55 protein-coding genes (2 of these 55 running past the window's edge) are annotated in these 54776 nt (G+C 70.1%); 25 read left to right on the top strand and 30 right to left on the bottom strand.

Annotated elements, in window-relative coordinates; translation table 11 throughout:
- On the top strand, positions 1-440 hold the 3' portion of the coding sequence (locus tag AB0M80_RS24510) for a carboxymuconolactone decarboxylase family protein (protein ID WP_364569045.1). The gene continues 10 nt to the left of window position 1, outside the view; 440 of the gene's 450 nt are visible here — the last part of the coding sequence; its start codon lies off the left edge, out of view; it ends in the stop codon at positions 438-440.
- A gap of 58 nt (positions 441-498) precedes the next feature.
- Here AB0M80_RS24510 and AB0M80_RS24505 read toward each other — a convergent pair whose 3' ends face one another.
- From AB0M80_RS24505 to AB0M80_RS24475, 7 genes are all read right to left on the bottom strand, one after another.
- Positions 499-1761, bottom strand: a complete 1263-nt coding sequence (locus tag AB0M80_RS24505; protein WP_364569042.1) for a peptidase C39 family protein — start codon at positions 1759-1761, stop codon at positions 499-501.
- Positions 1762-1832: 71 nt separating this feature from the next.
- Positions 1833-2234: a PaaI family thioesterase gene (locus tag AB0M80_RS24500; RefSeq protein WP_364569039.1), complete on the bottom strand. Its 402-nt coding sequence runs from the start codon at positions 2232-2234 to the stop codon at positions 1833-1835.
- Positions 2235-2288: 54 nt separating this feature from the next.
- On the bottom strand, positions 2289-4013 hold the full coding sequence (locus tag AB0M80_RS24495) for a TIGR03767 family metallophosphoesterase (RefSeq protein WP_364569036.1): 1725 nt from the start codon (positions 4011-4013) through the stop codon (positions 2289-2291).
- 177 nt (positions 4014-4190) lie between these two features.
- On the bottom strand, positions 4191-5006 hold the full coding sequence (locus AB0M80_RS24490; protein ID WP_364569033.1) for a carbohydrate ABC transporter permease: 816 nt from the start codon (positions 5004-5006) through the stop codon (positions 4191-4193).
- A complete protein-coding gene (locus AB0M80_RS24485) occupies positions 5003-5899 on the bottom strand; it encodes a sugar ABC transporter permease (protein ID WP_364569030.1) in 897 nt (298 codons plus the stop codon). Before AB0M80_RS24485 ends, AB0M80_RS24490 begins: the two co-directional genes overlap by 4 nt.
- Before the next feature lie 8 nt (positions 5900-5907).
- Entirely contained in the window at positions 5908-7197 is a 1290-nt protein-coding gene (locus tag AB0M80_RS24480) for a sugar ABC transporter substrate-binding protein (protein ID WP_364569027.1), read from the bottom strand.
- Between the two features lie 102 nt (positions 7198-7299).
- Positions 7300-8928 (bottom strand): long-chain fatty acid--CoA ligase, encoded by a 1629-nt coding sequence (locus AB0M80_RS24475; RefSeq protein WP_364569024.1) that lies wholly within the window; start codon positions 8926-8928, stop codon positions 7300-7302.
- 447 nt (positions 8929-9375) lie between these two features.
- Between AB0M80_RS24475 and mihF the strand changes: the two genes are divergently transcribed.
- Together mihF and AB0M80_RS24465 are read left to right on the top strand one after the other, a co-directional pair.
- A complete protein-coding gene (gene mihF, locus AB0M80_RS24470; protein ID WP_026468624.1) occupies positions 9376-9687 on the top strand; it encodes an integration host factor, actinobacterial type in 312 nt (103 codons plus the stop codon).
- Between the two features lie 84 nt (positions 9688-9771).
- The gene (locus tag AB0M80_RS24465; RefSeq protein ID WP_364569021.1) at positions 9772-10926 is read left to right on the top strand and encodes an isochorismate synthase; all 1155 of its coding nucleotides are present in this window, start codon (positions 9772-9774) and stop codon (positions 10924-10926) included.
- Positions 10927-10936: 10 nt separating this feature from the next.
- Here AB0M80_RS24465 and AB0M80_RS24460 read toward each other — a convergent pair whose 3' ends face one another.
- Positions 10937-11623, bottom strand: coding sequence for a 4'-phosphopantetheinyl transferase superfamily protein (locus AB0M80_RS24460; protein WP_364569019.1), 687 nt, complete (start codon positions 11621-11623; stop codon positions 10937-10939).
- A gap of 130 nt (positions 11624-11753) precedes the next feature.
- Between AB0M80_RS24460 and AB0M80_RS24455 the strand changes: the two genes are divergently transcribed.
- Positions 11754-12923: an acyl-CoA dehydrogenase family protein gene (locus tag AB0M80_RS24455; protein WP_364569017.1), complete on the top strand. Its 1170-nt coding sequence runs from the start codon at positions 11754-11756 to the stop codon at positions 12921-12923.
- Between the two features lie 192 nt (positions 12924-13115).
- On the opposite strand, the gene AB0M80_RS24450 is transcribed toward AB0M80_RS24455, so the two are convergent.
- Genes AB0M80_RS24450 through AB0M80_RS24435 form a run of 4 tightly spaced genes read right to left on the bottom strand, consistent with a single transcriptional unit; the run spans position 13116 to position 16384 of the window.
- The gene (locus tag AB0M80_RS24450) at positions 13116-13436 is read right to left on the bottom strand and encodes a hypothetical protein (protein WP_364569014.1); all 321 of its coding nucleotides are present in this window, start codon (positions 13434-13436) and stop codon (positions 13116-13118) included.
- A gap of 58 nt (positions 13437-13494) precedes the next feature.
- Positions 13495-14136: a TetR/AcrR family transcriptional regulator gene (locus AB0M80_RS24445; RefSeq protein WP_364569011.1), complete on the bottom strand. Its 642-nt coding sequence runs from the start codon at positions 14134-14136 to the stop codon at positions 13495-13497.
- Positions 14127-15650: an ATP-dependent acyl-CoA ligase gene (locus AB0M80_RS24440; protein ID WP_364569008.1), complete on the bottom strand. Its 1524-nt coding sequence runs from the start codon at positions 15648-15650 to the stop codon at positions 14127-14129. Before AB0M80_RS24440 ends, AB0M80_RS24445 begins: the two co-directional genes overlap by 10 nt.
- On the bottom strand, positions 15647-16384 hold the full coding sequence (locus AB0M80_RS24435; protein WP_364569006.1) for an enoyl-CoA hydratase/isomerase family protein: 738 nt from the start codon (positions 16382-16384) through the stop codon (positions 15647-15649). Before AB0M80_RS24435 ends, AB0M80_RS24440 begins: the two co-directional genes overlap by 4 nt.
- Before the next feature lie 101 nt (positions 16385-16485).
- Between AB0M80_RS24435 and AB0M80_RS24430 the strand changes: the two genes are divergently transcribed.
- Positions 16486-18072, top strand: coding sequence for an amidohydrolase (locus tag AB0M80_RS24430; protein ID WP_364569003.1), 1587 nt, complete (start codon positions 16486-16488; stop codon positions 18070-18072).
- 4 nt (positions 18073-18076) lie between these two features.
- Here AB0M80_RS24430 and AB0M80_RS24425 read toward each other — a convergent pair whose 3' ends face one another.
- Positions 18077-18394: a hypothetical protein gene (locus AB0M80_RS24425; protein ID WP_364569001.1), complete on the bottom strand. Its 318-nt coding sequence runs from the start codon at positions 18392-18394 to the stop codon at positions 18077-18079.
- A 53-nt stretch (positions 18395-18447) separates the two neighbouring features.
- Between AB0M80_RS24425 and AB0M80_RS24420 the strand changes: the two genes are divergently transcribed.
- The 6 genes from AB0M80_RS24420 to AB0M80_RS24395 all read left to right on the top strand — a co-directional run bounded on the left by AB0M80_RS24420 (position 18448) and on the right by AB0M80_RS24395 (position 22356).
- Positions 18448-18888, top strand: coding sequence for a GNAT family N-acetyltransferase (locus tag AB0M80_RS24420; protein ID WP_364568998.1), 441 nt, complete (start codon positions 18448-18450; stop codon positions 18886-18888).
- A gap of 40 nt (positions 18889-18928) precedes the next feature.
- On the top strand, positions 18929-19612 hold the full coding sequence (locus AB0M80_RS24415) for a metal-dependent transcriptional regulator (protein WP_013230121.1): 684 nt from the start codon (positions 18929-18931) through the stop codon (positions 19610-19612).
- A gap of 146 nt (positions 19613-19758) precedes the next feature.
- Positions 19759-19974 carry a hypothetical protein gene (locus AB0M80_RS24410; protein ID WP_364568996.1) on the top strand — a complete coding sequence of 72 codons (216 nt, stop codon included), beginning with the start codon at positions 19759-19761 and terminating at the stop codon, positions 19972-19974.
- A gap of 72 nt (positions 19975-20046) precedes the next feature.
- Positions 20047-20379, top strand: coding sequence for a transcriptional regulator (locus AB0M80_RS24405; RefSeq protein WP_364568994.1), 333 nt, complete (start codon positions 20047-20049; stop codon positions 20377-20379).
- A gap of 44 nt (positions 20380-20423) precedes the next feature.
- On the top strand, positions 20424-21482 hold the full coding sequence (locus AB0M80_RS24400; RefSeq protein WP_364568991.1) for an alcohol dehydrogenase catalytic domain-containing protein: 1059 nt from the start codon (positions 20424-20426) through the stop codon (positions 21480-21482).
- 247 nt (positions 21483-21729) lie between these two features.
- Entirely contained in the window at positions 21730-22356 is a 627-nt protein-coding gene (locus AB0M80_RS24395; RefSeq protein ID WP_364568988.1) for an alpha-ketoglutarate-dependent dioxygenase AlkB, read from the top strand.
- Here the strand turns inward: AB0M80_RS24395 and AB0M80_RS24390 are convergent.
- Positions 22353-22931: a helix-turn-helix domain-containing protein gene (locus tag AB0M80_RS24390; protein WP_364568985.1), complete on the bottom strand. Its 579-nt coding sequence runs from the start codon at positions 22929-22931 to the stop codon at positions 22353-22355. The two genes, AB0M80_RS24395 and AB0M80_RS24390, sit on opposite strands and share 4 nt — an antisense overlap.
- Positions 22932-23029: 98 nt before the next feature.
- Here AB0M80_RS24390 and AB0M80_RS24385 point away from each other — a divergent pair, with 98 nt between their 5' ends.
- Positions 23030-23266 carry a hypothetical protein gene (locus tag AB0M80_RS24385; protein WP_364568982.1) on the top strand — a complete coding sequence of 79 codons (237 nt, stop codon included), beginning with the start codon at positions 23030-23032 and terminating at the stop codon, positions 23264-23266.
- Positions 23267-23277: 11 nt separating this feature from the next.
- Here AB0M80_RS24385 and AB0M80_RS24380 read toward each other — a convergent pair whose 3' ends face one another.
- From AB0M80_RS24380 to AB0M80_RS24360, 5 genes are read right to left on the bottom strand one after another with little or no spacing between them, the layout of a single operon-like run.
- Complete coding sequence (locus AB0M80_RS24380) at positions 23278-24114, bottom strand: biotin-dependent carboxyltransferase family protein (RefSeq protein ID WP_364568979.1); 837 nt, start codon at positions 24112-24114, stop codon at positions 23278-23280.
- Positions 24111-24722 carry an allophanate hydrolase subunit 1 gene (locus tag AB0M80_RS24375; protein ID WP_364568976.1) on the bottom strand — a complete coding sequence of 204 codons (612 nt, stop codon included), beginning with the start codon at positions 24720-24722 and terminating at the stop codon, positions 24111-24113. Before AB0M80_RS24375 ends, AB0M80_RS24380 begins: the two co-directional genes overlap by 4 nt.
- Positions 24719-25471 carry a 5-oxoprolinase subunit PxpA gene (locus tag AB0M80_RS24370; protein WP_364568973.1) on the bottom strand — a complete coding sequence of 251 codons (753 nt, stop codon included), beginning with the start codon at positions 25469-25471 and terminating at the stop codon, positions 24719-24721. The genes AB0M80_RS24375 and AB0M80_RS24370 overlap by 4 nt, the downstream gene beginning before the upstream one ends.
- A gap of 1 nt (position 25472) precedes the next feature.
- Positions 25473-26267 carry a putative hydro-lyase gene (locus AB0M80_RS24365; RefSeq protein WP_364568970.1) on the bottom strand — a complete coding sequence of 265 codons (795 nt, stop codon included), beginning with the start codon at positions 26265-26267 and terminating at the stop codon, positions 25473-25475.
- Between the two features lie 10 nt (positions 26268-26277).
- Positions 26278-27522, bottom strand: a complete 1245-nt coding sequence (locus AB0M80_RS24360; RefSeq protein WP_364568968.1) for an MFS transporter — start codon at positions 27520-27522, stop codon at positions 26278-26280.
- 117 nt (positions 27523-27639) lie between these two features.
- Between AB0M80_RS24360 and AB0M80_RS24355 the strand changes: the two genes are divergently transcribed.
- On the top strand, positions 27640-28362 hold the full coding sequence (locus AB0M80_RS24355) for a GntR family transcriptional regulator (RefSeq protein ID WP_364568965.1): 723 nt from the start codon (positions 27640-27642) through the stop codon (positions 28360-28362).
- 274 nt (positions 28363-28636) lie between these two features.
- Here the strand turns inward: AB0M80_RS24355 and AB0M80_RS24350 are convergent, their stop codons facing one another.
- From AB0M80_RS24350 to AB0M80_RS24330, 5 genes are all read right to left on the bottom strand, one after another.
- Positions 28637-29995, bottom strand: coding sequence for a ricin-type beta-trefoil lectin domain protein (locus tag AB0M80_RS24350; RefSeq protein WP_364568962.1), 1359 nt, complete (start codon positions 29993-29995; stop codon positions 28637-28639).
- Positions 29996-30003: 8 nt separating this feature from the next.
- Positions 30004-31857 carry a ricin-type beta-trefoil lectin domain protein gene (locus tag AB0M80_RS24345; RefSeq protein ID WP_364568960.1) on the bottom strand — a complete coding sequence of 618 codons (1854 nt, stop codon included), beginning with the start codon at positions 31855-31857 and terminating at the stop codon, positions 30004-30006.
- The gene (locus AB0M80_RS24340) at positions 31854-32918 is read right to left on the bottom strand and encodes a ricin-type beta-trefoil lectin domain protein (RefSeq protein ID WP_364568957.1); all 1065 of its coding nucleotides are present in this window, start codon (positions 32916-32918) and stop codon (positions 31854-31856) included. The genes AB0M80_RS24345 and AB0M80_RS24340 overlap by 4 nt, the downstream gene beginning before the upstream one ends.
- A gap of 54 nt (positions 32919-32972) precedes the next feature.
- On the bottom strand, positions 32973-34205 hold the full coding sequence (locus tag AB0M80_RS24335) for a family 16 glycosylhydrolase (RefSeq protein ID WP_364568954.1): 1233 nt from the start codon (positions 34203-34205) through the stop codon (positions 32973-32975).
- 588 nt (positions 34206-34793) lie between these two features.
- The gene (locus AB0M80_RS24330) at positions 34794-36032 is read right to left on the bottom strand and encodes an ROK family transcriptional regulator (protein ID WP_364568951.1); all 1239 of its coding nucleotides are present in this window, start codon (positions 36030-36032) and stop codon (positions 34794-34796) included.
- A gap of 132 nt (positions 36033-36164) precedes the next feature.
- Here AB0M80_RS24330 and AB0M80_RS24325 point away from each other — a divergent pair, with 132 nt between their 5' ends.
- From AB0M80_RS24325 to AB0M80_RS24295, 7 genes are all read left to right on the top strand, one after another.
- Complete coding sequence (locus AB0M80_RS24325; RefSeq protein WP_364568948.1) at positions 36165-37394, top strand: ROK family transcriptional regulator; 1230 nt, start codon at positions 36165-36167, stop codon at positions 37392-37394.
- 204 nt (positions 37395-37598) lie between these two features.
- Positions 37599-39266 (top strand): ABC transporter substrate-binding protein, encoded by a 1668-nt coding sequence (locus tag AB0M80_RS24320; RefSeq protein WP_364568945.1) that lies wholly within the window; start codon positions 37599-37601, stop codon positions 39264-39266.
- 17 nt (positions 39267-39283) lie between these two features.
- Positions 39284-40375 carry an ABC transporter ATP-binding protein gene (locus tag AB0M80_RS24315; protein ID WP_364568943.1) on the top strand — a complete coding sequence of 364 codons (1092 nt, stop codon included), beginning with the start codon at positions 39284-39286 and terminating at the stop codon, positions 40373-40375.
- Positions 40372-41352, top strand: a complete 981-nt coding sequence (locus AB0M80_RS24310; protein ID WP_364568941.1) for an ABC transporter permease — start codon at positions 40372-40374, stop codon at positions 41350-41352. Before AB0M80_RS24315 ends, AB0M80_RS24310 begins: the two co-directional genes overlap by 4 nt.
- Before the next feature lies 1 nt (position 41353).
- Entirely contained in the window at positions 41354-42340 is a 987-nt protein-coding gene (locus AB0M80_RS24305) for an ABC transporter permease (RefSeq protein WP_364568938.1), read from the top strand.
- Positions 42337-43338: an ABC transporter ATP-binding protein gene (locus AB0M80_RS24300; protein ID WP_364568935.1), complete on the top strand. Its 1002-nt coding sequence runs from the start codon at positions 42337-42339 to the stop codon at positions 43336-43338. Before AB0M80_RS24305 ends, AB0M80_RS24300 begins: the two co-directional genes overlap by 4 nt.
- A gap of 41 nt (positions 43339-43379) precedes the next feature.
- On the top strand, positions 43380-44783 hold the full coding sequence (locus tag AB0M80_RS24295; RefSeq protein ID WP_364568932.1) for a GH1 family beta-glucosidase: 1404 nt from the start codon (positions 43380-43382) through the stop codon (positions 44781-44783).
- A 54-nt stretch (positions 44784-44837) separates the two neighbouring features.
- Here AB0M80_RS24295 and AB0M80_RS24290 read toward each other — a convergent pair whose 3' ends face one another.
- Positions 44838-46004 carry an acyl-CoA dehydrogenase family protein gene (locus tag AB0M80_RS24290; RefSeq protein ID WP_364568929.1) on the bottom strand — a complete coding sequence of 389 codons (1167 nt, stop codon included), beginning with the start codon at positions 46002-46004 and terminating at the stop codon, positions 44838-44840.
- Positions 46001-48343, bottom strand: a complete 2343-nt coding sequence (locus tag AB0M80_RS24285) for a bifunctional salicylyl-CoA 5-hydroxylase/oxidoreductase (protein WP_364568926.1) — start codon at positions 48341-48343, stop codon at positions 46001-46003. Before AB0M80_RS24285 ends, AB0M80_RS24290 begins: the two co-directional genes overlap by 4 nt.
- A 67-nt stretch (positions 48344-48410) precedes the next feature.
- Here AB0M80_RS24285 and AB0M80_RS24280 point away from each other — a divergent pair, with 67 nt between their 5' ends.
- Entirely contained in the window at positions 48411-48806 is a 396-nt protein-coding gene (locus tag AB0M80_RS24280; RefSeq protein WP_364568923.1) for a RidA family protein, read from the top strand.
- On the opposite strand, the gene AB0M80_RS24275 is transcribed toward AB0M80_RS24280, so the two are convergent.
- On the bottom strand, positions 48793-49647 hold the full coding sequence (locus AB0M80_RS24275; protein WP_364568921.1) for a PaaX family transcriptional regulator C-terminal domain-containing protein: 855 nt from the start codon (positions 49645-49647) through the stop codon (positions 48793-48795). The two genes, AB0M80_RS24280 and AB0M80_RS24275, sit on opposite strands and share 14 nt — an antisense overlap.
- Before the next feature lie 52 nt (positions 49648-49699).
- Here AB0M80_RS24275 and AB0M80_RS24270 point away from each other — a divergent pair, with 52 nt between their 5' ends.
- The 3 genes from AB0M80_RS24270 to AB0M80_RS24260 are packed head-to-tail and all read left to right on the top strand — an operon-like array spanning position 49700 to position 51571.
- The gene (locus tag AB0M80_RS24270) at positions 49700-50377 is read left to right on the top strand and encodes a GNAT family protein (protein ID WP_364568918.1); all 678 of its coding nucleotides are present in this window, start codon (positions 49700-49702) and stop codon (positions 50375-50377) included.
- A gap of 43 nt (positions 50378-50420) precedes the next feature.
- Entirely contained in the window at positions 50421-51173 is a 753-nt protein-coding gene (locus AB0M80_RS24265) for a hypothetical protein (protein ID WP_364568916.1), read from the top strand.
- Positions 51174-51211: 38 nt separating this feature from the next.
- Positions 51212-51571, top strand: a complete 360-nt coding sequence (locus AB0M80_RS24260; RefSeq protein WP_364568913.1) for a PLDc N-terminal domain-containing protein — start codon at positions 51212-51214, stop codon at positions 51569-51571.
- 4 nt (positions 51572-51575) lie between these two features.
- Here the strand turns inward: AB0M80_RS24260 and AB0M80_RS24255 are convergent, their stop codons facing one another.
- Positions 51576-52040, bottom strand: coding sequence for a MarR family winged helix-turn-helix transcriptional regulator (locus tag AB0M80_RS24255; RefSeq protein WP_364568911.1), 465 nt, complete (start codon positions 52038-52040; stop codon positions 51576-51578).
- Positions 52041-52138: 98 nt separating this feature from the next.
- Here AB0M80_RS24255 and AB0M80_RS24250 point away from each other — a divergent pair, with 98 nt between their 5' ends.
- On the top strand, positions 52139-52561 hold the full coding sequence (locus AB0M80_RS24250; protein ID WP_364568908.1) for a nitroreductase family deazaflavin-dependent oxidoreductase: 423 nt from the start codon (positions 52139-52141) through the stop codon (positions 52559-52561).
- Between the two features lie 167 nt (positions 52562-52728).
- Here the strand turns inward: AB0M80_RS24250 and AB0M80_RS24245 are convergent, their stop codons facing one another.
- The gene (locus AB0M80_RS24245) at positions 52729-52944 is read right to left on the bottom strand and encodes a hypothetical protein (protein ID WP_364568905.1); all 216 of its coding nucleotides are present in this window, start codon (positions 52942-52944) and stop codon (positions 52729-52731) included.
- Positions 52945-53074: 130 nt separating this feature from the next.
- Positions 53075-54776, bottom strand: partial view of a polymorphic toxin-type HINT domain-containing protein gene (locus tag AB0M80_RS24240; RefSeq protein WP_364568902.1) — the 3' portion only. It continues 2438 nt past the right edge of the window; 1702 of the gene's 4140 nt are visible here — the last part of the coding sequence; its start codon lies off the right edge, out of view — the gene reads right to left on this strand; its stop codon occupies positions 53075-53077.

The following is a 54776-nucleotide window of genomic DNA, read 5'->3' as shown; positions in this document are numbered from 1 at the left end:
GCCTGAAGAGCAAGAGCAGTCCCGAGGTGACCGGCGCGGTCCAGCAGTTGTACAAGGCGGTGCACGCGGGTGGCGTCGACCCCCTGCTGCTCGAGCTGGTCCACCTGCGGGTCAGCCAGATCAACGGCTGCGCCCCGTGCGCCTACGCGGGTGTGCAGTCGGCGAAGAGGCAGGGGGAGACCGAAGAGCGGCTGCACAGCGTCGTCACCTGGCGTGAAACGCCGTTCTTCACCGAGCCGGAGCGCGCCGCGCTCGCGTTCGCCGAAGCCGCCACGCGGATCCAGGACGGTCAGCCGGGCGTGACCGACGAGATCTGGGCCGCCGCCGCGAAGCACTTCGGCGAGGACCAGCTGTCGGCGATCATCCTGCACATCGCCCTCACCAACCTCTTCAACCGGGTCAACCGCGCGACCCGGGAGCAGGCCGGCAAGACCTGGTGAAGATCCGTGAATGCCACCTTCACGGACGTCAAGTCCGTGAAGGTGGCATTCACGGCTTCTAGGCCGGGGTGATGATGTACGCGATGCCGCCGGGGCCGCCCGCCACGCTGCCGTCCGCGCGGTACCGCTGGGTCCGCTGCCAGATCTTCTCGAACTGGTCGCGCTGGTACACGTTGCGCACCCGGTCGTTGCTGCTCGACGCCGGGTCGTTCGCGATCACGTCGCCGTCCTTCGTGAAGCCGACGACGACCATGATGTGCCCCGACGTGCCGTAGCCGGCGCCGTCGAGCTCCGACGACAGGAACGACTGCGAGGTGATCACCGGGATGCCCCGCGCGATGTAGTTCTCCAGCTCGTTCAGGGAGTGCAGCCGCGTGATGTGGCCGCGCAGCCCGCGCGACGCCGCGTAAGCGGTGTTGAACGGCCAGTTGCCGGTGCCGTCGTAGGCGTGGTCGTAGGTGTAGCGCGCCGCGAAGGCCACCGACGGGTCGACGTAGCCCGCCGGGATCCACGCCATCTCCGCCGCCGACGGCTTCTTGCCCCAGTACTCGGCCACCATCTCGGTCGACGTCGGGCTGCACCAGGCTTCCCCGCCCCCGCCGTACTGCGGGAACTGTCCCTTGTGGAGGTTCTGCGCGTACGCGGGCACCTTCAGCTCGATCCCGGTGGCGCGCCCCGGCTTCGTCGTCTGCACGTCGAAGCGGTCCGGGACGGCCGACGTCATCGCGCCCAGCAGGCTCACCGACGGTGTCGCGCCCGAGCCGGCTTCGCGGTAGAGGCTGACCCGCAGCTTGTACGACTTCAACGTGACGCCGGTCTTCATGACCAGGGTGTCGACGTCCACCATGGCGTTCGCGTCGTCCTGGCCGTCGACGCTGGTGCGCAGGATGTCGGCGTCGCCACTGGCCCAGCGGCCCATCACGTACCACGCGGTTTCGGTGCCCGCCGACGTCCGGCCCTGCGCCTCCACCTGCAGCCAGGTCTTCGCGGGGGTCCTCGCGTTCCACGACGCGACCAGCTGCGTCGCGCCGAAGCCCTGCCGGTACGCCGGTGACGTCCACTGGCCGTACTCGTACGTTCTGGTCGTGCCGAGCTCCGGCTCGGTGTGCTCGACCGTGCCGATCGGGTGCGTGATGCGCAGGCCGTCGTGGGTGAGCGCGAGCCCGGCGAAGCCGCCTTCGTGGAAGCGGCCGCCGGTCCACTCGTGGTAGTCGATCGCCTCGTCGTCACCGGGCCGGGTGGGCCCCGCCTCGGCGACTTGCGTGGTCACCACGGATAACACAACCACTGACAATAAGGTGAACAACTCGCGTATGCGCATCCCGGCTCCCTGATAGACCCACCCAGTAGGCAGGGATTTTCGCCGCTTGAGCCGGGTCTGTAAACAGATACCTACAGGACGGCCTGCGTCTGTGTCACTTTCGCGACCAACTTGCCGTCGTCGTCGTGGACTTCGGTCTCCACCACGACGAACTTGCGGCCCGCGTGCAGTGGTCTGGACGACGCAACGGCGTAGCCCGAACGCACCGCACGCAGGAAGTTCGTCTTCGACTCGACGGTCGTCGTGCCCTGCGCGCCCTCGGGCAGGTTGAGGAACGCGCACACGGCGCCGGTCGAGTCGGCCAGCGCCATGAGCGCGCCCCCGTGCAGCGCGCCGCCGAGCGTGCAGAGGCTCTCGTCCCACTTCAGCCGGCTGCGGACGAGAGCAGGCCCGTGTTCCAGGACCTCGACGCCGAGGCGTTCGGAGAACGGCATGGAGCGGTGGAAGAGCTGGGTGCCCTCGGGATCGGTCATGCTCCGCAGCTTGCCTGAAGACCCGGGGGCCGGGCGATTACCTCCGGGGTAACCTCAGCCGAGCGGGTTGACGAGCAGCAGCTCCGTGTTGTGGTCCCCGGCCGCGCCGACCCGGCCCAGGTCGGTGTGGATGTCGTTGTAGGACAGCTCGCGGTACAGCGACGCAAGCGCTTGCGGCGTCCGGGCGTCGTAGTCCACGGCGTACGGCGCCTCCGCCTCGATCAGCGTCGTGAACAGCGACAACGTGCCGTCGGCGTTGTCGGCGACTTCGACGATCCGCGCATGCTGCGGGAAATCGACGTGCGACGCGGTGTTGATCTCCCAGAAGCCCTGCTGCGGCGTGTTTCCGGCGTGCGGCGTGATCTTGTTGAGGTGCGTGTGGCCGTTGACCCACGCCAGCACGTTCGGGAACCGCTTGAGCAGCGCGACGAACGCGTTGCCGTCCAGCCGCGGGTCGAGCAGGTGCCGCGAGTCCGGCAGCAGGTTGGTCATCGTGCCGCTGGTGTGGTGGCTGAAGAGGATGAACAGCTCGTCGGTGACGGCGTGGGTGACCTTGCGGCCGAAGAAGTCGTAGTAGGCCGAGCTGCCGCGCTTGAGCGTCGACTCGACCCAGGTGTACTGCGCGAGCCCGATCGAGCCGTCGGCGAACCCGGCGTCGGTGGTGGTGTCGAGGCTGATCCCGGTGATGCCCGGCGCGATCCGGAAGGTGTAGTAGACGTTCTTGCCGTCGGCGTTGGCGCTGGTGAAGCCGTGCCCGACGGGGCCGGGACCGGTGTTGGCGGCGTCGAGGTGCGCCTGCACGAACTGGCCGGTGCTGAACGGACGGCGCCGCGCGTCCGGCGTGACCTCGCGGATGGTGCCTTCGCCGCCGAACAGTTCCGCGACCGGGACACTGGAGCCGGGCTTCTTGATGGCGTCGGCGAGCTTCTTCGCGGTGGCCTCGTCCTTGCCGATGATCTTGTACTTCCCGGTGTACCAGGCGTCGATGCCGGGGATCTGCGCCGGCAGCGAGCCGACGATGCTGTCGTCGTGGTTGCCGAAGGTGCAGAACCACGGGACGTCGAGACCGGGTGCGGTGAAGGTCTTCATGCCCGCTTCGAGCAGGCCGGGGAGCTGGGGGAAGCCCTTGGCGGTGTAGGCGTCCTGGCCGGGGGTGGCCGGGTTCCAGAACTCGTGGTTGCCCGAGCTCTGGACGCCTTCGTAGGCGTTCGGGTCGCCGGAGTTCGGGGTGACGCTGCCGCCGTTGAGGACCTTGAGGAACCAGTCGAGCTCGATCAGCTCGTGGTTGTCGGTGTTGTCGCCGGTGGTGACCATGAGGTCGAACGGCCGCCCGGTGAACGGCCCCTGCCGCACGCTGTTGACGCGCTCGACGAGCGCGCTGGTGGCGACGGTGCCGAGCGCCTCCTGCGGCCGGTGCGCGGAGCCGATGAAGGGGTGCAGGTACTCGAACCGCGCGGGGCTTTCGGCGTCGGTGATGTGCAGATCGGTGAACTGGACGAAGGCGGACAGCGCCCGGCGCCGGTCGTCGCGCCCGCTCTTCGGGGTGGCGAGATCGCTCCGGACGACCAGCGGCCAGCCGGGTCCCGCGGAAAGGCGCGAGTAGGTTCCGGTGCCCGGCGCGGTCGCGACCTGCTCGAGGGTGGTGCCGGACGTGGTGACCGAGCGGGTGCTCGTGAGCCGCAGGGCGCGGTCGAGGGCGTTCGCGGTGGGCGTGCACAGCAGGAGCCCGAGACCGGCGGCGCCCGCGGTGGTGAAGGTGCGCCGGGTGAGTTCGGCCATGGTTGTTCGCTCCCCAGTCTGCTCGGTTGACCGGCACCGTGCCGGACGCCGGTGGCCACGCGGTGAACGTGAAAAATATTCATCGTGACAGTTGAGTTCACCTTGTCACAGAGCTGGGGGTGCGGTGTACCGCCGAAGGTTGTGGTCATTTCCGCCGTAGGGCGAGCCCGTCGCGGTTCAGCCCTTCAGGCCGGACTCCGCCACCCCGCGCACGAGGTAGCGCTGCAGGAACGCGAACAGCAGCACGATCGGCAAGATGGACACCGCCGCCGCCAGGAACAGCAGGTTCAGCTGCGGGTTCTGCGCCGTCAGGAGCCCGGACAGCGCCACCTGGACCGTCCACGAATCGGGGGACTGGGCGATGATCAGCGGCCACAGGAACGCGTTCCAGCTGCCGATCACCGTGATCACCGCGATCGCCGCGAAGAACCCCTTCGAGTTGGGGACCACGACCCGCCAGAAGACGCCCCAGCGCGTCAGCCCGTCCACCCGGCCCGCCTCCTCCAGCTCGCGCGGGAAGTCCAGGAAGTACTGCCGGAACAGGAACACGCTGAACGCGCTGAACAGCCCCGGGATCACCAGGCCGCGGAAGTCCGACAGCCACCCCAGCGACGAGACCACCACGAAACTCGGCACGAACGTCACCGAGGTCGGGATCATCAGCGTCGCGAGCACCGCGTAGAACACGAATCGCGAGTGCCGGTAGGGGATCCGGGCCAGTCCGTAGCCGGCCAGGGAGCAGATCACCAGCAGGCCGGCCGTCTGCGAGGTCGTGACCAGCAATGAGTTCAGCAGGCTCCGCGCGAAGGGGACGTCCTCGGAAGAGAACAGCTGCGAAAAGTTCTCCCAGTGCACAGTGGACGGAAAGAAAGTCCACTGTGGAGCCGTGATCTCCGTCCGTGACGCCAGGCCGTTGCGCAGCAGCAGGTAGAACGGCAGCAGGAAGAGCGCGGCTGCCACCACCAACGCCGTCCAGCGCAGGAACGCCTTCATGACGGACGTCCGAACCGCAGCACTCGCCCTTGCAGGAGCGTGCCGAAAGCGATGATCAGTGCCAGGATCACCGCGCCCGCACTGCCGCGTCCGAGGTCCTGGCCGCCCGAACCCAGCGACGTGTAATACAGGTAGACCAACGGCGGCCGGGCGAACGGCGGGTAGCCGCGGGCGTCGCCCATGATGTTGTAGAACTCGTCGAACGCCTGGTAGGCGTTGATCAGGTTGAGCAGCAGCACCGCCACCGCCGTCGCGCGCAGCTGAGGCAGCGTGATGTACCGGAACACCTGCCAGCCCGGTTTGGCGCCGTCGAGCCACGCTGCTTCGTACAACTGAGCCGGGATCCGCTGCAGCGCCGCGATGAACAGGATCATGTAGAACCCGAGCTGCAGCCACAGCCGCGCCGTCACCAGCACCACCCAGTACAGCGGCGGGTGCACCGTCCCGGTCCACGCCACCGGCTCCACGCCGAACACCGAAAGCACCGTGTTCGCCAATCCGTAGCGGACGCCCGAAAACAGCGACGTCTTCCAGATCAGCGACGCCACGACGTACGAACACGCGAACGGCAGGAAGAACACCGACCGGAAGAACGCCCGCGCGAACCGCAGCTGGTTCACCCCGAGCGCCAGGGCCAGCGACAACACGAACGTCAGCGGCACGATGAACACCGCGAACACGCTGAACGTCCCCAGGCTCGAGAGGAACGGCTCGTCGGTGAGCATGTGCCCGTAGTTGGCCAGCCCGACGAAGTCGGTCGGTGTCACCGTGTTGCGCGCGTCGAAGAACGACAGGTACGCGCTCCAGCCGATCGGCAGGTACGCGAAGATCGCCAAGCCCAGCAGGAACGGGCCGACGAACAGCCAGAACGCGCGCGCGTCGCGCCGCTTCATCCCCGGTGTCATCCAAACAGGCGCTTCAGCTCGGCCTTCGCGAGCTCGACCGCCGTCTTGGTCTGCGCGACCGGGTCCGCCCCCTCCTTCGCGATCCTCGCGACCGCGTCGGACAGCGCCGTGTTCGCCTGCTGCGTCCACACCGGGCCGCCGACGAGGTGGCTGTTCTCCTTGACGAACCGGGCGGCGTCGGCGGCCGGGCCGGACTTGAGGTTGTCCGCGCGGTCGATCAGGCTCTGCCGCGCCGGGACGTGGAAGCCGAACTTCGTCGCGAACTCCAGCTGGCTCTGCGTCTGGTCGACCCACAGCCACTTCACGAACGCCTTGGCCTCGGCGACGTGCGCGCTCTTGGCGTTCACCATCGCGCCGTACGCCCCGACCGGCACCGACGGCGCGCCGCTGCCGTCGAGGCGGGGGAACGGCAGCACCCCGAAGTCGTCGTCGAACGCCGAGCGGACCTTCGGCATGTTCCACAGCCCGGTCCACTGCATCGCGGTGAGCCCGTCGATGAACGCGCCGGGGTCCGACCAGTCCGCCGGCGCGCCGAGCAGCAGGGAACCGTTGGCGTTCAGCGTGTGCAGCTTCCCCAGTGCCGTCGCCGCGCGCGGGTCGTCGAAGCCGACCTCGCGGTTGTCGTTCTTCAGGTAGTCGAGCCCCGCCGACCACAGCAGCGGGCCGGTCAGCACGCCGACGCCGCCGTCGTTGCCCGCGAAGAAGCCCTTGACGCCGTCCTTCGTGAGCTTCGCGGCCGCGTCGATCAGCTCGTCGACCGTCTGCGGCGGCTGCACGCCCGCCGCCTGCAACAGGCTCTTGCGGTAGAAGAGCACCTGCGTGTCGGTGGCCTGCGGAACGCCGTAGACCTTGCCTTCGACGGTCTGCGCGGCCAGCACGGCCGGGCTGAAGTCGCCCTTCACCGGCGCGATGACGTCGTCGAGCGAGACGACCTGGTTCTGCCGCACCCAGTCGATCTTGACCTGGGCCTCGAAGATGTCCGGCACCTTGCTGTTCTGCAGCGCGGTGACGATCTTGGAGTCGTAGTCGCCCGGGTTCCACTGCACGTTCACGGTCGCGCCGGGGTAGCTCGCCGCGTACCGCTTGACGGCGTCCTGGACGCCTTCCTCGCCGTACGCGTGGTACCACTGCTGGAGCGTGACCTTCGGGGCGTCCGACGGCGGTGGGCCCGCCGAGTACGCCGTCGAGGGCGGCGGGTCACCCTGCCGCCCGGTGTTCGACCCGCACGCCGTCGCCAGCGCGCCCATCCCCGCGAGCGCGAGGAAACTCCGCCTGTTCCGCTGCATCCCCAGTACTCCTCCGCGTACGTCCGTGAATGCCACCTCGAGGGACACAGAGTCCCTCAAGGTGGCATTCACGGAACTCTAGGCACGCCGGAGATTTACCCGTTAGAGCTGGGCGATGTCGAGCTTTCCCTCGGAGTAGGACGCCCGGATCCGCTTCTTGTCGAACTTGCCGACGCTGGTCTTGGGCACTTCGTCCACGAACGTCCAGTTCTCCGGCAGCTGCCACTTCGCGACCTTGTCGCTGAGGAACTCCCTCAGCTCCTCGGGCGTGACGCTCTGGCCCTCCTTGAGCACGACGGCGACCAGCGGCCGCTCGTCCCACTTCTCGTCCGGGATGCCGACGACCGCGGCCTCGGCCACCGCCGGGTGGCCCATGACCTGGTTCTCCAGGTCGACCGAGGAGATCCACTCGCCGCCGGACTTGATGACGTCCTTGGCGCGGTCGGTCAGCGTCAGGAAGCCGTCCGGGCTGATCCGGCCGACGTCGCCGGTGCGCAGCCAGCCGTCGTGGAACTTCTCCGGGTCGACCTCGGCTCCGCCGTAGTAGGACGCCGCGATCCACGGACCCTGGACCTCGAGCTCGCCGACGGCCTCGTCGTCCCACGGCAGCGGCTGGCCGGAGTCGTCGATCAGCCGCGCCCGCACGGACGCCGGGAAGCGGCCCTGCGTGTAGCGGTACTTCCAGGCCTCCTCGCCGGTCACGCCGGCCGGCGGGCGGGCGACGCTGCCCAGCGGCGACGTCTCGGTCATGCCCCAGGCGTGCAGGATCGGGACGTCGTGGCGCTCCTGGAACGCGTGCATCAGCGACGGCGGCACCGCCGACCCGCCGACGACGACCTCGCGCAGGTGCGAGATGTCCTGCGGGTGCGCTTCGAGGTGGGCGAGCAGGCCCTGCCAGACGGTCGGCACCGCGCCGGCGAACGTCGGCTTCTCGGCGGCCAGCATCGCCGAGACCGGGGCCGGCTGCAGGAAGCGGTCCGGCATCAGCAGCGACGCGCCGACCATCAGCGCCGCGTACGGCAGCCCCCACGCCATCGCGTGGAACATCGGCACGATCGTCAGTGCCTTGTCCTGCTGGGCCAGCTTCATGCTGTCGGTCATGCAGACCTGCATCGAGTGCAGCCAGATCGACCGGTGCGAATAGGCGACGCCCTTGGGGTCACCCGTCGTGCCGGAGGTGTAACACATCGCGGCGGCGGAGCGCTCGTCGACGTCCGGCCAGTCGAAGGTGTCGGGCTGGGCGGCCAGCAGCTCGGCGTAGGAGTGCACCTCGACGCCGTCCGGTGCTTCGAGGGCCGCGGCGTCACCGTTGGCCACGATGACGTGCCGGACCGTCTTGAACTGCGGCAGCTGCTTCGCCAGCAGGGGCACCAGGGTGCCGTCGACGATGACGACGTGGTCTTCGGCGTGGTTGGCGACGAACACGAGCTGCTCGGGGAACAGCCGGATGTTCAGCGTGTGCAGCACGGCGCCCATCGCCGGAACGGCCAGGTAGGCGGCCATGTGCTCGGCGTTGTTCCACATGAACGTGCCGACGCGCTGGTCGCCTGTCACGCCGAGGCGGCGGAGCGCGTTCGCGAGCCGGGCGGCGTGCCTGCCCAGGTCGCCGTAGCTCTCGCGACGGGCTTCTGAACCGGTCCAGGTGATGACTTCGCTCGCCGAGTGCACCGACGTGCCGTGGCGGAGCAGGTTGGCCAACGACAGCTGGCCGTCCTGCATGGTGCTCAACATGGTCGCTCCCGGGGGTCGCTCGCCGGTGAACTGGGGGTGCGCCGAACTCTAGTGCGGATCGGGTGAAGCGGGCATGGTCAACAACGGCTCCGTTCGGTCACGGTCGTCGCGCGATCGGGGGACGACGCCGACGATGATCAAGATCATCATTATTTCGGCTTTTCCTTATGGGCAAGGAAATGTGCACGAGAACAGTGGGTTAGTGGAAGCTTCACTTCCGGGTGAGTGAGGCCACCCGGACCACTTCTTGGGAGCGTTTCCGCAGGCCGGAGCGGGTTGCCCGGTATCACCTCCGGGGGTAAGAAGTGCGTGTCGGTTGCACGGCCAGGAAGCCGGTGGCGTTTACTGGGCCCGTGGCAAGAGACGGCTGAGCAGCGCTTGCAGGAGCAAGCACTCGTAAAAGCTGTCGGCCGCGAAAGTGGAGACCTGAGAGGAAAGGACACTACGTTGGCTCTGCCTACGTTGACTCCGGAGCAGCGCGCCGATGCCTTGGCCAAAGCTGCCGAGGCTCGCAAGGCGCGTTCGGAACTGCTTGCGTCGATCAAGTCCGGCAAGGAGAGCATCGAGAAGGTGCTCAAGCAGGCCAAGGAGAACAAGACCATCGGGAAGACGAAGGTCACCCAGCTGCTGAAGGCCGTTCCCGGCCTCGGCGCGGTGAAGGTCGCCGCCCTGCTCGAGCAGGCCGGCATCGACCCGGACCGGCGCGCCGCCGGCCTGGGCGAGCGCCAGCGCGAGGCGCTCATCGACGCGCTCAAGTAGCCCGTCACCAGGAGCTCCCGCGAGGGGAGTGTCGCTCGTGACACTCCCCTCGCGGATCTCCCGAAGCCTGGGACGCTGGAGCCTGTGAGCTCACCTGATCCGGCGACCCCGGCTAACGACCTCGCCGCCCGCTACCAGCGAGGCGACTTCCTCTTCACGACGGCTGAGCGCGCACTCCTCGCGCAGGGCACCATCCGGACCGTCACCGAGACGGACCCCCGGCGGCTCGCCTCGGCGATCCCCGGCGTCCTGGCCGAGACGGGCGCCCCACTGGCCGTCGGCGTGCTGCCGTTCGACACCGGGCCCGACACGAAGGTGCCGGGTCACCTCGTCGTGCCCCGGACCGTCCACCGGTCCGCAGGAGCGCCTTCGCTGCCGCGTGAGGTCCTGCCGGCGCCCGTGCGGGTGCGTGCGGTTCCCGTCCCTTCGCGGCACCTCGATGCCGTTGGCGCCGCGGTGGCCGCGCTGGCCGCTCGTGACCTGCGCAAAGCCGTCCTCGCGCGGGCTCTCGACCTCGAGTTCGCTTCGCCGATCGTGGCCGAGAGCATCGTGCGCAACCTGGCCGTCGGCAATCCCCGGCACTTCACCTACGCGGCCGAGCTGCCCGGTGGCCGATCGCTCGTCGGCGCCACGCCGGAGCTGCTGCTGCGCCGCACCGGCCGCACGGTCTTCTCGTCACCGCACGCCGGCTCGATGCCGCGCTCGGCCGACCCGGTGACCGACCGCGCGAACGGCGAGGCGCTGCGGACGTCCCGCAAGGACCAGCTCGAGCACGCCGTGGTCATCGACTACGTCGTCGAGGCGCTGCGGCCGTTCTGCCGGACCCTGGACGTCCCGGCCGGGCCGGAGCTGGTCACCACGCCGGCCATCTGGCACCTGCGCACCCCGATCACCGGCGAGCTCGCCGACCCGGACGTCACGGCGCTGGACCTCGCGGCCGCGCTCCACCCGACCCCGGCGATCTGCGGCACCCCGACCGAGGGCGCCCGCGAGCTGGTCCAGGAGCTGGAGCCGTTCGACCGCGACTACTACGCGGGAGCGGTCGGCTGGGTCGACGCGGCGGGCGACGGCGAGTGGGCGGTGGCGATCCGCTGCGCCGAGATCGCCTCGACGTCGATGCGCCTGTACGCGGGCGGCGGGATCGTGGCGGCTTCGGACCCGCAGGCGGAACTGGACGAGACGACGGCGAAGTTCCGGACGTTGCTGACCGCGATGGGCCTGGCGGACCTCCCGGTCTGAGCGGGCCTGCTCAGGGGACCCAGTGTTCCTCGGTGACCGACAGTTCCTCGGTGGTCAGCACCGCGATGGCCGCGCGGTAGCCGTCCGCGGCCTTCAGGTCGATCAGGCGCGTCGTCGCCGGGTCCAAGGCCGGGTCGCCCGATGAGGCCAGCCGGGCCGGTTCGTCGTAGCGGGAGAACGTGATGCTCTGCAGCGGGATGCGCAGCCCCTTGCCGGTGGCCTTCATCACGGCCTCCTTGCGGGTCCAGTAGACGAAGAACGCTGCGGCCTTTTCCTCCGCGCCGAGGCCCGCCAGGTGCTCGGTCTCGACGGCGCTCAGCGCGTACTCGATCAGGCCGTCGTCGGCCCGGCGGTTGGCCGTTTCGACGTCGAGGCCCACCGGGACCGACGGCGTCGCCGCGACGCCGATCAGCTCGCCCGAGTGCGAGATCGACAACGCCAGGTCCGCGCCCGGGATCCGCGGCCGCCCGTGCGGCTTGCCGCAGTCTTCGCACGTCGCGTCGAACTTCACGGCCTCGACGGCCAAGCCGAGCCGTTCGGCAGCGACCGTCTTCGCCAGGACCCGGCCGGTGAGGAACCGCCGCTTGTCCGCGTCCTGCCGGTAGGCCGCGAACCGTCCTTGCTCGACGTCGTCGAGCAGGCGCAGGAAGCGTTCTTCGGCGGGCAACGGCGACGACCAGCGAACCTCGATCTCCATCACCTGACCGATCTTTCCGGGTGTGGCAGCCGTTGTCACGAATTCCGGCCGAGGTCTGGGGTTAACCGGCTCCCAGGAGGTACCCTGGGCTAAGCAAGCGCTTAGCCAGTGTCGGAGGAGCAGCTCGGTTATGGATTTCTCACTCAGCACCGAAGAACGTGAAGTGCGCGACTGGGTCCGCACGTTCGTCCAGCGCGAGCTGATCCCGCTCGAGCAGGAGGTCTTGCGGCGGGAGCGCGCCCACCAGCCCGGCCTGACCGGCGAGGAGCTCAAGGCCCTCCAGCTCAAGGCGAAGGAGTCCGGCTTCTGGGGCGTGCTGACGCCCGAGGAGTACGGCGGCATGGGCCTGTCCGCCGTGATGGCCGCGCTGCTGGAGGCCGAGCTCGGCCGCACCTTCGTGCCGTTCCGCTTCGGCGGCGCCGCCGACAACATCCTGTTCCACGCCAACGAGGACCAGAAGCAGACCTACCTGCTGCCGACCATCTCGGGCGAGCGCAAGTCGTGCTTCGCGATCACCGAGCCGGGTGCCGGGTCGGACGCCAAGGCCATCCGGACCACCGCCCGCAAGGACGGCACCGACTGGATCATCAACGGCGAGAAGACCTTCATCACCGGTGGCAACGAGGCCGACTTCACCATGGTCTTCGCCATCACCGACCCGGAGAAGGGCGCCAACGGCGGCGTCACCTGCTTCCTCGTCGACCGCGAGGCCGGCTGGAAGTCCGAGTACATCGACACCATGGGCGAGTGGGGTCCGGCGTCGCTGATCTTCCAGGACGTCCGGGTGCCGGAGACGCAGATCCTCGGCGAGGAGGGCCGCGGCTTCGAGCTGGCCATGCAGTGGATCGGTCAGGGCCGCTACCTGCTGCCCGCCCGCGCGATCGGCTCGTGCGAGCGGCTGATCTCGATGGCCATCGAGCACGCCAACACCCGCGAGACGTTCGGGCAGAAGATCGCCGAGCGCCAGGCCATCCAGTGGATGATCGCCGACTCCGGGGTCGAGCTGGAAGCGCTGCGCTGGCTGGTGCTCCACGCCGCGTGGCAGGTCGACCAGGGCGTGGACTCGCGGCACGCGCAGTCGATGGCGAAGCTGTACGGCGGCCAGAAGGCCAACGAAATCGTCGACCGCGTCCTGCAGATCCACGGCGGTATGGGCTACACGCGCGAACTGCCGGTCGAGCGGTGGTACCGCGAACTGCGGCTGCTGCGCATCTACGAAGGCACCGACGAGATCCAGCGCCGCACCATCGCGCGCAACCTCCTCAAGGGGCACGTGAAGGTCGGCGGGACACTGGGCTGAGAGCGCGAAGAGTTTTTCGGGGGTTCCGGGTGGCGGAGCCCCCGGCCTGGGGCGGAGCCCCGGATGTCACAGTTGCTTTTCGGGGGTTCCGGGTGGCGGAGCCCCCGGCCTGGGGCGGAGCCCCGGATGTCACAGCCGTCAAGGCCACCTCCCGGATGCCCGCGAGATGGCCTTGACGGTCCTTCAACCTGCTTACTTCTTGTTGCGAATGGCGATCGGGACGCCCGCGAGGTCCTCTTCGTTGCACAGGAGCTTCACGTCGTAGTACGGCGAACCTTGGCGGTCGTCGTAGTCGAGGTGAATGGCCAGGACGTCGAGCGGCTCGCCCAGCCACTCCTGGGCCTGCCGTAGCCAATCGGAGCACCGTGCCAGGGCGGTGGGGAGATCGTCATCGCGGAACTCGACGGGGCGATAGGGGACATCCTGCACCTGATCGCGGGGGCCTTCCGGCGCCGGGAGGCCCGGCGCGAGCCCCGAGTCGTCCAGTTCCAGTTGGATCGTTTCCTCAGTCACCCTTCGAGCGTCCCCCAAGCTCGCCGTCTGGGCAAGGCGTACACAGGTAAAAGCGCCGCTAAACGGACATGCCCCACTCTTTCGCGACGATTCCCCGGCAGCGGGCCAAGTCGTGGATGCCGGGCGCTGACGTGCAGCCCAGCGCCCTCGACGCCAGTTCCGCGTAGTGCTCGGCGAGCTGGTCCAGCGCCAGCGGACCGCGTGGGGAATACCACCTCGCTACGCCGCTGCACATCTCCAGCAGCGCCAGCCTGGTCACCGCCGGGTGTTCGGTGTGGAACACCCCCGCCGCGACGCCTTCGTCGATGGCCGCGGCCCACAGGTGTTCGTAGGCGTCGCGCAGCGCCACGACCGGCTCGCGCGCCGCCGGGGACAACACGTCGACTTCGTTGTCCACCACCCGGGTTTCCGCCGGGCCGACGGCGTGCGCGAGCACGTGCAACGCGACCAGCGTGCGCAGCCGGTGCACCGGGTCGCCGCTGCCGGCGGTCGCCTCGCGGGCGGCGTCGAGCAGGCGGTTCAGCGCGGTGTGCATGATCTCCGCGAGCAGGTCCTCTTTGGTGCCCATGTAGTGGTACAGGCTCGCCGAGGAAAGTTCGGCCTCCTGCGCCAGATCCCGGATACCGGTGCCGTGGAACCCCTTGGTGGCGAACAGCTTCACCGCGGCCGCGCGCACCCGCTCCCGGCTGCTCACAGCCATGCTTCCGCCTTCGCGTCCCAGCAGCCGGCGCGCGGGTCCGCGACCTTGCGCAGCTCGCCCTTGGCGACCCGCTCGGACGGGGTCATCGGCAGCTCCCCGGCGAACGTCCAGAACCGGGGAACCTTGAAGTAGGCCAGTTTCCCGGCGCAGAACGCGGCGAGCTCGGCGGGGTCCGGCCGGTCGCCGTCGCACACGACGTACGCCTTGATCTCCTCGCCGCGCAGCTCGTCGGGCACCGCGACGACGGCGGCCAGCCGCACCGCCGGGTGCAGCAGCAGCGCGCGCTCGACCTCGTCGGCGGAGACGTTCTCGCCGCTGCGGCGGATCATGTCCTTCGTGCGGCCGACGTAGTAGACGCGGCCGGCGGCGTCCATCCGGGCGAGGTCGCCGGTGTGGAACCAGCCGTTCTCGAACGCCTTCGCCGTCGCTGCCGGATCGTCGTGGTAGCCGTGCATCAGCCCGATCCCGCGGATCAGCAGCTGCCCGGTTTCCCCGCGCGGCACCGGCTTCCCGTCGTCGCCGGCGATCAGCACCTCGCGGTCGCGGCTCGGCCGGCCGAGGCAGCCGGTGCCGACGGTCTCGTCGTGGTCGGCGGCGGTCATCCGGATGTCGCCGCCGGTTTCGGTCATCCCGAACGCCTCGAACCACGGCACGCCCCAGCGCCGCTCCAGCTCGGCGTGCAGCTCCGGCGGGATCGCGGACGCGCAGATCGCGCGCACGCGGTGGGCGCGGTCGGCTTCGGACGGTTCCTGGCGCAGCAGCAGCGCCGGCATCAGGCCGAGGCAGTAGAACCACGTGACGCCGTGCTCGCGGACCTTCGCCCAGAACGTGCTGGGGTGGAAGCGGTCCAGTACCACGAGAGTGGCGCCGCCGGCGAGCCCCAACGCGACGTTCCACTGTGGATCGATGTAGTGGAACGGCTGCGCGGTCAGGATGACGTCGTCCGCGCCGACGGCCGGGAAGTCGGTGGCCAGGCCGATCGCGAGCGTCGTCCAGTAGCGGTTCGGCAGGACGCAGCCCTTGGGCGCGCCGGTGGTGCCGGAGGTGTACTGGATGTTGACCGCCAGCTCGGGCACGGGCGTGAACTCCGGCGGTCCGGCATCGGTGCGGAGCTCGTCCGGGGTGATGACCTCCGTCAGGCCGATCCGTTCGAGGAGGCCGGTGAACTCCGGCGCGGCGACGGTCAGCTTCGCGCCGGAGTGGCGGAGGACGTGGGCACCGTCGAACTCCTGGTAGTTCGTGTTGACCGGCACCAGCAGCGCGCCGATCTTCGCCAACGCCAGCCAGGTGAGCGGGAACGCGGGTACGTTCCGCAGCATCACCGCCACCCGGTTGCCGGGGCCGATGCCGCGCTCGGCCAGCGCCGCGGCGATTCGCGAGCTTTCGAGATCGACCTCGGCGAAGGTGAAGCGCCGGTCGAACTCGTCGAACACCCAGGCCGTGCGTTCAGGCCACCGTGCGGCGGCCCGCGTGACGAGCTGCGCGAGGGTCCCGATCTCGGCGAGGGACGTCACGCCCGGCTCCGGAAGGCTTCGGTGGACGCGGCCACCGCGACCGAGTGCTCGGTGATCAGGGCGTGGCTGACCTCGAGTTCGAGGGCGGGCTCGACGTCGGTGCTCGCGTCGAGGACGCGCTTCGCCATGGCCGCCGAAGCTGGCGGGTGCTCCGCGATCCGCTTCGCCCACCTCAGCGCTTCGGCCTGGAGCTGCTCGGCGGGCACGGCCGCGTTGACCATGCCCAGTTCGGCGGCCTTCCGGCCGTCGAAGCGCTCGCCGAGCAGCAGGAGTTCCTTCGCCTTGAGCGGGCCGACCAGCAGCGGCAGCAGCCGCGACGCCGCGCCGGTGACGCTCAGGCCGAGCGAGACCTCGGGGAACGCGAAGACGGCGTCCTCGGCGGCCAGGATCAGGTCGCAGCCGAGCGCGAACTCCGCGCCGGCGCCGATCGCGTAGCCGTGGACCGCCGCGATCACCGGCTGACGCAGTGCGCGCAGCCGCCGCGTGACGTCCTGGAGCCGGTCCAGCCGCGCCCGCGAGTCACCCTCGGGGGTGGGTTCCTTGAGGTCGTGGCCGGCGCAGAAGGCCCGGCCGGTCCCGGAGAGCACGACGACGCGAGCGTCACTGCGGGCGGCCGCGTCGAGGGCGGCGAGGAAGTCGTCGACCAGGACGGCGGCGACCGCGTTCAGCCGCTCGGGCCGGTTCAGCCGGATCTGCGCGATGCCGTCTTCGACGGTGAACTCCACGGTGGGCATGCCGCCGATGCTAGACGTTCGATCGATCGATCGATAGCCTCTGAACGGTGCAGCGGCGCGAAGCGCCTCCGTTGAGGGTGACGGTGGGGAGGAAGGCGAAGATGCGGGTCGATGCGGTCTACGAGAACGCCACGGTGTGGACGGGAACGGGCGTCACCAGCGCCCTCGCCGTGCTGCACGGCCGGGTCGTCGCGCTGGGGGACGACGCTCTCGCGCTCTCTGCGCGTTCGCGGGTCGACCTGGCCGGCGGGTTCGTCGTGCCGGGGTTCCACGACGCGCACAACCACATGGCGTGGTTCGGGATGGCCCTGGACGACGTGCCGCTGGGCGGTTGCCGCAGCGTCGAGGAGGTCTACGACGCCGTCGCCGCGCGGGCCGCGACCCTGCCGGCCGGGAGCTGGGTGGTCGGGAGCGGGTACGACCAGAACAAGCTCGTGGGCGGGCACCCGGACCGGCACGGACTCGACCGGGCGGCGCCCGGGATGCTCGTGCGGCTCAAGCACACGTCCGGGCACATGACCGTGGTCAACTCGGCCGTCCTCGACCGGCTCGACCTGGCGAACGTGCCCGTCGGCGGGGACGTCGTGCACTCCGCGGACGGCTCGCCGACGGGGTTGCTGCGCGAGCAGGCCCAGCTGCTGCTGCGGCCGCTGACGTACCCGGCGCCGGTCGAGCGGGTCGTCCGCGGGCTCGACCGGGCGTCCGAGCGGTACCTGGCCGAGGGCATCACGAGCGTCCAGGAAGCCGGGATCGGCGGCGGCCTGGTCGGCGAGACGCCCGCCGAGCTCGCCGCCTACCAGGTGGCGCGCGACCGCGGGGTGCTGCGCGTGCGCAGCACGGTGATGGTCGCCGCCACCGTGCTGCACGACCTGCCCGACGGCGCCGGGTTCGGCCTCGACCTCGGCCTGCGCACCGGGCTCGGCGACGAGTGGCTGCGCGTCGGCCCGGTGAAGCTGTTCGCCGACGGCTCCCTGGTCGGGCGCACCTGCGCGATGCACGAACCGTTCGACGGCGAGCCGGACAACCGCGGCTACTTCCAGGTGCCCGAGGAGTCCCTGGCGAGCACGATCCGCCGCGCGCACGACGCGGGCTGGCAGATCGCCACGCACGCGATCGGCGACCGCGCGATCACCGTCGTCCTCGACGCGTACGAAGCCGCGTTGGCCGCTTCGCCGCGGACAGACCACCGCCACCGCATCGAGCACTGCGCGGTGCTTCAGCCCGCGGAGCTGACTCGGCTCGCTTCGCTCGGGTTGATCCCTTCGCCGCAGGGGCGATTCGTCAACGAGCTCGGCGACGGCATGCGGGCCGCGCTCGGCGAGGCGCGCGTGCCCTGGTGCTACCGGCTGCGAAGCCTCCTCGACGCGGGTTGCGTGCTTCCCGCGTCCTCGGACCGGCCCGTCGTGAACGGCGCTCCGCTGCTCGCGCTGGCCGACATGGTGCGTCGGCGTACGGCGTCTGGCGCGCCCTTCGCACCCGAAGAGGCGTTGACGCCGGAGCAGGCGCTGCGCGCGTACACGTACGGCTCCGCGTACGCGACCTTCGCGGAGCGTGATCTGGGCACGCTGGAGCCCGGGAAGTTCGCCGACTTCGCCGTGCTGTCCGGATCGCCGCTCGAGGAGTCCGCTTTGGACGACCTGCGCGTGCAAGGCGCCGCCGTCGGCGGCGAACTGCGTTATCAAGCGTGATGGCTCACCTCCCCACGAACTCGAGTGCTTCCTCCGCCAGCGCGGACCACGGCTGTGGCGTTGCCGCGTCCAGGGCCAGCCACTCCTTCATCGGCGTGCCCTTGTTCGCGTCGAAACGCACCCCGTGCCCGCCTTCGACCAGCTCGTCCACCCGGCTCCGGGGCAGCTTCAGCACCAGCTGCCCGCGGACGAACATCGCGAAGATCCGCCCGTGCGCGCGCAGGGCGGTGCGCCCGAAGCCGCCGGTCGCGCCGGGTGGCGTGATGCCCGGGCGTCCGGTGAACTCGTCGACCAGGTCCTCGAACCGCTGCTCTGGTGACATCGACCACCTCCACCCCCGACCGTAACGACCAGTACCGACAAAAAGGAGCCGCGATGCCCGTCCGCGACGCCGTCTTCGAAGACATCGAAGAGATCTGCGCGCTCATCGAGGAGCACGCCGTCTACGAGGACAACCACGACCTGAAACTCGACCGCGCCGAGATGAGCGGTCACCTGTTCGGGCCGGACCCCAAGGCGTGGGTGCTGATCGCAACCCCGCCCGGCGAGCCCGGCACAGTGGCCGGCTTCGCCTTCTGCAGCTGGAACTTCTCGACGTGGGAGGCGAGGCCGGGGATCTGGCTGGACGACCTGTTCATCCGGCCGGCGTACCGCCGCCACGGCCTCGGCCGCGAGCTGCTCGACGAGCTGCGCAACCGCACGACCGGGCGCGTCGAGTGGGACATGCAGGAGGGCAACGAAAAAGGCCGGGCGTTCTACGCGCAGCTCGGCGCGGAGCCGGTCCCCGGCTGGATCCGCTACCGCTGGCGGCCGTGAACTTTCACGAGAAAGTACCCGGCCCCGTATCGTATGCGGTATGGGAGATGGTTCGGTCCGGAGGTCCTCGTCGGTCGAGGACTACGTCCGGGTGATCTACGGCCTGGTCGAGCGGGGGGAGGCGGTCACCAACGCGTCGCTCGCCGGCCGGCTGGAGGTCAGCCCGTCCTCGGCGTCGGGGATGGTCACGAAGCTGTCCCAGCTCGGCTTGGTCACCCACGTGCCGTACCGCGGCATCGAGCTCACCGCCGACGGCAGGCTGCTGGCGCGGTCGGTGCTCCGGCGGCACCGGCTGATCGAGACGTACCTGGTTTCGGAGCTCGGCTACACGTGGGACGAGGTCCACGCGGAGGCCGACGCGCTCGAGCACGCGGTGTCCGACAGGCTCGTCGAGCGCATCGCGGCGAAGCTGGGCAACCCGGTCCGCGACCCCCACGGCGATCCGATCCCGGCCCCCGACGGCAGCGTCGAGGAACTGCCGGTGCGCATCCTGGACGACCTCCCGCCGGGCGCGGTCGGCGAGATCGTCCGGGTTTGGGACACCGACCCGGAGCTGCTGCGGTACCTGACGGAACACGCGATCAACCTGGGCGAACGCATCGAGGTGGTGGAGCGCCAGCCGTTCGGGGGGCCGATGGTGGTGAAGGTGGGCTCCCCACCGGACGCGGCCACGCACGCCATCGGCAAGGAGATCGCCCAGGCGTTGTCGGTCACCCTGCGCTGAGAGCTCGCGGCCCGGGGCACCCGCGAAAGCCCTCGGACGGGAATTCCCCTCACCGGGTGAGCGCATCACACGGATGGCCGCCACCCAAGCGCCCCCAAGCGCCCCCAGACCGGCCACGGCTGGTGCTCGCGGGCGGCGGACCGAAAATGCCGGCGCTCGCCGCGCAAGAAGCCGACACCGTCCCGTTCACCTGGGCGCCCAGCACCACCGAAGCCGCAGCCGGGTCCATTGTGGATCGGTGCTGGGCGGAAAAGCTTCTCCGCCGACGGGAGCGGTGGGGGATTTCCTACGCCACGATCAACTCCGGCTGCGCGGAACCGTTCGCCGCGATCGCCGGCGAGGTGCGCGAGGCAGGTGGGTGAGGGCCCTTCCGATCTTGCGAAGCTGCGCCTACGCTCCAATGTTCGTAATCGGGAGTGCTTCGGAGCGTTGTGATGACCGGTCAGCGAACACGCACCATCGACCGGGGGGACCAGGCGGAACTGAGCCGGCTGCTGGCGGCCGGACCGTTCGACGTGGCTCTGCGGGCGGCGATCCGGGCCCGCGGCCTCGGCCTCGAGCGGATCCGCTATCGCTTGCGCGGCAGGGGAACCACGGTCAGCCTGGCCACCCTCAGCCACTGGCAATCGGGGCGGTGCCGGCCGGAGCGGCCGGAATCGCTGGAGGCCCTGCGTAACCTCGAGGACATCCTGAACGTGCCGGACGGCTCGCTCAGCAAGCTCCTCGGGCCACCTCGGGGAAGGACGAGGTTCCACGCGCTCGACTGAGCGGTACCAAGCGGTATCAAGGAAAGCGGGGCTAGGCTCGCGCCATGCGAGCTGTGGTGATGGAGGAGTTCCGCGTCCCGCCCGTCGTGCGGGACGTGCCGGAACCGGTGGCCGCGCCGGGCGGTGCGGTGATCGAGGTCGACGCCACCGGCGTGTGCCGCAGCGACTGGCACACCTGGCAGGGGCACGACACCGCGGTGAAGCTGCCGCACGTCGCCGGGCACGAGCTCGCCGGCCGGGTCGTCGCGCTCGGCGAAGGCGTGCGCGGCTGGGAACTCGGCGCGCGCGTCACCGTGCCCTTCGTCTGCGCCTGCGGCACGTGCGCCCAGTGCGCCCGCGGTGACCAGCAGATCTGCGACCGTGAGTGCCAGCCCGGGGCCACGCACTGGGGTTCGTTCGCCGAGCGCGTCGCCATCGAGCACGCCGAGACGAACCTGGTCGCGTTGCCGGACTCGCTCGGCGCCGCCGAGGCCGCGGCCCTCGGCTGCCGGTTCGGCACGGCCTTCCGCGCGGTGCTGCGGCAGGGCCGGGTCACCGCGGGCCAGTGGGTCTCGGTGTACGGCTGCGGCGGCGTCGGGATCTCCGCGGTGCTGCTGGCCGTCGCGGCGGGTGCGAAGGTCGTCGCGGTCGACGTCTCGCCGGCCGCCCTCCAGCTCGCCGTGAAGTCCGGCGCGACCTTCACCGTCGACGCGTCGGCGTTCGACGGCCCGGAAGCCGTCGCCGCGCACGTCCGCGAGCTGACCGGCGGCGGGACGCACGTCTCGCTCGACTGCCTCGGCTCGCCGTCGACCTGCGCGGCCTCGGTCGGCAGCCTCCGCAAGCGCGGCCGGCACGTCCAGGCCGGGCTGATGCCGCCCGCGCAGGGCATCGCGCCGATCCCGATGCACCGCGTCGTCGGCGGCGAGCTGGAGCTGGTCGGCATCCACGGGCTCCAAGCCCACGAATACCCGGAGCTGCTGCGCGTCGTCGAGACCGCGGGCATCGACCTCGCCGCGCTGATCGGCAGGCGCATCGGGCTCGACGACGTCCCGGCCGCGCTGGCCGCGATGAACGACCCCGTTCCGGCGCAGGCGGGCGTCACCGTCGTGACGTTCCGCGACTGATCGGCGGCGCGGTGGTCAAGTGACCTGTTCGTAGCTGATCCACGGTGGCTTGTGACATTCAGGTGTGGGAGTGTCTAGTTATGGTGGCCCAAAGCGAGGGGATGCGGCCGCAGGAGCGTCCCGCTGGTCCATTGGGACGGCTCCTGCGGCTGTTTACTGCCGCGGGTGTCACCTTCCGCGGTCACCGCGTGGTGCCGTCGACGATCACCGACCGTGTGCGGCGGGGGTCTCCGGCACAATCGAGGTGATGGACGCCCTCCTGCCGCGCCCGCGCGCCGAGATCGCCCCCGGCGCGGTGCACCTGCCCGACTGGCTCGGCTTCGACGAGCAGCGCGAACTCGTCGCGGCCTGCCGGGGCTGGTCCGGCTACCGCCACACCCGGCTGCCCAACGGCGGCGTGATGTCGGTGAAGTCCGTCTGCCTCGGCTGGCACTGGTACCCCTACGGCTACTCGCGCACGACCGGCGAGGGAACGCCGGTGCTGCCGTTCCCGGACTGGCTCGGCGACCTCGGCCGCCGCGCGCTGGCGGCCGCGTACGGCGAACCGGCCGAGGCGTACGCGCCCGACATCGCGCTGGTCAACTTCTACGACGCCGCCGCGAAGATGGGGCTGCACCAGGACAAGGACGAGCGCAGCCTCGACCCGGTGGTGTCGGTCAGCCTCGGTGACGCCTGCGTGTTCCGCTTCGGCAACACCGAAAACCGAGGCCGGCCGTACACCGACGTCGAACTCCGCTCCGGGGACGTGTTCGTGTTCGGCGGCCCGTCCCGGCTCGCCTACCACGGCGTGCCGAAGACGCTGCCGGGCACGGCGGACCCGGCGCTGGGCCTCGACGGGCGGCTGAACATCACGCTCCGGGTGTCCGGCTTCTAGTCCTCTGTGGACTCTTCTTCCGGGACGACGATGAGCCGGACAGCCAGCGCGCGCGAGCCCGGCGGGTGGTGGCCCGGTTCGGTGACGTACTTCCAGAGCAGGTTCTGGTACTCCTCGACGAAGGACGTGACCTGCTCCTTCGTCAGGTGCAGGCCGCCGCGGTAGATCTGGTTCCAGCCCTCGGAGGTCTCGTAGCCCGTGTAGGCCCGCGTGACCAGGCCCAGGTCGTGACTCAGCTTGAGCGCGCCGAGCTTGAGCATCGCTTCCCGCTCGTCCGGCGCCAGCTCGAGACCGGGCGGGGTGTAGATGTCGGTCGACCGCGACTTCCACCAGCGCTCGCGGCCGTCCCCGCGGTCCTCGATCTCTTCGATCAGCTCCAGATCGGCGAGCTTGCGGAGGTGGTAGCTGGTCGTCCCAGTGCTCTCGCCGAGGGCCTTCGCGACGCTCGTCGAGTTCGCTTCGCCGTGTTTGCCCAGGTAGCTGAGGATGTCGCGGCGCACCGGGTTGGCCAGTGCCTTGTAGAAGGCCTTGAGATCCGCGCCGGTGAGCACGCGTTTCGCGGGGCGTTGGACCATGGCCGGAGCATACTACAGAGATTGTTTGCAAAGAATCTCTGCAATCGCTACCGTGGTCGCAAGGGGTTCGAGTTCGAGATTTCGGGGGGTGCCGGCGCATGTTCGAGCTGGACCGGCGGCTGCGTGACGAGATCGACGACCAGGTCGCGGAGGCCCTCGACGCCTACCTGGCCGAGCGGGTGCCGCGCCGGGAGCGGCGCGCGTGGCCGCTGGTGGTGACGGTGGCACTGGGGGTCGCCACCACCTGGCTGGCGCCGGAGGTGGCCTGGGCGGCGTGGCTCGCGATCGTCGTCACGAACGTCGCCTGGCTGGTGGTCGTGAGCGGCAAGCCGTAGCGGCCTGCCGCTCACGACGCGGGACGGAAGCTCACGGTCTGGCCGGGCCGCAGCTGGGCCGCCAGATCGAGGTCCTCCTCCTCGACGACCGCGATCACCGGATAGCCGCCCGTCGTCGGGGAATCCGCGTGGAACAGGATCGGTCGGCCGGACGGCGGCACCTGCAGCGACCCGGGCACGCACGCCTCGGACGGCAGTTCGTCCTGGCGCGCCCGCAGAAGCGGGGGCCCCGTCAACCGGATGCCGACGCGGTCCGAGTCCGGCGAGACCGTGTACACAGTGGACAACAGCTGGTCGGGCGAGGCGAACCAGTCGCGGCGCGGGCCCGGCGTCACGCGCAGCACCGGCGTGTCCGGCCACGCCGCCCGGGGCGCGAGGTCCACCACGGGAAAGGCGCGCGGGGCCGGGCCGACCGGCAGCAGCATCCCGGCCGTCACCGGCGGCGGGCCCAGCTTTCCGAGCGTGTCCGTCGCCCGGGAACCGAGCACCGGGGGCACGTCGATCCCGCCGCGCACCGCGACGTAGCAGCGCAGGCCCGAAACCGCCGTGCCCAGCGACAGTTCCTCCCCGGGCCACAACGTGATCGGGCCGTTCAGGCCGCCCTTCGAAAGCGGGCAGGAAGCGCCGGTGACCGCGACGGTGGTCAGGCCCGAAGCACGCAGCACCAGCCCGCCGAGCGTGACCTCCAACGCCGCGGCCTCCGGCGGGTTCCCGACGAGCCGGTTGGCCAGCCGGAACGACCCGCGGTCGGCCGCGCCGGACCGGCCGACGCCGAGCGCCGCGTGCCCGGGCCGGCCGAGGTCCTGCACCGTCGTCGTGAACCCCGGCCGCACGATTTCGAGCTTCACGACGGCACCGCCGAGAAGCGGACCCGCGTGCCCGGCGGCAGCAGGTTCGGCGGATCGCGCTCGACGTCCCACACCGGCACGTCCGTCCGGCCCAGCAACCGCCAGCCGCCCGGCGACGCGCTCGGGTAGACCGCGCTGTACTCGCCGGCGATCGCCACCGAGCCCGCCGGGATGCGGGTGCGCGGCGACGATCGGCGGGACACGTGCAGCGCGGGGTCCGATCCGGTCAGGTAGGCGAAGCCCGGCGCGAACCCGCAGAACGCCGAGACGTACGAACCCGCGGTGTGGCGCTCGATCAGGGAAGCCACGCTCACCCCCGTCTCCGCGGCGACGTCGGCCAGGTCTTCGCCGTCGTACACCACCGGGATCACCACCTCGCCCGCGTCCGTCACCGCACTGTCCACAGGGGACACCCGCTGGAGCGCCGCGCCCAGGCGGCCGGCGTCGGTCACCGAAGGGTCGAAGCGGACCAGCAGCGTCCGGGCCGCCGGGACCAGCTCTTCGACGCCGTCCAGGTCGAGCCGGGACAGCGCCGCCTGGAAACCCAGCACGTCGTCCAGTTCCACCAGTACCGCGCGCCGTCCGCACGGCAGCAGCCGGACGGTCATCCGGTGAACGCGCCGAGCGGGACGTCCGCGGCGGCCAGGCCGGCGCGGATCCGGCGGGCGAGTTCGACCGCGCCCGGGGTGTCCCCGTGCACGCACAGGGAATCCGGCCGCAGGTCGAGCCGGCCGCCGTCGGCCGTCACGCCGCCGCCGCCGGTCGCCATCGCCACCGCCCGCTCGGCCACGGCCGAGACGTCGTGCAGGACCGCACCCGGCTGCTTGCGCGACACGAGCCGGCCTTCCGCGGTGTAGGCGCGGTCCGCGAACGCCTCCGCGTACGCGACGACACCGGCTTTCTCCGCCTCCCGCTGCATTTCCGAGTCCGGCAGGCAGAGCAGCGCCAGCGCGGGGTCGTACCGGCGCAGCCCCTCGACGATCGCCGCCGCCTGTTCGACGTCGACCGCCGCGGTGTTGTACAACGCGCCGTGCGGCTTCACGTACGTCACCCGGCTGCCCGCCGCGCGGGCGAACGCGTCGAGCGCGCCGATCTGGTAGAGCACTTCGTCCGCCAGGTCGTCCGGGGCGATGTCGAGCGCGCGCCTGCCGAAGCCGGCCAGGTCGCGGTAACCGACGTGCGCGCCGATCGCGACGCCGCGTCCGGCCGCCAGTTCGCACACCCGCCGCATCACCGACGGGTCGCCGGCGTGGAAGCCGCAGGCGACGTTCGCGCTGGTCACGATGTCGAGCATGGCTTCGTCGTCGCCCATCTTCCAGGCGCCGAAACCCTCGCCGAGGTCGCTGTTCAGATCCATTTCAGCCCACCCGGTATTCGCTGTCATGGCGGTCGGTGATGAACATGTACCCCGGCGCGTGGGTGATCGCAAAGGGAGGCCGCGACGCCATCAGCGCCGCCTGCGGCGTGACCCCGCAGGCCCAGAACACCGGGACATCACCCGGTTCCGCGTCCACCGGATCGCCGAAGTCCGGCCGGGCCAGGTCGTCGATGCCCAGCGCGTGCGGATCGCCGATGTGCACGGGGGCGCCGTGCACGGCCGGCATCGCGCGGGTGATCCGGACGACGTCGTCGACGCGGTCCTCGGGGATCTGGCGCATCGACACCACCATCGGCCCGAACAGCCGTCCGGCGGGCTCGCACGGCCGGTTCGTCACGTACATCGAAACGTTGCGGCCCTGGTCGACGTGCCGCAGCGGGACGCCCTCGGCGGCCAGCGCCGTCTCGAACGTGAAGCTGCAGCCGATCGAGAAGGCGACCATGTCGCTGCGCCACAGGCCGGTCGCGTCGGGCACCTCGCCGGTGAGCACCCCGTTGTGCCAGATCCGGTAGCGCGGCAGGTCGGTGCGCAGGTCCGCGCCCTCGGCGAGGCGAGTGGCCGGGTCACCGGGGTCGGTGACGTCGAGCAGCGGGCACGGCTGCGGGTTGCGGGTGCAGAACAGCAGGACGTCGTAGGCCCAGTCTTCGGGCACGGCGATCAGGTTGGTCTGGGTGAAGCCGCCGGCCCAGCCCGTCGTGGGGCGGGCGGTGCCGCGGCGGAACACCGCGCGCGCCTGTGCCGGGGTGAAGGTGGCCGGCTGGTCGAAGGTCGTCATGAGTTCCCCCTCAATCAACGAGTTCGATGCCCCGGGTTTCGGGGAGGCCGAGCAGGGCCAGCGCGGCGATGCCGTAGCCGATCGCGCCGAACACGATCGCGCCGCCGGCACCCAGGAAGCCCACGACGGTCGGGAAGATCGCGCCGACCGCCCGGCCGAAGTTGTACGTGAACCCTTGGCCCGTGCCGCGCAGCGGTGTCGGGTACAGCTCGGCGAGGAACGCGCCGAAGCCGCTGAAGATCGCGGACATCGAGAAGCCGAGCGGGAAGCCGAGGACGAGCACGAGCCCGTTGGCGCCCGTGGGGATCTGCGTGTACGCGACGATCAAGGCGGCCGAGAGCAGCGCGAACGTCAGGAAGGTCTTCTTGCGCCCCAGCAGGTCCGTGAGGTAGCCGCCGCAGACGTACCCGACGAAGGCGCCGGTGATGAGGAAGGCGAGGTAGCCGCCGGTGCCGATCACGGTCAGCTCGCGCGTCTTCTTGAGGTACGACGGCAGCCACGTCGAGATCGTGTAGTACCCGCCCTGGACGCCGGTGGCCAGCAGCGCGGCGAAGAACGTCGTGCGCAGCAGGTCGCCCTTGAAGATCTGCGCCAGCGTGCCCTTGGTGCGGGCGGCGAGCCGGCGTTCCTCGGCGTGCGGAGCGTCCTTGACGCTGCGGCGGATCCAGAGCACGAACAGGGCCGGGATGACGCCCGTCCAGAACATGATGCGCCAGGCCACGTCGTCGCTCGCGAAGCTGAACACGACGGTGTAGACGATCACCGACAGGCCCCAGCCGACCGCCCACGCGCTCTGCACGAACGCGACGGTCCGGCCGCGGTAGCGGGCCTGCGAGTATTCGGCGACCAGCGCCGCGCCGGCCGCCCACTCGCCGCCGAAGCCCAGGCCCTGCAGGGCGCGGAAGACCAGCAGCGTCTCGAAGTTCGGCGCGAAGCCGCAAAGCACGGTGAAGATCGTGTACATCGCGATGGTGATCTGCAGCGTGCGCACGCGGCCGATCCGGTCGGCCAGCATGCCGGCCCCGACCCCGCCGATGGCGGACACGACCAGCGTCGTCGTGCCGAGCAGGCCGGCTTCGCCGCTCGAAATGCCGAAGTACGCGGTGATCGCGGCGAGGCCGAGCGGCAGGGTCTGGTAGTCGAACGAGTCCAGGCCGTACCCGCCGAACGCGCCCACGAAGGCGCGGCGTCCGCGTTTTCCGAGCGTGCGGAACCAGTCGAACGGCCGGGCCTCGGCAGCGGTAGTGGCAGTCATGGGGCACCTCCTGGCCAGTGTCTCTCATCGTGGCGTACCTCACACGGTAGAGATTGTTGAACAATTCCACAAGACGGCAATTCGATCGTCCTCCGTGTGACGGGTACCATCGCCTCCGTGGTCATCGAAGACAGCGGCGTCACGGGCCTCGAAGCCGATCGCGGCCTGGTCACCCGCAAGAGCACGGCCGAGCGGGTCGCCGGCGTCCTCCGCAAGCGCATCGCCGAGGGGTTCTTCCTGCCCGGCGGCCGGCTGTCGGAGCAGGACATCGGCAACGCGCTCGGCGTCTCCCGCAACACGCTTCGCGAAGCGTTCCGGCTGCTCACGCACGAACGGCTGCTCGCCCACGAGCTCAACCGCGGGGTCTTCGTCCGCATCCCGAGCATCGAGGACGTCATCGACATCTACCGGGTGCGCAAGATCATCGAGTGCGCGGCGGTCCGCGGGGTGCGGACCCAGCCCGCGTCGTTCCCGCGGATCAAGGAGAAGGTCGAGATCGGGGACGAGGCCGCGCGCACCGGCAACTGGAAGGACCTCGGCACCGCGAACGTCTGGTTCCACCAGGAGCTGGCCGCGCTGTCCGGCAGCGAACGCGTGAACGAGCTGGTCGGCAGGCTGACCGCCGAGCTGCGGCTGGTGTTCCACATCATGGCCGAGCCGCGCCGCTTCCACGAGCGCTACCTGCCGCGCAACCACGAAATCCTCGACCGCATCGAGGCCGGTGACGGCCCGGGCGCCGAACAGCTGCTGATGAAGTACCTCGACGACGCGGAGGAACAGCTGGTGGGCGCGTACGCGGACCGGGCGGACGCGGCCCGCGCGGCCGTCGCGGCGGAGTAGCTCTAGCCGCGCTCCACTCGTCCGAACCGGTGGGCATTCGGGCACGGTTGAGGTCCGGACGGCCCGAGCACGAGCCGGACACTAGGGCCGGTGGATAACCTCGGGTGCGGTTCCGCCGCCGGAGACCCCCAGCGGCCGGCGGAACCCCTCGCTGCCGGGTCGTGGCTTCCCCAGAGCCGCGGCCCGGCAGCCCACCCCCGTAACGCCGTGAATGCCACCTTGACGGACTCAACGTCCCTCAAGGTGGCATTCACGGACTTGCCCGGGGAGAGGGTCAGCCGGCGTAGCGGGCGAAGATCCTCGTGAAGTCCCACGCCTGCTGGGAGACACCGGAACAGGTGTCGTTGTTCGGGTACCCGCCGGGGCACGGGCGGTCGCGGTTCGCCGACCAGAACGTCAACCGGGCCAGGTGGTGCGAGTTCGCGTAGGCCAGGATCGTGGTGAAGTCGTTGAGCGTGACCGTCTCGGCGTTGTCGGTGATGCCGTTCATCGACGAGATGCCCATGTGCCGGTAGGCCGTGTCGTCGTCGTAGCCGTACGCGCCCTTGACGACGTTCTTGAGGCCCTCGGCCGCCCGCTGGGTCAGCGTGCCCATGTTCTGGCCCGCCCCGCCGAAGTCGAACGGCATGATCACCCAGCCGTCGACCGTGAGCCCGCTCTGCGCCGCCCGGTTCACCAGGCTGTTGTCGGGGCCGGACTGCCCGGTGCCGAAGGTGACGTACAGCTTGATGCCCGGGTTGTTCGCTCGCACCGACTTCAGCGCGTCGACCGTGCGCTGCTGCACCGCGGGGTTGCTGTAGGCGTCGGCCTCGATGTCGATGTCGATCGCCTTGAGGCCGTAGGCGTTGATCACCTTCTGGTACGCCGCCGCCAGCTCGCCCGCGCTGCCGCACGACGACTCCAGCTTGTTGCCGGAGTACCCGCCGAACGACGGGATGACGTCGCCACCACCCGCGCGGATGGCGTTGATCGTGTTCTGGTCGACGCCGCCGGTCAGCGCCCGGCCGCCGTCCCACTGCGGGTTGCAGTAGCCGTTGGACAGCACGAACGCCAGCGTGAACCACTTGACGCCGGTGGCGCTCATGATCGTCGCCGGGTTCGGCGGGTCACCCCAGCCGTTGTAGAGGTACGGCGCCACGGCCATCGCACCCGGGCCCGGCGGCGGGGTCGTGCCGCCGGACGGGAGCGTCCACTGCTGGTTGGCCGTGCTCGCGCACGTCCAGATCTGCAGCCGCGTCCCGTTGGCGCTGGAATTGCCGATGGCGTCGAGGCACTTGCCGGACCCGGTGTTGACCAGGTTCTTCGCCGCGTTGGCCGTCCACTTCTGGGCGCCCGACCCGTTGCAGTCCCACAGCTGGACCTGCGTGCCGTTCGCGGTGCCGGCGCTCGTGACGTCGAGGCACTTGCCCAGCGCCTGCAGGGATCCGTCGCTGCCGACCGTCCACTGTTGAGCGTTCGATCCGTTGCAGTCGTACAACTGGACGGCCGTCCCGTTGGCGCTGCTCGCCGCGTTGACGTCGACGCACTTGCCGGCGAGGCCGGTGATCGGCCCGGTCGCCGCCTGCGCGACGCCCGGGGCGAGCACCATCGCCGACGCGGCGACGAGCGCGCCGAGTGTTGCTCTGACCCTCATTTTGCTCCTCATGCGGGGACGTTCCACTTCTGGTTGGCCGCGCCGGTGCAGGTCCAGATCTGCAGCCGGGTGCCGTTGGCGCTGGAGTTGCCGGTCGCGTCGACGCACTTGTTCGACCCCGAGCCGACGAGGTCCTTGGCCGCGGTGGCCGCCCACCTCTGGTTCGCGGTCCCGCCGCAGTCCCAGAGCTGCAGCTGCGCTCCGTCCGCTGTGGACTGTCCGGTGACGTCGAGGCACTTGCCCAGCGCGCGGATCGTGCCGTCGGTGCCGACGGTCCACTGCTGGGCGCTCGAGCCGTTGCAGTCGTAGAGCTGGACGGCCGTGCCGTTGGTGCTGGTCGCGCCGGCGACGTCGATGCACTTTCCGCCGAGGCCGGTGATCGGGCCGGTCTTGCCGGTGCCGCCGCCGTTGCCCTGGTTGCCGCTCCAGGTGAACGTCGCCGAGGTGCGGCCGGGCAGGGTGTAGGTGAACGACGAATTGCCCCAGTTCACGCGGACGTTCTGGGTGCCCGTGCCGGAGTTGTGGGCGATCAGCGCCTTCGAGCCGTCCGGGTTCTTCCAGGCGACGTTGCGCACGGCCGAGTTGTCGTTCGAGTCGATCCGGTACGCGCCGGGCCTCACGAACTTCGTCAGGTGACCCATCGTGTAGTACTCGACGGTGTAGTCGACCTGGCCGTTGCGCCCGTCTCCGTTGTGGACGGTGACCAGGCCGGTGCAGACGTCACAGCCGCCGTTGTGCGGGTTGTGCGCCTGGTCCATCGCCAGGCTCCACTTGGTGACCGTGCGGCTCCAGTTGCGCGTGTAGTCGACGATGTTGGTCATGTCCTCGGCGTGCTGGTTCGACACCCAGGTGCCGCCCGAGTGCTCGGTCGAGTACGCGTTGACGTTCGGGTACTGGTTGTGCACGGTCGTCTGCTGCGAGACGTCGCCGCCGTACCCGTGCCACGCCATGCCGCCGAAGTTCGGGTGGCTGCGGATGGCCGCATCGTCCATCGTGGGCGCCGCGAAGGACTGGTACTGGTCCCAGTTCCAGTCGAGCGCCAGGACCTTTGTGGACAATCCGGCGTTCCGCAGCGCAGGCAGCAGGTTGTTCTTCGTGAAGTACGCCAGGCCCGCGCCGTTCCAGTTGGTCGACGGGTAGCTCGCGCAGCACGTCGGCTCGTTCTGGACCGACAGGTAGTTGATCGGCACACCGGCGGCCTGGTAGGCCTGCACGTACTTGACGAAGTACTGCGCGTAGGCCGGGTAGAACTGCGACTCGACCCAGCCGAGCAGGTAGCTGTCGTTGTCCTTCATCCACGGCGGCGCGCTCCACGGCGAGGCCATGACCTTGATCTGCGGGTTGAGCTGCAGCGCCTGCTTGGTGAGCGGCAGGACGTCGGTCTGGTCGTGCGCGATGGAGAACTTCGCCAGGTTCGGGTCGGTCTGCCCGGCCGGCACGTCGTCGAACGTGTAGCTGTAGCGCGCGATGTCCGACGCGCCGATCGGGTTGCGGAGGAAGCTGATGCCGATCCCCGCGTTCGGGTCGAACAGCTTCTGCATGACCTGGTTGCGCGTGCTCGCGCTCAGCAGGTTGCTCGAGTTGAGCAGCCACGCTGCGGAGTCGGTGAACGACGCGCCGGCGCCCTCGAACTGCTGGTAGGTCGTGTTCTCGTTGACGTTGACGGTCACGCCGCCGGTGCCGGTGCCCGCGGCGAACTGGATCGGCGTCTGCTGCTGCAGGCCGCGGGTGACGTTGACGCCCTTGGCGTCGTCGGTGGTGGTGAGCCAGATGTTGACCGTCTCGCCCGCGGCCTGCGCCGGGGCGGCGAACGTGGCTGCGGCGAGCGCGGTCACGCCGAGGAGGGTGAGCAGTTTTCTCATGGCAGCGTCCACTTCTGGTTCGTGCCGGAGCCGCAGGTCCAGATCTGGAGCCGGGTGCCGTTGGCGCTCGAATTGCCGGTCGCGTCCAGGCACCTGCCGGAGCCGGTGTTCACGAGGTTCTGCGCCCCGTTGGCCGACCACTTCTGGGCGTTGCTGCCGTTGCAGTCCCACAGTTGCGTCGGCGTGCCGTTCGCCGTGCCGGCGCTGGTGACGTCGAGGCACTTGCCGAGCGCGCGGACCGTGCCGTCGGCTCCGACCGTCCACTGTTGAGCGCTCGTGCCGTTGCAGTCGTAGAGCTGGACGGCGGTGCCGTTGGCTTTGTTCGCGCCGGCGACGTCGACGCACTTGCCGCCGATGCCGGTGATCGGCCCGGCGCCGCCGGCGGGCGGCGTGGTGGTGCCGCCGACGAACTGCGTGGCGACCTGCTCGCCGAGGCTGACGGCGTTCGCGTGGTTCTCGATCGGGTTGACGTGCGTGTTCGGGAACACGATGTACGTCACCGGGCCTTCGGTGCCGCCGTTCTTCGGGTCGGGGTTGATGCCGAGGCTGACGGCGGTGGCGTAGGACGCCTCACCGATGATGCTCGTCGGCCCGGTGTCGCCGACCACGGCGTAGGTGACCTGGTTGTGGTAGATCACTGCCACGACCGAGCCGCCGTCGATGCCGTGGTTGCGGTAGTCCCATGTGGACGTCGGCTGCGGAAGGACGATGTACGGCAGCTGGGCCGCGTTGAGCGGCTGGTCGGTCGAGGTGTGGAACGCGGTGTCGGGGTAGAAGCAGCAGTCGGTGTTCTCGTTGCACTGGCTGGTGCGGACGCCGTCGCAGTCGACGTCCATGTCGGCCGTGAAGAACACCGCGCCGTTCGCTTGGCAGACGGGCACGGTGGCCGCGCCCCCCTCGTCGTACGAGTACTTACCGTTCGAAATCTGCTGGCAGCTCTGCGTTTTGGCCAGCAGCTGGGCCGCGGACGGACCGGCTTCGACCGCCGCTTGGGCGGAGCCGGTGAGGAGAGAAAGCGCTAACAGGGCACACCCCATTAGCGCGACGATGATTCGCCGCACTTTTGGTTCTCCTTGGGGAGTGGGCCGGGAGCTATGCGCTCCCGGCCCCGGGGATCAGGGAGTGGTCCACTTCTGGTTGGCGCCGCCGCCGCAGGTCCAGATCTGCAGGCGGGTGCCGTTCGCGCTCGAATTGCCGGTCGCGTCGAGGCACTTGTTGGCGTTCGGGTTCACGATGTCGCGCGCGCCGGAGATCGCCCATTGCTGGGCGCCGGTTCCGTTGCAGTCGTAGAGCTGCACGGGTGTCCCGTCCGCGGTGCCGGCGCCGGAGACGTCCATGCACTTGCCGAGGGCGCGGATCGTGCCGTCGGTGCCGACGGTCCAGTTCTGCGCGGCGTTGCCGTTGCAGTCGGTGATCTGGATCGGCGTGCCGTTGGCGGAGTTCGCGCCGGCGACGTCGACGCACTTGCCGCCGATGCCGGTGATCGTGCCGGTCCGGCCGCCGCCGCTGCTGGAGTTGTTGGTGACGTGCACGTAGTCGACGACCAGCTGCTGCGGGAACTGCGTGCTGCTGTTGGGATCGCCGGGCCAGTACCCGCCGACGGCGAGGTTGAGGATGATGAAGAAGTTGTGGTCGTACACCCAGCGGTTGCCGTTCAGATCGGACGGCGTGCGGGTCTGGTAGAGGTTGCCGTCGACGTACCACTTGATCTGGTTGGGCGCCCAGTCGACGGCGTAGGTGTGGAAGTCGTCGGAGAAGTTCGGGCCGTTGTAGGCCGCGCCGATGCCGCCGGAGCCGGAGTAGCCGGGGCCGTGGATGGTGCCGTGCACGGTGTTCGGCTCGAACCCGACGTTCTCCATGATGTCGATTTCGCCGTCGGTCGGCCAGTTGCCGCCGCCGAGCATCCAGAACGCCGGCCACATGCCCTGCCCGCGCGGGAGTTTCATCCGCGTCTCGAAGTGGCCGTAGGCCTGGCTGAACTTGCCGGCGGTGTTGAGCCGGGCGGAGGTGTACTCGCAGCGGCCGTACCAGCAGTTGTAGTTGCCGGGGTTTTCCCTCTTGGCGGTGATGACGAGGTGGCCCTGGCCGTCGAGCTGGGCGTTGTTGGTGCCGGAGGTGTAGTACTGCCGCTCGTGGTTGTTGACGTTGTCGCCGGTTTCGAGCTGCCACTTCGACCCGTCGACGCCAGCGCCCGCGGGGCCGTTGAAGTCGTCGGTGAAGGTGGCCGCCGCGGCGGCGGGGGACGGGCTGACGATCTGCTGCCCGAGCAGGAGCAGCGAGCAGGCGGCGAAGAGCGCCGCCCAGCGGCTCTTGCGGAATTTCCGGCTTTCCCGGAACGAGGTGGACATCGTTGTCGCCTCTCTCACCGTGGGGACCGGCGTTCCGCGCGCAGCACGGAACGCGAGGAAGGGGAGGTGGCCGCGCATGCCGGGGCGGCGGCAGGCGTGGCCGTGCGTGTGCTCGCCGAGGCCCGCGCGGCGGTGCGCGGACGTCAGCGTCTTTGTTGTGGCTGGCAACAAAGTATGCATGGTCCAGACAAGCCGGGCAACCGTCGCCCGGTCATTTTTTTTCAACCCGAATTAAGGGTGGGCGGGTGGCTCACCCGGGTGAGGGAGGTGCGCGGTGGGGACGGTCTCGGTTGCTTCCGGCGCGCCGACGATGGCTTTGGCACTCCGGCTTGTCCACAGCGCGGCAGTGATGTGGACAAGGGGGCTCAGGTGGCGGTCTTGTGGGGCTTTTCGTCGGGTGGTGCCGATACGCTGGAGCGGGGACGGACCCCCAGGGAGGGTGGGCCCTGCTCGGGGCCGCTCGAGGCCGCCGCTCAGCGGCAGGCCCGCCCGCGATAGGCCCGCTCAGCGGTAGGTCCGCTCGCGGCAGGCCCGCTCAGCGAGACAGGCCCGCTCAGTGGTAGGCCCACTCAGCCGCCCACAGCGACCCTAAGCCGCCGCGTCGGAGTTGGGGGCGCCCGGCTTGGCGATCCTCGAGGTCGCTCCCTGCTCCAGCAAGTCCGCCACCGGGAGCGTTGCCGCGCCGGTGGCCACCGCGTCCAGGCCCAGCGAGCCCAACTGGATCGATGTCTGGCTGAACGGGTGCCGTAGCGCGTGCTCGCCCGCGGCCGCTCGGATCCGGGGCAGGAGCTGCTCACCCAGCGCCAACCCCGCCCACCCGCCGATCACGATGCGCTCCGGGTTGAACAGGTTGATCAGGTTCGCGATACCCGCACCCAGGTAGCCCGCCGTCTCGTCGAGCACCCGGGCCGCCGTTTTGGACTTCGGCGCCGCCGACAGCAGGGCCGAAAACTGCGCCTGCTCGTCCTCGCCCGTGATGTCCTTGCCTCGCGCTCGGCGGTACCTGGCCAGCACCGCGCCTGCGCCGATGTACGCCTCCAGGCACCCTCGCGCACCGCAGCGGCACTCCTGGCCGCCGTACGCGATCGTCGTGTGGCCCCACTCGCCCGCGCTGCTCGTCGAACCCCGGTACGTCGTTCCGTCCGTGACCACCGCCGCTCCCACGCCCGAGCCGATCAGGGCTATCACCGCGTGGCGCGCCCCGCGGCCGGCGCCGAACCACATCTCGGCCTGGCCCTGGGTCTTCGCGCCGTTGTCCACGAACAGCGGCAAGCCGACGCCGGCGTCCTGCAGCAGCGCCGCGAACGGCACGCCGTCCCAGCCGACGGTCGGGGCGTGGACCAGCACCCGCGCCCCCTGCTCGACCGTGCCCGGCACGCCGATGCCGACGCCGAGCACGCCCGATTCGTCGATGCCCGCGCTCGCGAACACCTCGCGCAGCCCGGACGTCACCTGCTCGACCGCGGTCGCCGGGTCGGGCGCCTTCGGCAGCGGGTGGTCGACCGTCGCGAGCCGGTTCATCGCCAGGTCGAACAGCTCGACCTTGACGCCCGTCTCCCCGATGTCGACGCCCGCGACGTGCCCGTACGCCGGGTCGACGCGCAGCAGCACGCGCGGGCGCCCGCCGTCCGATTCGACCTGGCCGGCCTCGGTGATCAGGCGTTCTTCGCCCAGTTCGGCCGTCACGTTGCTCACCGTGGCGGCACTCAATCCGGTGAGCTGGCTGAGTTCGTGCCTCGACAGCGGGCCGTCGAAGTACAGTTTCGACAGCAGCAGGGATCGGTTGTGCCGCCGCAGATCACGGACGGTGGTGCGCTTGCTCGCCATGGGCAACCCATCTGAACTCTGACCGGCTCACTGACAGGATGCCTGATCACCGTAAGTTGTGGCTATGTATTAAGTAGTGAACTAAGTCCCGAACCGATGGTAGGCGGGCCGCGGTCTGGCAGAATCCTCCCGGTGACCCAGGTGGTGCGCCAGACGACCCGTGACCTCAGGCGGCACAACCGCGCGGCACTGCTCTCCTCGCTCTACCTCCGCGGTCCCGTCAGCAGACTGGAACTGGTAGCTGAATCGGGACTGTCGGCCGCCACCGTTACCAACGTCGTCTCGGAACTCATCGCCGACGGCGTCGTCGCCGAGGCCGGATCGGTCGAATCGGACGGCGGGCGGCCGCGCACGCTGCTGGCGGTGCGGCCCGGGTTCGGGCACGTCGTGGGCGTCGACGTCAGCGAGACGCACGTCGAGGTCGGCCTCTTCGACTGCGCGCTCGGCACCCTCGGCACGGTGCGCCACCCGCTCGTCGGCACCCGGCTCGACCCGGACGAAGTGGCCGGACTGGCGCGAACCGGCATCGCCGAAGTGCTCGAAGGCGGCGAACCGGACGCGGTGTTCGGCGTCGGCATCGGCGTGCCCGGCGCAGTCCGCGACGGCGGGATCGTGCACGCGCCCACTCTCGGCTGGCGCGGCGTGAACTTCGCCGAGCTGATCCACCCGCACGTCGAGGCGTTGTTCCCGGCCGGCCCGGGGCGCGAAGCCGGGTGGACGATGCCGGTGCACCTGGACAACCGCGCCCGCACCCTCGGCCAGGCCGAGGCCTGGCGCGGGGCCGGCCGCGGCGCCGAACGCGCCATCGTCGCCCTCCTCGGCGTCGGCGTCGGGGCCGCCGTCGCGACGGCCGGGCGGTCGCACCCCGGCATCACGACCAGCGAGTGGGGCCACACCGTGGTCAGGGCGGCCGGAGCGGCCTGCCGGTGCGGCTCCCACGGCTGCCTGGAGGCCTACGTCGGCACCGAGGCGGTGGTCCGCCACTACGCCGAGCGCGCCGGCAAGGAACCGGTCATCGGAGACGAAAGCGACGCCGAACTGGCTCGCATCGTCGCCGAAGCCCGCGACGGCGGTCCGGCCGCGGAGGTGCTGGCCGAGGCCGGCGAGTACCTCGGGATCGGCATCGCGAACCTGATCAACCTGCTCAGTCCCGACCGGGTGGTGCTGTCCGGCTCGGCCGGGGCGATCATGGGACCGGCGATCCTCCCCGCCGTGCGCGACGCGGTGCGCCGGCACGCGCTCGACTACCTGGCCGAGCGCACCGAGGTCGTCCTCGGCCGGCTCGGGCCCGAGGCGGTCGCGCTCGGCGCGGCGACCTTGCCGATCGCCCAGCTGCTGGCGAGCGGGGGCCGGAACGGCTGAAACCCTTGCCGCGCAAGGATTAGGTCGTCCAGTAGGTCCAGACCGCCAGTTCTTTTAGTACTTAAACTTAGGTACAAAACGTTACCGCCGTGTTATTGACGTGACCCGAGTCACCCGGGTTGACTTCGGGGCGTCGTTCGGTCGCCGGCGGTCGGGGCTCGCTACCAGTCGACAGCAATCAGTCGTCGATGACTAGGAGGACCGATGCGGGTCAAACGCGCAGTGGTCGCAGCGCTGGTAGCCACCATGGCCGTGACCGGCCTGACCGCGTGCGGCGGCGGCAGCTCGACCGCCGCCCAGGGCAACCCGGACGCCGTGCTGAACGTCGGCAAGCCGGACGGTCCGCAGGCGGAAAACAACAACCCGTTCCTGGAGACGTCCGCCCTGTCCAACATGGGCTACCGGTGGATGATTTACGAGCCCCTCGCCATGTACAACCGCGTCAAGCCGCAGGAGCCGGCGAAGCCGTGGCTGGCCACGAAGTGGGACTGGTCGGACAACTACAAGAAGCTGGTCCTGACCGTCCGTGACGGTGTCAAGTTCTCCGACGGCCAGCCGATGACCGGCGAGGACGTCGCCTACACCTTCCAGCTGCTGCGCGACAACAAGGCGCTGAACGTCGACGCCGTGCCGTACAAGGACATCACCGCGGCGGGCAACCAGGTGACGCTGGGCTTCGACAACTCGCAGTTCGTCAACCAGGTCAAGATCCTGCAGACCCTCGTCGTGCCGAAGCACGTCTGGCAGGGCATCAAGGACCCGGCGCTCGACCTGGTGAAGAACCCGATCGGCACCGGCCCGTACACGCTCAAGTCGGCCACGCCGCAGACGATGATCGTCACCCGCCGCGACGGTTACTGGCAGGAAGCGCCGAAGGTCAAGGAGATCCGCTACACCTCCTACACCGACAACAACGCGCAGGTCTCGGCGCTGGTCAACGGGGCGGCCGAGTGGAGCTTCGTGTTCATCCCGAACTACAAGGCCGTCTACACCAACAAGGACCCGCAGCACTACAAGCTGTGGTTCCCCGCGCAGCTGGCCGTCCACGGGCTGTGGTTCAACACCGAAAAGGCGCCGTGGAACGACGCGAAGCTGCGCCAGGCCGTCAACAAGGTGATCAACCGCGACGACATCTTCAACCAGGGTGAGGCCGGCTACTTCTACCCGAAGAACGACCAGGTCACCGGCATCCCGACCCCGGCGGGTGACCCGTTCATCGCGCCGCAGTACAAGGGCAAGTCGGTCCAGGTCGACGTCCCGGGCGCCAAGGCGCTGCTGACCGGCGCGGGCTACAAGTTCACCGGCGACAAGCTGGCCGATCCGGGCGGCAAACCGGTCACCCTCAAGCTCACCGTCCCCTCCGGCTGGTCGGACTACATCACCGACCTGGAGATCATCAAGGACAACCTGGCGCAGATCGGCATCACCGCCACGGTCGAGAAGATGAACCAGGACGCGTGGATGAAGTCGGTCGACACCGGTGACTTCGAAGGCCTGATGCACTGGACCAACGACGGGCAGACGCCGTACGACATGTACCGCGACGTCATGGACGGCAACCGCTACAAGCCGACCGGCCAGGGTGGCATCAACGGCAACTACGGCCGCTACAAGAACGACGAGGCGACCAAGGCGCTCGAGACCTACGCGAACGCCGAAGACGACGCCGCCCGCACCGCCGCCATGGCGACGCTGCAGCGGATCATGATCGACCAGCAGCCGATGGTCCCGACCTCGGCGGCGAACTCCGGTGGCGAGTACAGCACGAAGAACTGGGTCGGCTGGCCGGACGACGCCAACCCGTACGCACCGGCCCAGCCGACGCTGCGCAACGCGCTCGACATCGTCCTGCACCTGAAGCCCGCGGCCTGACCATGGCGGATTCAGCCGTGACGACCGAGCAGTCCCCCTCCGACCCCGTCGCCGTCGGGTCGGAGGGGGACCTCCCCGTGGTCCTGGAAGCCACGGGACTCACCAAACACTTCTTTATCAGACGCAGCCCGATCCGCACGGGCCGGGCCGCGCTGACCGGCCCGAAACGCAGTGTCCAGGCCGTCGACGACGTGACGCTGACACTCCGGCGGGGCCGCGTCACCGCGCTGGTCGGCGAGTCCGGCTCGGGCAAGTCGACGGTCGCGCGGCTGCTCGCGGGGCTCTACCCGCGCACCGCCGGCGACATCCGGTTGCGCGGCGAGACGGTGAACGTCCGCCACGGCCGGGCGTTCCGCGCCTACGCGCGCCGCGTGCAGATGATCTTCCAGGACCCGTTCGCGTCGCTGAACCCGGTGCACACCGTGCGCTACCACCTGACGCGGGCGCTGAAGATCCACGGCCGCGCGGGCGACGACCTCGAGAAGTCGCTGCACGAACTGCTGACCCGGGTGCAGATGACGCCGCCCGAGCGGTACATCGACAAGTTCCCGCACGAGCTGTCCGGTGGCCAGCGCCAGCGCGTCGCGATCGCGCGGGCGCTCGGCGCCGATCCCGAAGCGCTGCTGGCCGACGAGCCGGTGTCCATGTTGGACGTCTCCATCCGGCTCGGCGTGCTGAACCTGCTGCGGGACCTCAAGGAACGCCTGCACCTGGCAATCCTGTACATCACGCACGACATCGCGTCGGCGCGCTACTTCGCCGACGAGACGATGGTGATGTACGCGGGCCGGATGGTCGAAGGCGGCGACAGCGAGACCATCACGCAGCGGCCGGCGCACCCGTACACCCGGCTGCTCATCGGCTCCGCGCCCGACCCCGACCGGCTGGCCGGCGGGAGCGGCGGCGAACTCGACCCGGGCGAGGTGCCCGCCGAGCGCGGGGCCGGCGAGCCGCCGAGCCTGATCGACCCGCCGCCGGGCTGCCGGTTCCACCCGCGCTGCCCGGTCGCTCTTGCGCGGTGCAAGACCGACCTGCCGCCGCGGTTCGAGGTCGACGACGCACCCGGCCACTGGGCCGCGTGCTGGCTGTACGACGGGGCCGCCCGATGAGGTTCCTGCTGCAACGGCTGGTCTTCTACGTCTTCACCGCGTGGGCCGCCGTCACCATCAACTTCTTCATCCCGCGGCTGATCCCGGGCGACCCGGTGCAGTCCCTGATCGCGAAGAACCAGGGCATGATCAGCGCGGAAGCGATGCAGTCGCTGTACGTCCTGTTCGGACTCGACAAGAACCAAAGCCTCCTCTCCCAGTACTTCGACTATTGGGGTCAGCTCTTCCGGGGCGACCTCGGGATCTCGTTCACGTTCTTCCCGACGCCGGTGTCCGACCTGCTCCGCGACAGCCTGCCGTGGACGATCATCCTGGTCGGCATCACCACGATCGTCGGCTTCGCGATCGGCACCGGGCTCGGCGTGGTGGCCGGCTGGAAGCGCGGCTCGTGGGTCGACGGCCTGCTGCCGGTGACGACGTTCCTTTCGTCGATCCCCTACTTCTGGCTCGGCCTGATCGCGCTGACGCTCTTGGCCGGCCCGGGCAGCTTCTTCCCGTCGTCCGGCGGTTACGACCCCGGCGTGGTGCCCGGCTGGGACGGCGGGTTCATCGGCAGCGCGATCCAGCACAGCCTGCTGCCCGCGCTGACCATCCTGATCAGCTCGATGGGCAGCTGGATCCTGGGCATGCGCAACATGATGGTGACCGTCGCGTCGGAGGACTACGTCACCGTCGCGCACGCCAAGGGTCTGCCGGAGCGCCGGGTCATGGTCGGGTACGCCGCGCGCAACGCGCTGCTGCCGAGCGTGTCCGGGTTCGCGCTGGCGCTGGGCTTCATCGTCGGCGGCACGCTGCTGGTGGAGATCGTCTTCTCCTACCCGGGCGTCGGCTTCCAGCTGTTCCAGGCGGTCGGCTCGCAGGACTACCCCCTGATGCAGGGCATCTTCCTGATCATCACGCTGTCGGTGCTGGTGGCGAACCTGTTCGCCGACGTCGCCTACCTGGCGCTCGACCCGCGCACCCGGAAGGAGGGCTGACATGGCCGTACCCGCGGCGGACGTCAAGGCCGCCCAAGCCCTCCCGCTCGATGCGGTGGCCGCCCGCCGGCGCCGCTTCCGGTTCCTCACCGGTGGCAAGACCGCCACCGGCCTCGCCGTCATCGTCTTCTTCCTGGTGATCGCGGTCATCGGGGAGTGGATCGCGCCGTACGACCCGTCGGCGCGCAGCAGCGACCTGCTGGAGTCGCCATCGGCCCGGCACTGGTTCGGCACCACCCACCTGGGCCAGGACATCTTCAGCCAGGTGCTGGTCGGCACGCGCAGCGTCATGCTCGTCGGGCTGGCCGCCGGGATCGTGGCGACGATCCTCGCGGTGATCGTCGGCGTGACGTCCGGCTACCTCGGCGGCACGCCCGGTGAAGGCCTCTCCGCTTTGTCCAACGTGTTCCTCGTGATCCCCGCGCTGCCGCTGATCATCATCATCGGCAGCGCGGTGCCCACCGGCGGGGACTTCCTGGTGGCGGTGATCATCGGGTTCACGTCGTGGGCCTGGGGCGCCCGGGTCCTGCGGGCCCAGACGCTGTCCCTGCGCGGCCGGGAATACGTCGAAGCGGCCCGGGCCACCGGAGAATCGACCTGGCGGATCATCTTCTTCGAGATCCTGCCGAACCTGACCGCGGTGATCGCGTCCAGCTTCGTCGGCACGGTGATCTTCGCCGTGATGTCGGAGATCACGCTCGCGTTCGTCGGCGTCTCCGGGCTGTCCAACTGGAACTGGGGCACGATCCTGTTCTGGGCGCAGAGCCAGCAGGCGCTCGCGCAGGGCGCGTGGTGGTGGTTCGTGCCGGCCGGGCTGGCGATCGCCATCCTCGGCACCGCGTTGTCCCTGCTCAACTTCGGCATCGACGAGTTCGTCAGCCCGCGGCTGCGCGGCAGCGGCAAAGCCCGCGTCAAGGGCGCCGACGGGCGGACGCACCGCATGCGGGTGGGCTTCACGCCCGTGCTCGGGCGAGAGGAAAAGCCATGATGGACCCGGTGCTGGAGATCAAGGGCCTGGACGTCGACTACGGCGTCGGCGACGAGGCCGCGCGCGCGGTCCGGGACGTGCACCTGACGCTGCACCGCGGCGAAGTCCTCGGCCTGGCCGGGGAAAGCGGCAGCGGCAAGTCCACGTTGGCCTACGGGCTGACGCGGCTGCTCGCCCCGCCGGGGGTGATCCGCGGCGGCGAGGTGATCTACCACCCGGCGGACGGTGAGCCTTACGACGTCCTGAAGCTGACGGACAAGCAACTGCGGGACTTCCGCTGGGCCGAGACGTCGATCGTGTTCCAGGGCGCGATGAACTCCCTGAACCCGGTGCACAAGGTGGTCACGCAGCTCGTCGACGTCATCAAGGCGCACGAGCCGAACACGACGAAGTCCGGGCGCGTTGCGCGAGCGAAGGACCTGCTCAAGCTGGTCGGCATCTCGGCCGACCGGTTGGAGGCCTACCCGCACCAGCTGTCCGGTGGCATGCGGCAGCGCGTGATGATCGCGATGGCGCTGGCGCTGGAGCCGCGGATCGTCATCATGGACGAGCCGACCACCGCGCTCGACGTCGTGATGCAGCGGCAGATCCTCGGCCAGCTCGTGGAACTGCGGGAGCGGCTGGGCTTCTCGGTCCTGTTCATCACGCACGACCTTTCGCTGCTGGTGGAGTTCTCGGACCGGATCGCGATCATGTACGGCGGCCGGATCGTCGAGCAGGCACCGGCGGCGGACCTCTACCGGGACGCGCTGCACCCGTACAGCCACGGCCTGCTGAACTCGTTCCCCGCGCTGCGGGGCCCGCGGCGCGAGCTGTCCGGAATCCCCGGCTCGCCGCCGGACACGCGCGGGATGCCGTCCGGCTGCGCGTTCCACCCGCGGTGCCCCAAGGCCTTCGAACCGTGCCCCGACCGCGTGCCCCTGCTGGGAAGCCCCGGCGACCCGGCCCGCGAAGTGGCTTGCTGGCTGCATCCCGTCGGCACCGGTACCGCCCCCTGAACGCCGTCCGCCCTGTCCGGTACCACTGGAGGAGTGCTGCCTTGACCGAGACCACCGCCGCGACCGCCGAACAGCAGGCGATGATCGACACCCTGCCGCCGGACTTCCGCTGGGGCGTGGCCACCGCCGCGTACCAGATCGAAGGTGCGGTCGCCGAAGACGGGCGCACACCGTCCATCTGGGACACCTTCTGCCGGGTGCCGTGGGCGATCGACAACAACGACAACGGTGACGTGGCGTGCGACCACTACCACCGGATGCCCTCGGACATCGAGCTCGTCCGCGAGCTGGGCGCGGACACGTACCGGTTTTCCGTGGCGTGGCCCCGGGTCCAGCCGCGCGGGCGGGGTGGCGTCAACGAAGCGGGTATCGGGTTCTACGACCGGCTCGTCGACGAGACGCTGGGCCGCGGGATCACGCCGTGGCTGACGCTGTACCACTGGGACCTCCCGCAGGAGCTGGAGGACGCGGGCGGCTGGCCGGCGCGCGACACGGCGTACCGGTTCGCGGACTACGCGATGCTGGTGTTCGACCGGTTGAAGGACCGGGTGCGCCATTGGACGACGTTGAACGAGCCGTGGTGCTCGGCGATGCACGGGTACGTGCACGGCGTGATGGCGCCGGGCCGCCGTGACTACGCGGCCGGCCTGCACGCGGTGCACCACCTGCTGCTCGGGCACGGGCTCGCGGTGCAGCGGATGCGCCAATCAGCACAGCGTCCCACGGAGTTCGGCATCACGCTCAACATGTGCACGGCCGATCCGGCGACGGACTCCCCGGAGGACGTCCGCGCGGCCCGGCAGGCGGACGGCCTCGGCGTCCGCATCTACCTGGACCCGCTGGTGCACGGCCGCTACCCGGCGGACGTGGTGGACGATCTGGCTTCGCGCGGAGTGCGCCTCCCGGTCCAGGACGGCGACCTCGACGTGATCTCGACGCCGCTGGACTTCCTGGGCGTGAACTACTACTTCGGCCAGCAGTTCTCGGGCGTGGACGAGTCGGGCTCTTCCGTGGACGCGGACGGCGTCCCGGCATCCCGGGTGGTCCCGTTCGGCGAGCCGACGACGGCGATGGGCTGGGAGATCCTGCCGGGCAAGTTCACCGAGCTGCTGACGCGGCTGGGGCGTGACTACCCGGGCGTGCCGATGTACATCACGGAGAACGGCTCGGCCTTCGAGGACGACCCGGACTCGTCGGGTTTCGTCCGCGACGACGAGCGCACGGCGTACCTGGCGTCCCACATCGCCGCGGTGGCGGCGGCCCGCCAGGCCGGGGCGGATGTCCGCGGGTACTTCGCGTGGTCCCTTTTGGACAACTTCGAGTGGGCTTACGGTTACGCGAAGCGGTTCGGGCTGATCCGGGTGGATTACGAGACGCAGCAGCGGACGATCAAGCAGAGCGGGTACTTCTACCGCGACACCGTCCGGCGGGTCCGGGGCGGCTGAGGCCCAGAGCCGTGAATGCCACCTTCCGGGACTTAACGTCCGTGAAGGTGGCATTCACGGCTTTTCGGCGGTGGGGCGCGCGGAAGCCGAAGCCAGCCAGCGCGCGATGATCGTCCGCTGGATTTCCGACGCCCCTTCGTAGATGCGCGGCGCCCGAACCTCGCGGTACAGGTGCTCCAGCAGGTGCCCGCGCTGCAGCGCGCGGGCGCCGTGGAGCTGGACCGCCGAGTCGACGACGAACTGCGCCGCCTCGGTGGCGAACAGCTTCGCCATCGCCGCGCGGCCGCCGAGGTTCGGCTCACGCGCGTCGTACGCGCCCGCTGCCGCGTAGACCAGCAAGCGCGCGGCTTCCGTGCGCGTCGCCATTTCGGCGAGGGTGTGCGCTACCGCCTGCTGCTTGATCAACGGACCGCCGAACGCTTCGCGCGAACCCGTGTGGGAAACCGTCGCGTCGAGAGCCGCCTGAGCCATGCCGACGGCGAACGCCCCGACGCTCGGGCGGAACAGGTCCAACGTCCGCATCGCCACGGCGAAGCCGCAATTTTCCTCGCCGAGCAGTTCCTCGCGCCGGACCTCGACGCCGTCGAACGTCACCGTGCCGATCGGGTGCGGGCTGACCAGGTCGAGATGCTCGCCGGCCAGCCCCGCGCGGTCGCCGGGGACGACGAACGCGCTCACCCCGCGTGCGCCCGCGTCCGGCGTCGTGCGGGCGAACACCGTGTAGAAGTCGGCTTCCGGCGCGTTCGAGATCCACATCTTCGACCCGGTGAGGCGCCACCCGTCGCCGTCGGGCTCGGCCGCCAGGGACAGCGCGGCCGCGTCCGAGCCCGCGTCCGGTTCCGTCAGCGCGAAGGCCGCCACCGCGTCCCCGGCCGCCACCGCGGGCAGCCACTTCGCGACCTGTTCGTCCCGTCCGGACTGCAACACCGGGTAGCTTCCCAGGCCCTGCAACGCCAGGGCCGTCTCGGCTTCCGTGCTTACAATGGCGAGGTTCTCGCGCAGGATGCACAGGTCCGTCGCGGCCGCCTGCCTCGACGGGGTGCCCGAAGTGACGCCGGGGAAGAGCCGCGCGAGCAGCCCGAGCGCGCCCATCGCCTTGAGCAGCGGGCGGTTGACCGCACCCTCCACACCGGACTCGGCGAGCGGGCGCAGCTGTTCTTGCGCCAGCTGCCGGACTTCTGCCGCGAACGCCTGCTGCGACGGGTCAAGGGTGAAAGTCATGACGAACCTCCGGGTCGCCAGCGGGCGTGGGCGGTGCCGGCCGGGCCGGACCGGACGAGGTCCAGCCGCGGTTCCGGTCCGTCGGAGCGGCCCGTCTGCGGCTTGCGGCTGCCCGGGGCGAAGGGCTTGGGCCACGGCATCGGGTAGCCCTGCTCGGCCGCCGCGTGCAACGTCCACTGTGGATCATAGAGGTGCGTCCGGCCCAGTGCGCAGAGGTCCGCACGGCCCGCGAGGATCAGCGAGTTCACGTCGTCGTAGGACGAAATGGCGCCGACCGCGATCACCGCGATCCCGTACTCCTCGCCGATCTCGTTGCGGATCCGGTCGGCGTACGGCGTCTGGTAGCTGCGGCCGTACTGCGGGCGTTCTTCGCTGACGACCTGGCCGGTCGAGACGTCGATGCCCGCGGCGCCGTGGGAAGCGAACGCGCGCGCGATCTCGACGGCGTCGTCGGCGTCGATGCCGCCTTCGCACCAGTCGGTCGCCGAGATCCGGACGGTCATCGGCCGCTCGGCGGGCCAGGCGGCGCGGACCGCGTCGAAGACCTCGAGGGGGAAGCGCAGCCGGTTCTCCAGCGAGCCGCCGTAGGCATCCGTGCGGTGGTTGGTCAGCGGCGAGAGGAACGACGACAGCAGGTAGCCGTGCGCGCAGTGCAGTTCGAGGACGTCGAACCCGGCCCGGGCGGCGGCCTCGGCGCACGCGACGAACTGCTCGCGAATCTCCGAGAGTTCCGTTGTGGACAGTTCGCGCGGGACCTGGTTGCGGTCGGAGTACGGCAGCGCCGAAGGCGCGCAGACCTCCCAGTTGCCGGCCGGGAGCGGCTCGTCGATGCCGTCCCACATGAGTTTCGTCGAACCCTTGCGCCCGGAGTGTCCCAATTGGACGCCGATGCGCGCGGGCGTCTGCGCGTGCACGAAGCCGACGATCCGCTTCCAGGCGGCTTCCTGTTCCGGTGTGTACAACCCGCCGCAGCCCGGGGTGATCCGGCCCTCGGGCGAGACGCAGACCATCTCGGTCATCACCAGCCCGGCGCCGCCGAGCGCCTTGCTGCCCAGGTGCACCAGGTGGAAGTCGCCCGGCACGCCGTCGACCGCGGAGTACATGTCCATCGGGGACACGATGATCCGGTTCGGCAGCTCCAGCTCGCCGAGCCGGAACGGCTGGAACATCGGCGGCCGTGACGTCGTCCCGAGCGACCGCGCGAACCAGTGGTCGAGCTCGGCGGCGAACTCGGGATCGCGCAGGCGGAGGTTGTCGTAAGTGACGCGGCGGCTGCGCGTGAGGAGGTTGAACGCGAACTGCGGCGGCTCCTGGTGGGCGTACTGCGCGATGTTCTCGAACCACTCCAGGCTGGCCTGCGCGGCGCGTTGCGTCGACGTGACGACCGGCCGCCGTTCCAGCTCGTAGGCCTTGAGCGCCGCCGCGACGCCGTCGTTCTCGTGCAGGCACGCGACCAGCGCGAGGGCGTCCTCCATCGCCAGCTTCGTGCCGGAGCCGATCGAGAAGTGCGCGGTGTGCGCGGCGTCGCCGAGGAGGACGACGTTGTCGTGCACCCACGTCTCGCAGCGGACCGTGCCGAACGAGACCCACTTCGAGTTGTTCGCCATGATCCGGTGGCCGCCGAGGACGTCGGCGCACAGTTCGCGGATGAGCGCGATCGACTTCTCGTCGCTCCGGCCCGGCGGCAGCGACGTCGCCGCGATGGGCCCGAACGTCCGCTGCCAGACGTCTTCCTGCACTTCGAGGATGAACGTGCTGCCGTCGCGGCCGTACGGGTAGCCGTGGATCTGCATGATCCCGGCCGGGGTTTCGAGGACGTAGAACTTGAAGGCGTCGAACACCAGGTCCGTGCCCAGCCAGATGTACCGGCAGCGGCGGGTTTCGACGCTCGGCCGGAACGTTTCGGCGAAGCGGGTCCGCACCGCCGAATTGACGCCGTCCGCGGCGACGACCAGGTCGTACCCCGACAGGTCGGCCGGCGCCTCTTCCCGGAAGCGGAGGGCGACGCCGAGTTCGCCGCAGCGGCTCTGCAGGATGCCGAGCAGGCGTTTGCGGCTCATCGCGGCGAAGCCGTGGCCGCCCGAGGTGGTGACCGTGCCGCGGTAGTGGACGTCGATGTCGTCCCACCGGGCGAATTCCGCCTTCATCGCCTCGTGCACCGCCGCGTCGGCGTGCTCGATGCCCCCGAGCGTCTCGTCGGAGAACACGACGCCGAAGCCGAAGGTGTCGTCCGGCGCGTTGCGCTCCCAGACGGTGATGTCGTGGGCGGGGCCGAGCTGTTTCGCGAGCGCGGCGAAGTACAGACCCGCCGGGCCGCCACCGATGACCGCGATTCGCACGCCGTCCAGGGTATGTCGTCACCACTACGACCGTCAATAACGCGAAAGATGGCGTACGGTGTCCGGCATGGAACGCATCAACCCGCCGGAGCTGGGCAAGCCGTCCGGGTTCTCGCACGCGGTGGTGGCGGAGGGCCGGGTCGTCTTCCTCGCCGGGCAGACCGCGCTGGACGCGTCGAACAAGATCGTCGGCGACGGCGTCGTCGAGCAGTTCGAACGCGCGCTCGGCAACCTGCTGGCGTCGCTGCGCGCGGCCGGCGGGTCCCCGGAAGACCTCTGCAGCGTGACGATCTACATCGTCGACATGCCGGACTACCGGGCCCACGCGCGCGAAATCGGCGCGGTGTGGCGGCGGCTCGCGGGCACGGAGTACCCGGCGATGGCCGGGATCGGCGTGTCCCGGCTGTGGGACGAGGAGGCCCTGGTCGAGGTCCAGGGCTTCGCGGTGCTCAGCCGAGGTTGATCGCCTTGGCGACGTACGCCCGGGCCGACGTCTCCAGCTGGGTGTGCAGCTCGAAGAACAGTTCCGCCGCGCGGATCCCGGACCAGTCGCGGGGCAGGAACTCCGCGGGCAGGCCGGGGTCGAGGTACGGCATCCGCCGCCAGCCGGTCAGCACCCGGACGTAGTCGCCGAACGCCTCTTCGTCGGGGACCGGCCGTCGGCGCTGCCAGCGGCGCAGCGCCGGGCCGTGCTCGTCGAGGAACGTCGTGTACAGCTCGTCCAGCCGGTCGAGGTCCCACCACTCGCGGACCTTCGCCGCGACGTCGCCGAACGCCAGGTGGTCGGCGCGGAACAGGTCGGCGTACCCGGCCAGGCCGAGCCGGGTCAGCGCCTCTTCGGTGGCCGCGTGGAGGTGGGCCGGGGCGATCCAGACGCCGGAGGCCGCGGTGCCGAAGCCCATCCGGGCCAGCTGGGTGCGCAGGAGGTGGCGCTTGTGGCGTTCGGTTTCGGGCACCGAGAACACCGCGAGCAGCCAGCCGTCGGCCGGGGTCGCCCGCCCGCGGCGGAAGATCCGCTCGTCGCCTTCGCGCAGGATCTCCCGGGCTTCGTCGGACAGTTCGTAGCCGGCGGTCGCGTCGCGGCGCACCGCTTCGAGGATCCCGCGCCGCTTCAGCCGCGAGATCGACGAGCGCACGGCGGGCTCGTCGACGCCGACGGCGGCGAGCAGGTCGATGAGCGAGGCGACCGAGAGCCAGCCGCCTTCGGTGCGCGAGTAGAGGCCGTACACCGTCACGATGAGCTGACGCGGCTGGGCTGCCCGGCCGGAGCCGTCCAGTTCGGTTGCGTCGGGTACGGCCGTCATCGGGCCACGATAGCAACTCCCGCCCGGATCGCTCCGCTACGATTCCGCCGCGATGCTGCCAGCCACCAAGGGGATCTTCGACCGGCTCACCCGCCGCGGCCGCCTGATGACCAAGCGGGCCTGCGACCGGCAGGGCCATGTGGTGCGCAGCGGCCGGTTCCTGTTCCGCACCCCGACCGCGTGGGAGTACGCCGCCGCGGTCGCCTGCGGCAGCGATCCGGCCGCGCAGCGCTGGCTCGGCTGGCAGCGCGATTCGATCGTCGCCCAGCCGGCGCGGGCGGACGCGCTGCGCGTCGTGCCCGGCACCGGGCCGGACTGGGCGTCACCGGATCCGCAGTCGGTCGACCTGGTGATGATCGACGTCGAAGCCAACCGCTGCGTCGGCCTGGTGAGCGTGCACACCGGCGAGGACGGCGGCCCGGAGACCGGCGGCTACCTCGCCCCGGACTACCGCGGCCGCGGCCACGGACGGGTGCTCTTCGCGGCCGGCCTGACGCTGGCGCACGACCACCTCGGCCTGTCGCGCGTCCGCGCCGGCGCGGAGGTGGGCAACGTCGCCAGCGCGCGGTCGCTGCAGGCCGCCGGGCTGGTCCGGGTGGCCGGCCCGCCGACGTACCGGCTGCCGGACGGCCGGGTCACCGAGGCGTGGTGGTTCCAGCACGACGTCCCGCGTCCGACGCGGTGCGGCGGACCTCAGGCGGGTTGGTTCCCGGTGTCGTCGGTGCTCTGAAGCTTCGGTCCTGGCCGACGTTTTCCCTGGTTACCTTCACCGCATGACTTCGCTTTCCGCTCCGGTTCCGCCCGTGCCGTCCGAAGTGCCTCCGGGGAGCATCGCCTGGTTGCGCGCGTCCGTGGCCCGCTTCAGCAATGGCCCCGACCACGCCCGGCGGCGGGCGCTGGCGGTGTCCCTTCTGGACTCTGTCGGTGACCTGCGGGAAGCAGCCCTCACGCGCACCCGGGGGATCGTTGCTGCGCTGGAAACTTTCGACGTGATGGCCGAAATCGCGCGGCCGGTGCCGGTCGGGGTGCTCGCCGAAGCGCTGGGCCTGCCGGACGTCTCGGCCGACGTGGCTCCGGTCGCGGCCGCGTACCACCCGCACGTGACGCCGGGCCGGGGGGCCGAAGCCGCACTGGGACGGCTGATCACCGCCTGCGGCGCGGCGGACGAACTCGCGGCGGCGCGGATCGGGCTGCTCGTCCAGGCCTGCGACGCCACGGCGGGGCTCATCGGCAACGGGCTTTTCGCTTCGCTGACCGGAAAACCCGCCGAGCAGCCGGTGCTCGGCACCCGCCGCCGGATCGACGGTGAGGACGTCACGGTGTCGCTCGCCGGGTCACCGTTCGGTGCCGGGCCCCGCGCTTGCCCGGGGTCGCGGCACGCCCACGCCCTCGCGGCCGGCGTTCTCGAGGCGTTGCGCGGTTTCCGCCTGACAGAAGTGGAAACGACCTGGGTTTCGTCGCCGAATCTCCGGATGCCCGCGGTGCTGCGGGTGACCCGCGATCGAACCGGCAGTGGGCTCTGCTAAGACTTACCGCGGTCATCCTCTGGGGAAGGTGCGCGGAATTGCTGTACTTCGACGGTCTGCTCGGCGTCGTCACGCTCGGGTTGTGGATCTTCTGCCTGGTCGACGTGATCACGACGGACGAGTCGTCCTGCCGCAACCTGCCGAAGGGGCTGTGGCTGCTGCTCGTGCTGGTGGTGCCGCTGGTCGGCTCGATCATCTGGCTGGTCGCCGGCCGTCCGCAGCAGGTGACCCGGGCGCGCGGCCCGTTCGAGCGCCACGCGCCGGCGTTCCCCGAGTACGACCGCCCGGGCCGCTTCGCGGCGACGAGCCCGGAAGACGACGAGGAGTTCCTCCGCAAGTGCCGGGAACGCGCGGAGGCCCAGCGCAAGCTGGCCCGCGAACGGCGCGGCGAAGACTGACCCGCTAGCAGGCCGGCCCTTCGCAGGTGCCACGTTCGTAGGCTTCCAGCGTCGCGATCACCAGCTGCCGCTCGGCCGGGGTCAACGGCGTCAGCGCGTCGCTCCACGCCTTGGCGCCGCGCGCCAGCCAGGCGTCGACCGCCGGGCGCTTGTCCGGGGTGATGCTGACGATCGTGCGGCGGCGGTCGGCCGGGTCTTCGTCGCGGTTCAGCACCCCCTGGCGGCTGAGGTCGCCGACCATCAGGCTCGCCGTCGTCGGGGCCACCTGCAGGCGGGTGGCCAGCTCGGTCACCGTCATCGGGCCGTCGAAGAGCAGGTACGACAGCAGCGAGAGGTGCCGCGGCGCCAGCGCGCAGCCGTTCAGCTCCTCGGGCACCGGCGTGCGCTTCGCCCGGCCGACCAGGCGCGGCATGAGCAGCAGGAGCTGCCGCACGCCGTCTTCGACACTCGGTCCGGCCTCCGTTGACACCACACACCTCCCGTCGGTAGCTTTGCTTGCAAAGCAAACTTTTCGTCCGAGCGTACCTTGCGCCCGGACGAGCGTACCGGCCAGAAACAGGGGATCCCATGACCGCGCCAGCCGACATGAACGAGTTCAACAAGCAGGTCGCCGCCGAGTTCCGGGCCAACGAAGGCAAGGTCGGCGGCATGTTCGAGGGCAAGAACGTGCTCTTGCTCACCACGATCGGCGCGAAGAGCGGCGAAGAGCGCCTCTCGCCGCTGGTCTACACCCGGGACGGCGACCGCTACGTCATCGCCGCGTCCATGGGTGGCGCGCCGAAGAACCCGGCCTGGTACCACAACCTCGTCGCCAACCCGAAGGTCACCGTCGAGGTGGGCACCGAGAAGTTCGAAGCCACGGCCACCGTGATCGCCGACCGCACCGAGCGCGACCGCCTCTACGCGGGCATGGTCGCCCACGCCGAGGGCTTCGCCGACTACGAGAAGAAGACCGACCGGATCATCCCGATCGTGGTCCTGGAGCGCTGAGCCTGTAACGAGTGGCCACGGCGCGGTGGCGGCTGAGCCGGTTGGTGCGCGTCCTGGTCGGCCTTGCAGTGCCCCTTGGGTCGTCTCTGAGCCAAGGGGCACTCGTGCACGGCCGAAGCCGGCTTCGCGCCGACGATCGCGGCCGGCACCCCGACCCCGCAGTGGGGTCAGTTCGAAGACGGTGCCTGACCGAGGAATCCGGAGTAGACGAGGTGCAGAAGCGCGGCGTAGGCGTGCTGCGCGTCCGCGACCGCGAGTTCTTCGCCGGTCACCTCGGCCCTCAGGGCCTCGATCCTGCGCATGATCTCTTCCAACTCCGCCAGCACGTCCACGGGAGCCGGCTTGAAGACGCTCCGTTCGACGAACCGGATCACCGTGGTCACGTGCTCGTCGGCACCGGCCAGTTCGCTGTGTGTGAAGGCTAGTTCTTCACTTTTCGCGCCTCGAGGAAACGGAAGTGACCTCCACAGAGTGTAGGCGTCTCTGAAACTCAGCATCGATTCTCTCCAAAACCTAGCCCCGGTACCAGAATGATACGACCTTGCCGTCCGGGGCGATGATTCCGCCCTTGCCGCCCGGTACCCAGTACTTCACCCCGTACTCGCCGTCGCCGAAGGGTTGCCGCTTGGCGTTCAGACCACGTTTCCCGCCTGGTTGTGCCAGCTGCTCGGACCACTCCTTCGCATCCAGGAAGTACTGCTCGGGTGTGACGTGCTCAGGCAGGCCGTGCTTGTTGTAGTGGTATTCGAAGCTCTTCTCATACGAGGTGAAAGTGCCCTCGTGCCAGATGTCTCCGGCTCCCACCGGGCAGGGCACCGTGTTGTGCACCAGAACCGGCGTGTCGCCCGCGAGCACGTAGTAGGTGTGAACACCCTCGACGGTGAGGTTGTAGGTCCGCAGGGCCGTCGCGTAGCGGTTGTTGGCCGTGACCGTTGCACGTCCGTCACCGGGCGTGGCGAGCTGCTCCCCCGGCACGAGCGCCGCAGCGGCCACCCATGCGTGATTCGTCTGACTCCAGAACAGGTGGTGAGCCGTCGTGGTGACGATCCTCGGACCGGACGGGGTGGCTATGGTGAGGTTGTCGAAGTCCCGGTCGTCATCCGTGACGTGAACGGCGGTGACGGTGTGCCGCTCGAGCGCGGAGGTGCCGGGCTCGGCGTTCGAAACCCGGTCGTCCGGCCTGATGTCCTTGATCGGCTTGCCGGTGCCGTTCGCCATCAGTACGGGCGTGTCGCCGACGAAACTGTTGCTTCCGCACGGCACGACGTTTGTCAGGTCGTAGCCTTCCTGCGCGAGTCTGGAAGCGTCCGCGTTGGCTTCCGCGGCCAGCCGTTCCATCTGGCCGAGTTCGGCGTTTATTTCCGCGCCGAGAACGTCGATAGTGCTGCGGCCGCCGACCATGGCGTCGGCCATTTCGGCGGTGATTCCGAGGCTGTCGACTCCGCCGATTTCGGCGCCGGCGCCTCGGAGCAGCGCCAGGACGTCGCAGATGCCTTCGCAGGCGGCGGTGAGCAGGCTGATGCCGATGAACAGGAAGATTTCGTCGACCGGATCGGCTCCGCTGTCGGTCAGGATGGGGTCGGGGTAGCGGGCCTGGAAGTTGGGGTTGAACAGGTTCTGCGGGTCCAGGCACAAGTTGGTTTTGAGGCTGCCTTGGGGGTTGAGCTGGCGGCAGAGGTCCTGCAGGTGGTGCAGGATGCGGTCCTTGTCGGCCTGAGTGCCGGTGAACAGGAGAATGCAGTCTTCGGTGCTGTAGCCGTCCAGTGACGACGCGGGTCGCATGGCGGGCTGGCACGCTTGCTTGCGCAGTTCGATGACCTGTTGTTTCTCGGTCTCGACCTTCCTGGCGACCGCGTCCCAGGCTGCGTGCGCGGCATCAGCGGCTTCTTTGGCGCTCTTGCCGGCACTGAGTGCGTCGTTGTACGCATTGTGCGCATAGGTCGCCGCGTCACGCGCGTAACCGGCAGCATCCGCGGCGGAATGGGCGGCCCAGGCCGCGGAGCGACCGGCCCTGTCGGCGGCGGCGGTCGCGGTTGCCGCCGCCGCGGCGGCGGTGTGCGCCGACGCTTGCGCTTGCTGTGCGGAGGCGGCGGCGCGGTTGGCGGCGTTTTGGGCCTGGTTGGCGGCGTCGGCGGCTTGAGCGGCTGCGGTAGCGGCTTGGTCGGCGTAGCGCGCTGCCTCGTCGGCGGCGTTCCGGGCGCGCGCGGCGGCGGCC

This window comes from Amycolatopsis sp. NPDC051045 (genome assembly GCF_040682955.1).
Lineage (GTDB): Bacteria > Actinomycetota > Actinomycetes > Mycobacteriales > Pseudonocardiaceae > Amycolatopsis.
Note: the sequence above shows the minus strand (reverse complement) of the source record. Positions and strands in the feature narration are given on the sequence as shown.

Excerpts from the sequence above, each read along its gene's own strand:
- AB0M80_RS24345 (WP_364568960.1), bottom strand. The coding sequence starts at position 31,857 with ATGAGAAAACTGCTCACCCTCCTCGGCGTGACCGCGCTCGCCGCAGCC.
- AB0M80_RS24330 (WP_364568951.1), bottom strand. The coding sequence starts at position 36,032 with ATGGCGAGCAAGCGCACCACCGTCCGTGATCTGCGGCGGCACAACCGA.
- AB0M80_RS24435 (WP_364569006.1), bottom strand. The coding sequence starts at position 16,384 with ATGCCCACCGTGGAGTTCACCGTCGAAGACGGCATCGCGCAGATCCGG.
- AB0M80_RS24320 (WP_364568945.1), top strand. The coding sequence starts at position 37,599 with ATGCGGGTCAAACGCGCAGTGGTCGCAGCGCTGGTAGCCACCATGGCC.
- AB0M80_RS24425 (WP_364569001.1), bottom strand. The coding sequence starts at position 18,394 with ATGTCACCAGAGCAGCGGTTCGAGGACCTGGTCGACGAGTTCACCGGA.
- AB0M80_RS24490 (WP_364569033.1), bottom strand. The coding sequence starts at position 5,006 with ATGAAGGCGTTCCTGCGCTGGACGGCGTTGGTGGTGGCAGCCGCGCTC.
- AB0M80_RS24310 (WP_364568941.1), top strand. The coding sequence starts at position 40,372 with ATGAGGTTCCTGCTGCAACGGCTGGTCTTCTACGTCTTCACCGCGTGG.
- AB0M80_RS24400 (WP_364568991.1), top strand. The coding sequence starts at position 20,424 with ATGCGAGCTGTGGTGATGGAGGAGTTCCGCGTCCCGCCCGTCGTGCGG.
- AB0M80_RS24250 (WP_364568908.1), top strand. The coding sequence starts at position 52,139 with ATGACCGCGCCAGCCGACATGAACGAGTTCAACAAGCAGGTCGCCGCC.
- AB0M80_RS24480 (WP_364569027.1), bottom strand. The coding sequence starts at position 7,197 with ATGCAGCGGAACAGGCGGAGTTTCCTCGCGCTCGCGGGGATGGGCGCG.
- AB0M80_RS24280 (WP_364568923.1), top strand. The coding sequence starts at position 48,411 with ATGGAACGCATCAACCCGCCGGAGCTGGGCAAGCCGTCCGGGTTCTCG.
- AB0M80_RS24365 (WP_364568970.1), bottom strand. The coding sequence starts at position 26,267 with ATGACGACCTTCGACCAGCCGGCCACCTTCACCCCGGCACAGGCGCGC.
- AB0M80_RS24455 (WP_364569017.1), top strand. The coding sequence starts at position 11,754 with ATGGATTTCTCACTCAGCACCGAAGAACGTGAAGTGCGCGACTGGGTC.
- AB0M80_RS24370 (WP_364568973.1), bottom strand. The coding sequence starts at position 25,471 with ATGGATCTGAACAGCGACCTCGGCGAGGGTTTCGGCGCCTGGAAGATG.
- AB0M80_RS24445 (WP_364569011.1), bottom strand. The coding sequence starts at position 14,136 with ATGGCTGTGAGCAGCCGGGAGCGGGTGCGCGCGGCCGCGGTGAAGCTG.
- AB0M80_RS24375 (WP_364568976.1), bottom strand. The coding sequence starts at position 24,722 with ATGACCGTCCGGCTGCTGCCGTGCGGACGGCGCGCGGTACTGGTGGAA.
- AB0M80_RS24430 (WP_364569003.1), top strand. The coding sequence starts at position 16,486 with ATGCGGGTCGATGCGGTCTACGAGAACGCCACGGTGTGGACGGGAACG.
- AB0M80_RS24500 (WP_364569039.1), bottom strand. The coding sequence starts at position 2,234 with ATGACCGATCCCGAGGGCACCCAGCTCTTCCACCGCTCCATGCCGTTC.
- AB0M80_RS24360 (WP_364568968.1), bottom strand. The coding sequence starts at position 27,522 with ATGACTGCCACTACCGCTGCCGAGGCCCGGCCGTTCGACTGGTTCCGC.
- AB0M80_RS24475 (WP_364569024.1), bottom strand. The coding sequence starts at position 8,928 with ATGTTGAGCACCATGCAGGACGGCCAGCTGTCGTTGGCCAACCTGCTC.
- AB0M80_RS24290 (WP_364568929.1), bottom strand. The coding sequence starts at position 46,004 with ATGACTTTCACCCTTGACCCGTCGCAGCAGGCGTTCGCGGCAGAAGTC.
- AB0M80_RS24495 (WP_364569036.1), bottom strand. The coding sequence starts at position 4,013 with ATGGCCGAACTCACCCGGCGCACCTTCACCACCGCGGGCGCCGCCGGT.
- AB0M80_RS24265 (WP_364568916.1), top strand. The coding sequence starts at position 50,421 with ATGACTTCGCTTTCCGCTCCGGTTCCGCCCGTGCCGTCCGAAGTGCCT.
- AB0M80_RS24305 (WP_364568938.1), top strand. The coding sequence starts at position 41,354 with ATGGCCGTACCCGCGGCGGACGTCAAGGCCGCCCAAGCCCTCCCGCTC.
- AB0M80_RS24275 (WP_364568921.1), bottom strand. The coding sequence starts at position 49,647 with ATGACGGCCGTACCCGACGCAACCGAACTGGACGGCTCCGGCCGGGCA.
- AB0M80_RS24385 (WP_364568982.1), top strand. The coding sequence starts at position 23,030 with ATGTTCGAGCTGGACCGGCGGCTGCGTGACGAGATCGACGACCAGGTC.
- AB0M80_RS24460 (WP_364569019.1), bottom strand. The coding sequence starts at position 11,623 with ATGGAGATCGAGGTTCGCTGGTCGTCGCCGTTGCCCGCCGAAGAACGC.
- AB0M80_RS24390 (WP_364568985.1), bottom strand. The coding sequence starts at position 22,931 with ATGGTCCAACGCCCCGCGAAACGCGTGCTCACCGGCGCGGATCTCAAG.
- AB0M80_RS24420 (WP_364568998.1), top strand. The coding sequence starts at position 18,448 with ATGCCCGTCCGCGACGCCGTCTTCGAAGACATCGAAGAGATCTGCGCG.
- AB0M80_RS24415 (WP_013230121.1), top strand. The coding sequence starts at position 18,929 with ATGGGAGATGGTTCGGTCCGGAGGTCCTCGTCGGTCGAGGACTACGTC.
- AB0M80_RS24505 (WP_364569042.1), bottom strand. The coding sequence starts at position 1,761 with ATGCGCATACGCGAGTTGTTCACCTTATTGTCAGTGGTTGTGTTATCC.
- AB0M80_RS24300 (WP_364568935.1), top strand. The coding sequence starts at position 42,337 with ATGATGGACCCGGTGCTGGAGATCAAGGGCCTGGACGTCGACTACGGC.
- AB0M80_RS24350 (WP_364568962.1), bottom strand. The coding sequence starts at position 29,995 with ATGAGGGTCAGAGCAACACTCGGCGCGCTCGTCGCCGCGTCGGCGATG.
- AB0M80_RS24270 (WP_364568918.1), top strand. The coding sequence starts at position 49,700 with ATGCTGCCAGCCACCAAGGGGATCTTCGACCGGCTCACCCGCCGCGGC.
- AB0M80_RS24395 (WP_364568988.1), top strand. The coding sequence starts at position 21,730 with ATGGACGCCCTCCTGCCGCGCCCGCGCGCCGAGATCGCCCCCGGCGCG.
- AB0M80_RS24410 (WP_364568996.1), top strand. The coding sequence starts at position 19,759 with ATGCCGGCGCTCGCCGCGCAAGAAGCCGACACCGTCCCGTTCACCTGG.
- AB0M80_RS24335 (WP_364568954.1), bottom strand. The coding sequence starts at position 34,205 with ATGTCCACCTCGTTCCGGGAAAGCCGGAAATTCCGCAAGAGCCGCTGG.
- AB0M80_RS24405 (WP_364568994.1), top strand. The coding sequence starts at position 20,047 with ATGACCGGTCAGCGAACACGCACCATCGACCGGGGGGACCAGGCGGAA.
- AB0M80_RS24485 (WP_364569030.1), bottom strand. The coding sequence starts at position 5,899 with ATGAAGCGGCGCGACGCGCGCGCGTTCTGGCTGTTCGTCGGCCCGTTC.